This window comes from Saccharibacillus sacchari (assembly GCF_037722395.1).
In the GTDB taxonomy this organism is placed as follows: domain Bacteria; phylum Bacillota; class Bacilli; order Paenibacillales; family Paenibacillaceae; genus Saccharibacillus; species Saccharibacillus sacchari_A.
Genome location: NZ_JBBKAR010000052.1, coordinates 57,672 through 109,866, shown reverse-complemented (window position 1 = coordinate 109,866; position 52,195 = coordinate 57,672). Strand labels below are relative to the sequence as shown.

The window sequence follows — 52,195 nt, the reverse complement described above, 5'->3', positions numbered from 1 at the left end:
TATATCCGCACTTATTCTCCCCAAGTGGCAAAATTCGAAGAAAATAACTGTATAATCGCACTTATTCTCCAAACTCCGGTCGTAGTCTGTCCCGATCCTGTCCTGATACGATGTTCCGATGCGTTTTTTTGGCTTGATTCGATTGGGCTTTATTCGCGCCGCCTTACCCTTCCATTAGCCGCTGCCCCACATACTCCCCGGGTTTCCACCCGCCCGGACAGGCAAACATCCCGCTCGCGATATGCGACGTGTATTCGTTGAGCTTATCCATCTGGCTCATCAAGCGCAGCATCGGAATAAACTGCTCTTGCGGATTGCGCTGGTAACTGAGGAACAACAGTCCCGCTTCGACGTTGCCTGTTCGGGCGTCGATCCCGCCCGTGTACGAATAGGCGCGGCGGTGCATCTGCGCGCCGTTGTCTTTTGCCAGACGCACATGCGAATCGACAGGCAACTCGCCGGGCGATACCGTATCGAATTCGTCCGTTTTTCCATAAGCCGCTCCCGAACTCTTATATCGACCGAACGTATCCTCCTGATCCTTGAGCGAAGAACGATCCCAGACTTCCAACAGCATCCGAATTTTGCGGTAAGCGAGATAACTGCCGCCTTGCATCCAAGTCGGCTCGTCTGCTCCGCACCATACGATATCCTTGTAACCGGAGTCCGAATCGTGCAGCGTGTTGGCCGTGCCGTCCTTAAACCCGAACAGATTGCGCGGCGTATTGCCCGGAGGCGAGCTGATAAAGCCTTCCTGCATCCACAGCACCGAAGCGGTAAAAGCAGACAGCCGGATCAGATTGCGCACCGCGTGAAAAGCGACCTGCTGGTCTTCCGCGCACACCTGAACGCAAATATCGCCGCCGGACAGCGTCTCGTCGATCCGGTCTTTGGGCATTCGGGGGATATCGCTGAGATACTTGGGCGCTTGCGTCGCTACGCCGAACCGATCCTGACCCTCCTCGGAAAAAAAAGAGGGACCGAAGCCGAACGTAAGACTGAGCCGTGCAGCCGGAAGATCGACGCTTTCGCCGCTGTCGCTCGGCGGCAGCAATCGCCCGTTACCTTCTACGGCGGAAGAACCGCCCGTACTGAGGTCGCAAAAACGCGTCCAGTCCCGCAGCAGTTCAATCAGGGTGTCGCGGTCGGAAGTCGTCACCTTGAAACTCACCAGATACATATAGGTCTGCTGCGGCGTCACGATGCCACTCTGATGCTCGCCGTAAAAGTCCAACCGCTCGTTCATGGCCGAAGACGATTCGCCGCTCGGTCTGGCCGGCGCTTCCGCTGCTCCGAACATTTTCATGATCGCGCCCAGGCCGCTTGCCCCGAGCGCGATGCCTCCTCCTGCTACCGCGGACATTTTCAGCATCTCGCGCCGGGTATAGCCTTTTTTCGGCGTTCCGGCGTCGTCTGACGGTTTTGCCGTTTCGTGCGTGGAGACGCTGTTTGAGTTCGTTCGGCGTGCGCCTTTTTCCGCTTCGATATCTGCTTCTATCCGCTCGCGGTCTTCGTTCCCGTGATTCATGCCATTTCCTTTGTTCATCTCGTTCTCCCCCGAATCGATACCCCTTACAGAATTTTCGCCGTTTGCGACATCAGTTCCGACAATTGGGACAGCTGATCGCTCAGCTCGCGGATCTGCTCGGTCGTGAGATCGGTGTAGAGCGCGTATTGTCCATCCTTGTTGTATTGCGACAGTGTTTTTTCCAACGTCTGGAACTGTTGGTCAAGCTGGTCCGCCAACTCCTGATGCCCGTCGTTGAGCGCCGGAATAATCGCGAAGTACACGGCTTTGGAGCCTTCCACGTTTGCGGCCAGATCGACCAAATCGGTATGCGAATACGTTTCTTCCTCGCCCGTGATCTTCGACGTCGCCGCTTCGTTCAGCAGTTCCATCGCGCCTGCGACCATCGCTTCCGGTTCCAGCTTCAGCTCGGATACTTTGGCTTGCAGCGCTTTGACGTCCGTCATCAGCAGATCGGCGTACTTATCTTGGCCTTCCAGCGAATTGTTTTCCCATAGCGCGCGTTCGATCCGGTGGAAGCCGGTCCATTGGTCTTCGCTCTCGACGTCCGGCAGACGCGCGTCGATCTTCGGATCGAGGTCGCCCAGACTTTCCGCGATCGGCTCGATATTTTCGTAATAAGCGCGGGAAGTCGTGTAAGCGGCTTTGGCTTTGTCGATATCCCCGGCTTTGACCGCGTCGGCGAACACCTGCGTTTCTTCGACGAAACGGTCCGTTTGCTCGCGCACGTACTTCTCGTAGCCTTCAACAGCCTGCGCCAACACTTCGGAAGCGGCAGCGGAAGTCTTTTTAGCCGTCAAAAGGTTATCCAGTGCGCCTTGCAGCTTCTCCGCGTTATCGGTTAGCGAAGCGTAGTCCATTTTGTCGTAAGCGGACGCGGAGAAGATCGGCATTTCGTACTTCTCGACTTCGGTGTACAGCAAAGGGAATTGGTCGCGCACCGTGTTTTCGTAGGACAGCCATACATCGTTGATCGAGCCGCTGAGCGCTTTGACCTGGGCATCGTCGCTTGCGGCGAGCGCTTCCTGGAACTTGGCCGTTTCGTCTTTCATTTTTTGCGCGCCTTCGCGTACGGCAGCCGTCGCTTCGTCAGTTTCGTCGGTCGCTGCTGCGTTGTCCGTTGCTGCCGGTTCCGTAGTGGCCGTTGTCGTCTCGGCAGCGGTATCGGTGCTTGCGTCAGCCGAGGTGGTCTGGGTGCTTGCAGCGGTGTCGTTGGCTTGGGTGCCGCATGCGCTCAGCGCCAGCATAGCAGCCAGTGCCGCCGAAGAAAGGATAGCAAAAGGCAGTTTGCGGCGTGTTGTCGCGTTCTTTTTCGTTGGGAAATGGGTCATGGGAAGTACCTCCGTAAAATGAAATTTGGAAAAAGTAGTACCTTGACCGCTTAAGAGGTTAGGTTACGCCCCTCGAAAACCCGCTTGAACCGTACGTGTTTCCGATAGACGCAAACCTTAAATGGAATGCGGTCAAGCTACTGGATTATGCGGTCCGATGCCCTTTGCGGCGCAGGAACGGACCGAGATAGGTAGCCAGAGCGGCCAGCAGCAGAAGCAGTTGAGGCAGCGTGCTGTACCAGGACGAATAGAGACTGATCGAAGGCACGGACGGCAGATAAAGCTCGGTCGTGGAAGGGATCAACCCTGCCATCTGAAGGCTATGGATGCCCGAGCCGAGAAACTTGAAGCCCAGGTAGAACACGACCAGGCTGGATACGAGGAAAAACGGTTTTAACGGCAACCGGTCGCCCAGTTTGAGGATGACGACGGCGACCAGCGCCAACACGCCGAATCCAGCCAAAATGCCGAGCAGCAGTTCGCGTCCGGGCATCCGTCCCGCAAGGCCGATCAGGAAAATGACCGTCTCCAGCCCTTCGCGCACGATCGCCAGAAAAGCCAGCAGCGCCAGCGAAAACATCCGTCCGCCCGACAACGCCTGTCTGCTGTCTTGACGCAGCTTGGCGTTCCAACGCTGAATATCCGAGCTGCGGTGCAGCCAATAGCCGACGTACAGCAGCATGGCCGCCGCCGCGACGCCTGTCCAGCCGTTGAGCAGCGAGTTGCCCGCTCCGAACACGGACGCGGACAATAGCAGCGAGACGCCCGCGCCCGCGGCGATCGAAAAGACCAGCCCTGCCGCCGAACCGCCGACGATCCAGCGTTGTCCGCGCGGCGAGCCGGATTTGCGGACGAACGCCAGCAGCGAGCCGACGACGAGCAGCGCCTCCAGTCCTTCGCGGATCGGGATAAGCGCCGCGTCGATCCAGCTGTATCCGGCGTCGGCGAGCGGCGTGAGGGAGGCGATCATATTTTCCAGCAAAGGCAGTGCCCGGTCTTGCTGCTGCGGATCGGACAAATAAGCGGGCAGCAGTACCAGGTCGCGTTCGGTATCGGCATACACGGAAGCGGAGCGGCCGACCACTTCGCCTTCGACGGCCAGCCATTGGTTTTGCAGCTCTTTGGCTCCGTTTTGCGCCGTGTCCAGATCGCCGGATTCGACGGACGTTTTCAAAGCTTGCAGCTTGCCGATATAGACGCTCAGCGTCATGCGGGTCTGCCCGTCGTTGTCGGTATAGGCGCCTTGATCGTAGTTGGTCAGCGACAGGCGCAGAGCTTTTAACTCATTGCCGATCTCTTCCCGTTCGCCGCCGATATAAGCGAGCGATACGCCGGCGATACTGCGGTCGACTTCGGCGGCAAGCGTCGTCGAATCGCCTTTGACGGTCTGTTTGCTGCGTGTCCACCATGATTTGACCGGAGCAAAAGCTTCTTTCGAACCGTCGATGTCGCTGCTCTCAAGCTGAAGCAGAGCTGCATCGATCGCGGTGATCGCATCTTTCGTTTCTGTTAACGGACCGGAAGCGAGCGCTTGGGCTTCCAGAGTACCGCATAGCAGCGATAGCATAAGCAAAATGCCTAAAATCCGAAGCGGGAAGGCGCGTCGCATGAGGGAATCGTCCTTTCTGGTTTATACAGTCTTCCGTAACTGATAATGATTATCATTTTGGTCAAAAGTATCTCGATTATAGGAGCGCTGGAGGTTGTTGTCAATGTAAAAATTTTAATAACGAAACTTGTTGGGACATCTAGAAGAATCGCTTAACCATGCGGTTTTTGTCGAAAACAGTTTCTGAAGAACTTGTAAAATGATATGTAAATATTTTCTGTTGACAACAGGGGGGTAGCGCTCTATACTAACTTTATTTCGAATTAAATGATAATCATTATCAATATAGATGCGGAGGCATTGGATATGGCTTTTGGACCGGGAAGCATTGCGGTAGTGGTAGGCGTGGCTTTGCTTGTATTTGGGCCGAAGAAGCTGCCGGAACTTGGACGGGCGGCTGGAGAGACTTTGAAAGAATTCCGCAGCGCGACCCGTGGGCTGGGAGACGATTCCGCGCGGGAGTCCAATGCCGCTGCCCGCAAAGCGGCGGAAAGCCCGGCGACTGCGCCCAACTTGGCAAAAGAAGCAACGGAAGACGAGGGAGGCCGACCCGACTCTCCCCGATGACGTTCGGATGGGCTTGTTGGCACATATCGGAGAGCTGCGTCGCCGGCTATTGATCTGCGCCGGTGTCTTTTTGGTGCTGTTTATAGGTGGATTTTGGGCGGCACGTCCGGTTATTGAGTGGTTGGAGCGGTCGGGCGAAGCGCTTGGGATGTCGCTGCATGTGTTCCGGGTCACGGATGCGCTCAGCATTATGGTTCAATCCGCTTTCTGGATTGCGATTATTTTGATCTTTCCGCTGGTACTGTTCCAGATCTGGCAGTTTGTGAAGCCGGGGTTGTACGAGGCGGAACGCCGCTTGACGCTGCTCTATATTCCGGCCATTTTCATGTTGTTTCTTATCGGAGCGACGTTTGCCTATACGATTGTATTCCCAACCGTACTGCGGTTTATGTTCGGCCTGTCGGCAGAGCTGGGACTTACGCCGGTGATCGGCATTCGGGAGTATTTCGATTTTATGCTGCGCTTGGTCGTGCCGTTCGGCATTTTGTTCGAACTTCCTCTTTTGCTCATGCTGTTGACGAAGCTGGGCATCGTGACGCCAGTCTCGCTGCGCAAAATTCGCAAGTACGCTTATTTTGCGCTACTGGTCTCGGCGGGGTTCATTGCTCCTCCAGACGCCTTCTCGCTGCTGATCGTGACTTTTCCGTTGATCCTGCTGTACGAGATCGGGATCGGTATTAGTTCGCTGTCCCAACCCAAGCGATAAGGGGTCGGATGTCCGTACTAAACAGGTCCGCCAGAAGCGTCATACCGAAGCTGTTTAGCGAGCTGGGGCCGCGCCGTAGCTCGCTTGCTTAATTAGAAAAGAAGCATTATGCGAAGAAGGAAACGTTTGCTTTTGAATCCTCGCTGTGTTAAGATATCAAGTAATAGCGGTTGGGCAGTCCAGATTCACATATTGGAAAGGGTTGTCATGTTTGGGTTATGGAACCTTTTCCAATGTGTGATTTTTTTATATCCCCACGGAGCATAAAAAATGCATGTTGCCGGAACTTGGATATACGCCAAAGTTTCGGAAATAACTTTTTGGAGGTTTTCTTTCATGGAAACAGGAACAGTAAAATGGTTTAACGCAGAAAAAGGTTACGGCTTCATCGAAGTTGAAGGCGGAAGCGACGTATTCGTTCACTTCTCCGCTATTCAAGGCGACGGTTTCAAAACCCTCGACGAAGGCCAACGCGTAGAATTCAACATCGTTGAAGGCAACCGTGGACCACAAGCAGAAAACGTAACTAAGCTGTAAGAATTCCAAGAACGGACTGCTCTTAACCATGAGTTGAGGGTGGTCCTTTTTTCAGTTACGTAGCGTTCATCCAATCTTATACCCCTCCGGGCAATAAGAATGGATGAACCCGCGCCTAGCGATTCCTTTGACCTTATCTTTTCCGGTCAAAAAGGCTTGATTTATTATTTTTTATAGTCGTTATCATTTCCACCACACGTAAAATCCGGGACCGGCTGCGGCCCCTATCCAAGACGGGGAGGCATCGAGCATGTATTTTCGTAAAAAGCAGGACGAGGAACTTGTGAAAGAAAGCACCGCGGTATGGAGTTGCGAGAAGGAAGACTGCAAAGGCTGGATGAGAGACAACTTTTCGTTCGAAGACGAACCGACTTGTCCGATCTGCTCGTCTCCGATGAAACGGGACACCAAAATGCTCCCGGTATTGGCTAATCCGACAGGAGAACCTAAGCCGGAGAACAAGTAGACCGAGACGCTCGCCTTCTCCATGAAGGCGGGGGCGTTCGGCCTCTTATAAAAACGAGACGAAAAATCGTCTTCGGTACGAATCGCCCGCTAGACGGGCGGCGAACCGAAGACGATTTTTTGCGTTTTGGGAAGTGTGAGAAACCGCGTCGACAGTCTGGCGTATAATTGAGATCAAAAGAGATCAAAAGAGATCAAAAGAGATCAAAAGATAAACGGACATCGTTCGCGAGTCCAACATCCTGTAGGGGGAATGTTCATGGAAACGCGTCATGTAAAGATCACGGGAACGGGAAGGTACTTACCAGGGACAGGCATTTCGGCAGAGGCGATTGATCTTCGGCTCGGTGCCGAGCCAGGTTGGGTGATGCGCAAGACAAGCGTAGCGAATCGGCATTTCGTTGGAGAAGAGACGGCTTCGCAGATGGGCGCGTATGCTGCCCAAGAAGCGCTACAGGCAGCAGGGCTGACCTTTGCGGACATCGATTGCTTGGTCTGCGCCAGCGGCACGATGGAGCAGCCGATTCCGTGTACGGCGGCGCTGATCCAACGGGCGCTTGGCGAAGAGGAATCGGGTGTGCCTTGTTTCGATATCAATTCGACCTGCTTGAGCTTCGTGACGGCGCTGGATACGATGTCTTACTTGATCGAAGCCGGGCGCTACCGCCGCATTCTGATCGTTTCTTCCGAGATTGCGTCGAAAGGGCTGAATTGGACAGATAAAGAAAGTGCGGCTTTATTCGGAGACGGTGCAGCCGCCGCTGTCGTGGAGCGTTCGGCGGAAGGGGAGTCCGCACGGATTTTGAATGCCCGGATGACTACCCATAGCGGCGGAGCGAAGCACTCCGAGATTCGGGGCGGCGGAAGCGGGATTCCGGCCGGATCGTATCGCGAAGAAAGCGCCGCTGATTATCTATTCTCGATGGACGGGGAAGCGATCTTCCGCCAGGCGTCTCGTCTGCTGCCGGACTTTATGAACGGGCTGCTGGGCAATGCAGGGCTGACCATGGCAGACTTCAAGCTTGTTGTGCCGCATCAAGGCAGCGTGATGGCGATGAAGCTTTTGCAGCGCAAGCTTGGGATTTCCCAGGAGCAGATGCTGTATATCGCGCCGCATTACGGCAATGTGATCGCGGCCTCGATCCCGCTCGGGCTGGATATGGCGGTGCGCGAAGGCCGCCTGGAGCGAGGCGATAACGTGCTGCTGGTCGGAACTTCCGCAGGCTTGTCGCTGGGCGGCGTTGTGCTGGTTTATTAGGCGACCAAAAGGAGGGCCTGCATGAACGGGTTACGTGTGCTGATTACAGGCGGCCGCGCGCCGTGCGCGCTGGATCTGGCGCGCGGCTTTGCGGCGAGAGGGGCGGAAGTCTATACCGCCGAGAGCCTGGAGTTCCCGCTGTGCGCGGCTTCGCGCGCGGTGAAGCGGAACTTCCGCGTGCCTGCGCCCGCGCAGGATGCGGCAGGCTACGCGGCCGCGCTGCGCGAGATCGTGCGCAGCGAGGGCATACGTCTGCTGCTGCCGACGTGCGAGGAAATTTTTTATATTTCCGCGTACCGGAGCAGCTTCGGCCCCGATTGCCGCGTGCTCGCGCCTTCGCTTGAGAGTCTGCGCGAATTGCACAGCAAGTGGGCGTTTATCGCGCTGTGCGCGCGGCTGGGGTTCGCCGTGCCGGAGACGTTCCGGCTGGGCGAAGACGGCGAAGCGAGGATCGCGGGCGAAGCGCCGCCGCTGCGATCCGGGGAACCGGCTTATCTGTTGAAGCCGGAGTTTTCGCGGTTTTCGGCCCGGCTGTCGAGGCACGAGACGCTGGACGAAGCCCGCGCGCAGGTACAGCGCGAGGGCGGGGTATGGGTGGCGCAGCGATACGCCGGGAGCGAGATGCTGTGCACGTACGCAGTCGCGCACGAAGGGCGGCTGCTGGCTCATGCGGCGTACCGGGCGCCGCAGACGGCAAGCGGAGCGTCCGTCTGTTTTCGGCCGGATAACGATCCGCAGGCGAGAGAATGGGTCGATCTTTTCGTGCAGCGGACCGGCTTCAGCGGTCAGATTGCGTTCGATTTTATCCGTACGCAAAACGGGATGCTGCTGCCGATCGAATGCAATCCGCGCGCGACAAGCGGGGTGCATTTGTTGTTGGCTCCGCAGGTTCCACAAGTGCAGGACGGATCTGCTACAGAACCTGGCTTGTTGGATGCTCTCGCAAATCCGGATACCGTTGCCAAGCCATTAATCGCGAATCCGGCACAGACGCCTATGCTGCTGCTTCCGATGTTGGGCAGCGGACTGGGGCAGTTGCATTCCCCCAAGCGAATCATGCGCTGGTTCCGCGATTTTCGCGGCTCACGCGACGTGCTGCTGCGCCGCGGCGATTCCGCTGTGCTGCCTCGAGCGCTGCGCATGATGTTGGAGCTGCGCCGCCGAGCGCGCTTGATTGGGAAAACGACGTCTGAAGCCTCCGTTTTCGATATCGGCTGGAACGGGCAACCGATCGGCGACGAAGCTTTCGACGGGCGCCCCCTTTCCGCCTCCCCTGCCAAAAGGAATCAACCTCCCGTATGTGGATAAGCAAGGGATAGAGCTGGATCGAAAAACGTTATCCACATGTGGAAAAGTGTTTTCAAGCCGTCTTTTCGAGCACTTTTACACCAAAACCGGGGATATCCGGGGGATAACGGGGATAAGCTTACTCGGTTTCTGTGGATTTTGGCGCTTGGAAAAAGTTGTTCACAGCGACGGATGTGAAATCGGGTTACGCCGACGGGGAGGTAAAAAGATGAAAATGCTGGTGACCGGGGCAACCGGGTTTCTGGGCAAGCGGCTGGCGCACAGTCTGTTGAAGGACGGTCATGAGGTGACCGGATTGGGTCGCAATAAGCAGATCGGCCGATTGCTGGAGCAAGACGGTATTCCTTTTATTCAGGCAGAACTCAGTGACAAAGAAGCTGTTCGCTCAGCCATTGCTCGTGGTTTCGACGTCGTTGTGCATTGCGGGGCATTATCTGCGTCATGGGGAAAAGATGAAGCTTTCGAAGCAGCGAATATTCGGGGAACGGCACATGTAGCTGAGGCCTGTTTGCTTGGCGAGGTGCCGCGGTTGATCCATATTTCAACGCCAAGCGTTTATTTCGGTCTGGGCGAGCGCACGAATGTCCGCGAAAACGATCCTTTGCCTGCCAAACAAATTAGCGCGTATGCCCGAACGAAGCTGGCGGCGGAACATGAAGTTTTACGCGTCGGCCGATCGGGGCTCGGAACGATTATTTTGCGGCCGCGGGCGTTATACGGGCCGGGGGATCGGACGATCCTGCCCCGTCTGATCGAAGCGAACGAGCAAACGGGTGTACCGTTTATCGGCGGGGGCGAGGCTCTGATCGATCTGACGTATATCGACGATGCCGTGCGGGCAATCCGGCTTGCGGCTACAGCTCCGGTGGAAGCGCTCGGCGGTATTTACAATATCAGCGGCGGGCAGCCTATTCGGTTTGCGGAAGCGGCGGAGTTATTGTTTGCCAAGCTGGGCAAGCCGCTGCGTCCTAAAAACATTCCTTTCGCCGTGGCTTGTGCAGCCGCGACAGTGCTGGAGACGGCTGCGAAATGGCGTCCGTCCGGCGGAGAGCCTTTACTGACCCGCTCGTTGGTCGGTATGCTGGGAAGCAGTCAGACGTTGGATATTCAGGCGGCGCGCGCGGCACTTGGATACGAGCCGGCGGTAGGGATCGACGAAGGTTTGGATCATTTTGTGAAATGGTGGCAAGAACAGCAGCGAGAGGATGGAGCATTGTGACAGAATCCGAAAAACAACAGCCTACCTTCAATCCTATAGAGCGTCCGGTTGTTTTTTCGCCGATATCCGACCCATTTTCACCCGAACAAGGTCAAGCGACGTGGGATCGTTTATGGGGGCTAGTCAACCGTTCTGCGCCAAAAGTATCGCTGAAGATCTTTTCCACGGGAAGCTGCCGCCATCCGGAGTGGGTGACCATTCGCGGCGGAAGTTTGCGCAGCATCCGTATCCCTGCCTTGTTTGCCTGCATCGAGCATCCCGAAAAAGGCGCTGTGCTTTTCGATACGGGGTATTCGGAGCGCTTCTTTCGGGAAACCGATCCTTTTCCGGCAAGGCTGTATCGGATGGTGACTCCGGTTGACTTTGAACAAGGACAAAGTGCGGCGGAACGATTACATACAGCAGGCGTTGATACAGCCGATATTCGGCATATTATCGTTTCCCATTTCCATGCGGATCATGTGGCGGGGCTGCGAGACTTTCCGAATGCACAATTCTTCTATGAACGCGAAGCGTTGGATTCCATGCGTTTGTTAAAAGGAATCGCTGCGGTCAAACGAGGCTTCCTGCCAGGATTGCTGCCGGATGACTTCGATCAACGCGCCAGACCTTTTTCGCCGGAGTCGCGTATTGAGGTTCCTGGTGATCTGCTGCCTGGATTTCCTTTTCGCCGTGTTACGGACGTGCTCGGCGACGGCAGTCTGCTCGCCGTTGATCTGCCGGGTCATGCTTACGGCCAGATCGGCCTGCTGCTGCGCACGGAGCGCGGGCCGGTGCTGCTTTGCGCCGATGCCGCCTGGTCGGCGGCCGCTTACCGCGAAAATCGTCCGCCGAGCGGCCTTGCGGGCATCATCATGCCGGATCGCAAAGCGTATGCGGCAAGCTTCCGCGCGTTAAGGCAGCTTCACGAAGCGTTCCCCGAGCTGACGATCATTGCCTCGCACTGCCCGGAAGCCGAGCGCTTGTATGCGACAGGCGGCGAAGCGGCGTTATAGATGTTCACTCGCCCAAGCGGGGCATCCCGTCCGACAGACAATCCGAAAGGAGGAATCTTCAACATGAATACCGATCCGTTTTATATCGTCATGCAGTACGCGGCGGCGCGCAGACGTGCGGCGATTCGGGACCGCGACCGTCTGGAACGCTGGCAGGAATCGCGTATCCTCCGCCATCTGGAACGCGTGCGCGAAGCGTCGCCTTTTTACCGGGAGTTATGGCAAGGCATCGAGACTGCGGAGTGGCGTCGTTTCCCCGAGATCGACAAACGCGCGATGATGGACAATTTCGATACGCTCAACACGGCGGGCATCCGGCGCGAAGACGCGATGAATCTGGCGCTGCAAGCCGAACGGACGCGCGATTTTACGCCGGAGATCGGAGGATTGACCATCGGGATGTCGTCGGGAACGTCGGGCAGCCGGGGATTGTTTCTGGTCAGCCGCCGGGAGCGTCTGGCCTGGACCGGAACCATTTTGGAACGGGTGCTGCCGGGATCGCTGCTTCATCGGCATAATATCGCTTTTTTCCTGCGGGCGGACAGCAATCTGTACGGTTCGGTGCGCAGCAAAAGAGTCGTCTTCGAGTTCTATGATCTGCTGCACCCGCTGGAGCGGCACGTGGCCGCGCTGAATGCCCAGCGTCCGACCGTTCTCGCCGCGCCGCCGTCCATGCTGCGTCTATTGGCGGGCGAACGCCGGGCGGGCAGGCTGAATATCGAGCCGGGGCATCTGGTGGCGATGGCCGAGGTGCTCGATCCGCTGGATCGCCGGGTGATCGAGGAGACGTTCGGCCGCAAGATCCATCAGGTGTATCAGTGCACGGAAGGTTTTTTGGGCGCGTCGTGCCGTCACAGAACGCTTCATCTCAACGAAGACGTCGTGCATATCGAAAAAGATTACGTCGACGCCGAGCGCGGCGTTTTCGTGCCGATCGTGACCGATTTCGTGCGTTTCGCGCAGCCGATCATCCGCTACCGGCTAGGCGATCTGCTGACGGAACGCCGGACGCCTTGTCCGTGCGGCTCGCCGTTTACGGCGATCGAGCGGATCGAAGGACGCAGCGACGACCTGTTCGTGCTGCCGTCGATTACCGGGCAAGGCTTTGTCACGCTGTTCCCCGATTTCGTGTCGCGGACGATCATCGCCGCTTCGGAACAGGTGCAGGCGTATCGCGCCGTGCTGAACTCGCCGCGCAGCCTGACCGTAGAACTGGACGTGAGCGAACGCGGCGACCGGGTCGACACGGAACGGCGCGTACGCGAGTCTTTGGCCGAGCTATGCGATCGGATCGACGCGCGTGCGCCGGAGATCGCGTTCGAGCCTTATACGTTCGTTCCCGGCGTGACCAAGCTGAGGCGCGTGCAGAGGAGGTTTGCGGTGAATGAGCGGATGGAGCCTGTATGAAAAGGAAAACATGAAGCGTTGGCTGGCGGAGCGAACGGCGGCGCTCGAAGCCGATAGGCGCGGTCCCGATACGTCGGGCAACATGACCGCGCCCGGAGCGGACACCGCTGCCGCTTCCGCCGTTCCGGCCGCCGCGTCTGACGAATATTCCACGCTGCGCTGGCTGGCCGCCATGCAAACGGCAAGCGTCTCCGCGTTGATCGCCAACGTCGATACGCATCTGCGCGCGATTCACCATGAATCGCTCGGCGTCACGCTGCCGGTCAGCGTAGGCGAGCGGGAGTACGGCGCTTCGTATGTGTTTTCGCCGTACACGCATTACGTCAGTTACGCCCGCGAGGAGCTGTCGATGCTGCGGTCGCGCGCTGCGCGGGTTGCACTGAGCGCGCTGCTGACGCCTGTAGGCTGGTTGTTCAAAGCCTCGCGTTTCAACAAAGCCGTGCAGGTCAACAACCGACTCTTGTCGACCAACCTGTATCCCCGGCTCGGCGCGGCCGAGATCGTTTCGCTGGTGGAACTGCTGCTGCGGGAATACCCGGACCGTACGCTGATCTTCCGCTCGCTCAACCCGCGCACGACGCCCGTTTACCTGGACACGCTGCAACAGCTCGGTTTCCGCCTCGTCCCGAGCCGACAAGTGTATCTGTACGATTCGCCGGACACCGTTCCGTCGAAAGCCCGCTGGCTGTTAAAGCGCGATTACGCCCTGCTGGACAAACACGGGTACGACCTGTGCGGTCCGCATGAGCTGTCCGCCGCCGACGCGCCGCGTCTGGCCGAGCTGTACCGTCTGCTGTACATCGACAAATATTCGGCGCATAATCCGGTATTCACGCCGCTTTTTTTTGAGCAGGCTTTGCAAAAAGGGCTGCTCAAATTGCACGCGCTGAGATCTCGCGACACCGGCAGGCTGGACGCGGTGCTCGGCTATTACGCGCAAAACGGGATCATGACCACGCCGGTATTCGGGTACGACACGGCGCTGCCGCAGGAAACGGGGCTGTACCGGATGCTGTCGGCCGTTCTGCTGCGCCTGGCCGATCAAGAAGGCTGCCTGCTGCACGAAAGCGCCGGAGCGGCGCAGTTCAAGCGCAACCGGGGAGCGACGGCCGAGATCGAATACAGCGCGGTGCACGATCGGCATCTGCCGCCGTACCGCCGGATCGGCTGGGCGTTGCTATCGCCGCTGCTAAACCGGGTCGGCGTGCCGATCATGCGCAAAAACAAACTTTGAGACTCCGATTTTTTACAGCGTGTGCACCCAGTTTGCCAACGCGCCGAGTCCGGCGACGATCGGCAGGGCAGCGGCCAGCCTGAGCGCCATCGCGCTTGCCAATAATGGCAGCACGAACTTTTTCGGAACTTTTCGGGCGACGATCAGCATCAAGGCAACGACGAGCAGGCAGGTGGTCAATACGGCGAACAGCAGCATGGGCGATCTTCCTTTCGGTGTCGGATAGGTTCTGTTAAGCTTTAATGTAAAGGAAAAACCTTAACCGATTCTGAAAGCGCGACTCGGCCTATAGACATCCTACTTGAAAAGGGGACGGACAATCATGGATAGTTCGCATCATCCCGAAGCTTGCGAACAAAGCGCGGACGAGCGTTTGCGCTTGCTGGTACCCCGTTTGCTGGAAGCTTCGGCGCTGACGCTGTCGCGGATACAAGCGCGACTGCGGGACAAAACAATTCGCGGATATATGCTGCTCGTTCCGATCGGGCAAGCGCATATCCGGATTATAGCCGACGGGATCGAACAGGCTGCGGGCGCAGGTTCGGCAATGGCGTTGAACCCCGGAACCCGCGTGGAGAGCTGCGTGATTTCCGCGCCGGAAAACGAATGTTACGTGCTGGGCTTCGAACTGCTGCAACGATGCGAACCGGAGCCGGCGGCCGGCGATGCGCACTCCTTTCATTTGGAACCGATCGCCGATCCGCCGCTGCTTGCCGGTGTGCATCGGGATACGGAAGGGTTCGTTTGGAGCGAAGCGGCGGCGCTGTTGTGCCGTCCGCTTCCCGCGTCCGCGGGCATGCGTGAACGCCTGCTGCGCCAAACGACGTTAAGCGAATTGGCGGTCCGGTTAGGCGAACGGGAATATCCGGCAACGAGCGGGAAAAAAGACAGCCGCGAAGCGGTCGCCCGCACGCTGGCGTATATGCGGCAGTCTTACCGCGAACCGATCACGCGCGCAGCTTTGGCCGATCGGGCCGGGCTTAGCGTCTGGCATTACGCGGAGCTGTTCAAACAAATGACGGGCGACAGCCCGATCCGGCATCTCAATAAACTGCGGATCGAAGCGGCGAAGCGCGAGCTGCTGCTCGGCAGCAGCCCGATTCAGGCGATCGCCAAGCAAAGCGGCTTCGAAGACGAATATTATTTCAGCCGCAAGTTCAGCGAACTCTCCGGCGTGTCTCCCAGCCGTTGCCGTTCCGAAGGCCGGCGGCGGTTGGCTTCGGTCAACTTCGCCTACACCGGCCAATTGCTCGCGCTCGGCGCCGTTCCGCGCGCGGCCGTGCTCGATCCCGGACGCGACGTGCACCGGCGGGCTTTTTTCGACCGTATTCCGGTCTGGCTTCGCCGCGCCGAACCGGTGTCGGGCGAAGTGGTCGATTACAACCTGGAACGGTTGCGGCTTGAAGAACCGGGCATTCTGCTGTGCAGCGAATGGGAAGAACGGATCTGCCGCGAACGGCTGCCCGACCGCGTGCCGATCGCGGTCGTGCCCTGGAGCACGGCGGATTGGCGCGGGCATCTGAGCGATATCGCTTACCTGCTCGGCTTGTCGGCCCAGCGAAAAAGATGGATGGACGCTTACGAACGTCAGGTCGACGAAGTCGGCCGCGGCCTGCGTCGGAAGCTCGGCGGCGCCACCGTCGCCCTGCTCCGTCTCAAAGCGGACCGGGTCGAAGTCTACGGCGCGCGCAACGGAGGCGGCGTATTGTTCGAAGATCTGGGCTTGAATCCGGCTTATCGGTATCGGGACATCCCGATCAGCCGAAGCGTGCCTCACGACGGTTGGCACGCGTATGCCGGACAGATCAATCTGGTGATCGTCGATCCCGGCGCGGCCGCTCAAGCCTGCTGGATGTCCATGCTCGGCGAGAATCAAGGAAGAAGATATATCCGCGTCGGCGAGATGCCCTGGCTGGATTATTCCGCGCATGCCCATCGGCAGATCGTCGCGGAAGCCAACCGGCTGCTCGGCGACGAGGCGTGACGCGGGGTTCGAAAATCCCTTTTTCGTCCATGTTCGATCCCTCTATTCTCCATTCCGGCGAGGGTAAGCGAATGGTATACTCACATCTGATAATGAATATCAGTATCAGTAGATGGGGTGGAGAAATTGAAACGATCTTGGCAAAAAAGAACCTGCGCGTGGCCGTTGGCGGCGCTGATCTTTATGCTGTTGCTTAGCGCATGCGGCGGAAATTCGGCTCCGGGCGAGACTTCCGCGAACGCGGTCGGCGAAACGACGACTGCCGCAAAATCCGACGATTCGGCGACGAGCGCCGCTTCGGGCGTAAAAACGGTCGAAAACGAACTGGGCCAAACGGAAATTCCGGCCGAGCCCAAACGGATCGTATCCGTCAATATGGAAGACATGCTGTTGGCGCTGGACGTGCCGTTGGTACTGGCGACTCCGGTCGCGCGGCAAGATTATTTGAACGGGAAACTGACCGAGCAGGGAACGGAAATCGTGCCTTTGACCGAAACGGTGAACTACGAAGCGATCTTGGCGGCGCAGCCGGACCTGATCGTCGCGTCGGCGCAGCTTGACCCGGAGATGCACGAGCAGTTGCAAAAGATCGCGCCGACGATCGCGTTCGGGCGAAGCGATTGGCGCGGTTCCTTGCCGAAGCTGGCTGCGGCGCTCGGTCTGGAAGATCGCGCGCAAACGATCCTGACCGGGCACGAAGACCTAATCGCGGAAACGAAAGCGAAAGTGGCGGCGTATATCGGCAGCGGCGAAACGTCGGCCTTTTTAAGAGTGCAGGAGTCGGATATGCGTCTCTTTTTCCCGAGCGTGCTGAACGATTCCGATCCGTACGCGGGTTATGTCGGACTGGCTTACGCGGGGTTGGGCTTGACCGCTTCGCCGGAAGTGCTGAAGCTTCAGCAGGAAAACGCGGATAAGCAAAACGTCCCGATCTCGCAAGAAAATCTGCCCGATATCACCGCCGACCGGTTATTCGTGGTGGCCCTGAGCGAAGACGGAAGCGAAGAAGGACTGCAAAAAACGTACGACCAGCTTAACGCGTTGGAACAAGGGAAGATCTGGCAAGCCGTTCCGGCGGTCAAAGCGAACCATGTCTATCTGCTGAATATGAAAAATTGGCTGATCGACGGGCCGAATGCGGAAGTGTTGAAAATGAACGATCTGCTTCGCGCGCTGCAAAGTGCCGAAGATCCGGCTTGACGCGGCTTGGTTTCGAAGTTTGCGATCCGGCGCCTATGCCGCTTTCGGGCGGTATCGGCGCTTTTTGGCGTTTTTTCGTTTCGAATCCGTGACCGTTCCGCCTTTTTTGACCAACAAAGCGACTTGCGCATACACAGAAATGTAGCGCCTTGCTGTTTTCTTCTGTAAAATGGCGGTTAGAAACAGGTTAACCATCAACAACAATAACAAAAGACGCGCCGGAGCCGATCGGGGTCCGGGTCTCTTGTTGCCAGAGGAGGGGTTTCGCTATCGCAGAGCCAACTATCATCCGTTTCGAATCCGTGATGAAGCGGTACGAGGACGGACTGACCGTATTGAAAAATATCGACTTCGAGATCGAGCGGGGCAAGTTTTACACGCTGCTCGGTCCTTCCGGCTGCGGCAAAACGACAATCTTGCGCATGATCGCGGGATTCATGGAGCCGACGGCGGGTTCGATCTTTTTGGACGAAAAAATCATCAACAAAGTACCGCCCGAAAAAAGACAGGTGAACACCGTGTTCCAGGATTACGCGCTGTTCCCTCATTTGAACGTGTTCGAGAACGTGGCGTTCGGGCTGCGGATCAAGAAGCTGAAAAAAGACGTCGTCGCCTCCAAAGTGACCGAAGCGCTCAAAATGGTCAATCTGGACGGCTACGAAAACCGCGGCATCACCGAGATGTCCGGCGGCCAGCGCCAGCGCGTCGCGATCGCCCGGGCGATCGTCAACGAACCGGAAGTGCTGCTGCTCGACGAACCGCTGTCCGCGCTCGACCTCAAGCTGCGTACCGAGATGCAGTACGTGCTGCGCGAGCTGCAACAGCGGCTGGGCATCACGTTCATTTTCGTCACGCACGACCAGGAAGAAGCGCTCGCGATGTCGGACTACATTTTCGTCATGAACGAAGGCCGGATCGAGCAGAGCGGCACGCCGAACGATATTTACGACGAGCCGATCAACCGCTTCGTGGCGGATTTTATCGGGGAATCGAATATCGTGCCGGGCGTGATGATCGACGATTATTTGGTGGAGTTTAACGGGAAACGGTTCGAATGCGTCGACGCCGGACTTCGCGCGAGCGAGCCGATCGAGATCGTCATTCGCCCGGAAGACCTGGAGATCACCACGCAGGAAGCCGGCAAGTTGAAGGTGCGCGTCGATACGCAGTTGTTCCGCGGCGTGCACTACGAGATCAGTTGTTACGACGAATCCGGCCAGGAATGGCTGGTGCATTCGACCAAGCGGGCCGACGTCGGCGCGCAGATCGGACTGACCTTCGACCCGGAAGCGATCCACGTCATGCGCTTCGGGGAAACGGAAGAAGAGTTCGACCGCCGTCTGGAAGCGTACGAGGAGGACGAAGAAGTCGAGGTTGGCAATCATGAACGGTAAGGGCGGCGTAAACGCGCGGGCGCTCGCCTACATTCCGTATTATTTGTGGGTGGTGCTGTTCGTTATCGCGCCTGTCGTGCTGGTCGTGTACTATTCGCTTTTCGACGTGGAAGGCCGTTTTACGTTTGCCAATTATGCCGACTTTTTCACTCCGGTGTATTTGAAAATGACGCTGAGTTCGTTCTGGTACGCGTTTCTGATCACGCTGTTTTCGCTGCTGATCGCGTACCCGGCCGCTTTTCTGCTCACGCGCACCAAGCATAAGCAACTTTGGCTGCTGCTGATCATTTTGCCGACCTGGATGAATCTGCTGCTCAAAACGTACGCGTTTATCGGCATTTTCGGCACGTACGGTCCGATCAACTCGCTGCTGGGCGCGATCGGGATCGGCGAGCGGCAATTGCTGTTCACGAGCGGAAGCTTTGTGTTCGTATCGATCTATATTTTCGTACCGTTCATGATTATGCCGATCTACAACGCTATCGAAGAGTTGAACGTGTCGCTGACCGACGCCGCCCGCGATCTGGGCGCGTCGAGCTGGATCACGTTCCGCCGGGTCATTTTTCCGCTGACACTCTCGGGTGTAAAAGCGGGCTGCATCTCGGTCTTCATTCCGGCGTTGTCGCTGTTCATGATTACGCGCCTGATCGCGGGCAACAAAGTGATCACGCTCGGCACCGCGATCGAGCAGCACTTCCTCGTGACGCAGGACTGGGGCATGGGCTCGACCGTCGCCGTATTCCTGATCGTGGCGATGGCCGTGATTATGTTCGTGACCGGCGGAAGCAAGAAAGGGGTGCGGAGATGAGAAAAAAGAACGGAATCTCCAACCTGTACCTGATTCTCGTGTTCGCCGTGCTGTACGCGCCGATCCTGTACCTGATGTACTATTCGTTCAACAGCGGCGGAGCGATGCACGATTTCGAAAGTTTCACGCTGGATTGGTACAAAGAAGTGTTCGCCGATACGCGGCTGATTATTATCGTCATCAACACGCTGATTATCGCGCTGTTATCGTCGACGATCGCCACGATCATCGCGGTGTTCGGATCGCTGGCGATCGAGAATATCCGCCGCGCCCGGTTGAAAAACACGCTGCTGTCGCTCAACAACGTGCTGATCGTCAGCCCGGACGTCATTATCGGCGCTTCGTTCCTGATCCTGTTCACGATGGTCGGCGTCAAACTGGGCTTCGCGTCCGTCTTGATCTCGCACGTGGCGTTCAGTATCCCGATCGCGGTGCTGATGATCCTGCCGAGACTGCAAGAGATGAGCCCGACGCTGGTCGACGCGGCCCGGGATCTCGGCGCAAGCAAACGGGACGTGCTGACGAAGGTGATCTTGCCGTTTATCCGTCCTGGCATTTTCAGCGGATTTTTTATGGCGTTGACATATTCGCTGGACGACTTCGCGGTGACGTTCTTCGTGACGGGCAGCGGGTATTCAACGCTCGCGGTCGAGATCTACTCGCGGGCGCGGCAAGGCGTATCGCTCTCGATCAACGCGCTGTCCACGCTGATTTTCCTGTTCACGTTGTTCCTCGTCGTCGCGTATTACATCTCCGCGCGCCGCAGTGAAAAACGCAAAGTGGCGGAAGCCGCTTCGAGAGCGGGGGTGCCGCAATGAAGTCGATGACGCGTACGTTGATTCTGATTCTGGTCGTCGCTTTTGCGCTGATCGTCGTTGCGAACCGCTTGAACTCCAGCCAGGGCTATAGCAGCGGCAACACGCTCACCATCTACAACTGGGGCGATTATATCGACCCCGAACTGCTTGACCGTTTCCAGAAAGAAACGGGCATCACGGTCATTTACCAGACGTTCGATTCGAACGAGGCCATGCTGACCAAGATCGAGCAAGGCGGCACCACGTTCGACGTGGCCGTCCCTTCCGATTACGCGATCGAGAAAATGCGGGAAGAAAAGCTGCTGATTCCGCTCGATCACGACAAGATTCCGAACATGAAATACATCGACCCCAAATTCCTGGATCTGTCGTTCGATCCGGGCAACGAGTATTCGATGCCGTATTTCTGGGGTACGCTCGGCGTGGTGTACAACCCCAACCTGACGGATCTGACGTTCGAAAGCTGGGAAGACCTGTGGGACCCGTCGCTGCGCAACGATATCCTGCTGACGGACGGGGCGCGCGAAGTGATCGGCACGGGGCTTGTCAGTCAGGGCTACTCGCTCAACGATACGAACGAAGAGCATTTGCAGCAGGCGCTCAGCCATCTGATGCTATTGTCGCCCAACGTCAAAGCGATCGTCGGCGACGAGATCAAGCTGCTGCTGGCGAACGGCGAAGCGGCGGCGGGACTGGTATTCTCGGGTGACGCATCGGAGATCATGAGCGAGAACGAAGAACTGGATTACGTGGTGCCGGAAGAAGGGTCCAACCTGTACTTCGACAATATGGTCGTACCGAAAACGGCGCAAAACGTCGACGGGGCCATGCGGTTTATCAACTTCATGCTCGACCCGGAAGTGAACGCGCAGAACACGGAATATGTCGGGTATTCGACGCCGAACGACGCCGCGCTCGCGCTGCTGCCGGAAGACATCTCGGGCGACGAACGCTTCTACCCGCCGGATGAGCTGACCGAGCGGCTGGAAGTGTACGAGAATCTGGGCAAAAAGATGCTGGTGCATTACAACGAGCTGTTCCTTCAATTCAAGATGAACGGGTCGTAGGCGGATCAGGTTTGAGGAAAAGGCAAGGGCGGGAAGAGGTCGGCGTGAATCGTTCCGGCTGGCTGAGGAAGTCGATGTGGATGCCTTTTCCGCTACGATCTTCGCTGCTTTTTTCGCTATCGTTGTTGTCGCTATTGTTTTGTTGTTGCTCTTGCTGTAGCGGCAAAAAGAAATAAGTGCGGATATCCCGTTATTTCGCGATTGTGACAGGGTAGGCGAAAATAGATGCGAATATACAGGTAATCGGAGCGAAATCGCGAGTCGTGACCGAATTCAGGCGAAATAAATGGATATATGTTGGTATTTCGCTTTGGAAAGCGGATTTGGCGAAAATAAATGCAGATTTGCAGTTATGTCGAGTGCTTCTTGGTTCGATCTCCGATGGTGAGTCATTGCGTTTGAATACGTTCCGAGAATCGACCGTTCCCGAAGCCGGGGGCGGTCGATTTGCGTGTATCGGCTGTCGTCTACCGGCTGTCGGCGCATCTCAAGTAAGTCGTATTCTTCGGATACCGGGGTTGCGTGCCTGACCGCTGATCTTCACCACGCGATCCGGCGCACTGATTACGATCCCCGTCGCTTCCCCTGTATTTCTGGAAAAAAACGGTCTCATTCTGGATATAAACGCGCGACCTGCTTATAATAGGGGTTAGTATATTGGCAGCCACAGGTTCGAAACCCGAAGAGGCTCTACATAAATCCGAATCACCGAAAGGGCAGAGGCCATGATTAACGGACAATACGCAGGCAACGAAGCGAAAAGCGAAAATAGGCGGTACGACCGGGAAGGGTCGCGTTCTTCCGGTCAGCGGACGCCCGCATCCGAACAACCGAAGCCCGGCGCGGGGCGTTATATGCCCGGACTTGACGGATTGCGCGCGCTGGCCGTGCTGGCCGTCATCGCCTATCATCTCCATACGGAATGGGCGCCGGGCGGACTGCTCGGCGTGACGATGTTTTTCGTCTTGTCGGGTTATCTCATCACGGATATTTTGCTGGCGCAATGGGATCGGACCGGCAAGTTCGATATGAAAGACTTCTGGGTCAGACGGGCGAAAAGACTGCTGCCCGCCATGCTCGCTGTTGTATTGGCGACGGTGCTGTGGTCGATCATCGTCGACCGCACAAGGCTGCCCGCCATGATCGGCGACGTGCCCGCCGCGCTTCTTTACTACAGTAACTGGTGGTCGATCTTCCATGAGGTTTCGTACTTCCAGAGCTTCGGCCCGCTGTCGCCGCTCGGCCATCTGTGGTCGCTGGCGGTCGAGGAACAATTCTATATCTTCTGGCCGATCCTGCTCGGCATCGGATTGATCCTGGCGCAAAAGAATCGCGGCAAGCTCGCTCTGGTGCTGGCCGGGCTTGCATTGGCCTCGGCGCTGGCGATGGCGATCATGTATCGCCCGGGCGAAGATCCGAGCCGTGTCTACTACGGCACGGACACGCGCCTGTTCTCGCTGTTGATCGGCGCGGCGCTGGCGGTGGTCTGGCCGAGCCGCAAGCTCAAAACGAATATTTCGAAATCGGCGACGAAAACGCTCGATATCACGGCGACGATCTGCTTGATCGTGATCGCGGTGCTGATCTTCAAGTCGAACGACTACGGCACGTTCCTGTATCGGGGCGGCATGGTCCTGCTGTCGCTGGCGACGACCATTCTGGTCGCCGCACTGGCGCATCCGGCTTGCCGGCTCGGGCGGGTGCTGGGCACGAAGCCGCTGCGCTGGATCGGCGCCCGTTCGTACGGATTGTACCTCTGGCATTATCCGGTCATCGTGTTGACGACGCCGCTCGTGAATACGGGCGGGCCGAATATGCTTCGTATCGTATTGCAATTGGTGGTCAGCTTTGTATTGGCCGCTTTATCGTATCGGTATATCGAGCAGCCTGTTCGGACAGGCGAGTTCGGGAAATGGTGGCGCCGCGTCATGAAAGAGCCTGGCGTTGGTCGAAAACGCTTGGCCGGTACATTGGGCGGATCGGTTGCGCTTGTGCTGATTCTCGGCTTTGCGATGACCCGGCTTGCTCCGCCGGCGGAAGCGCAAACGCCTTATGCCGGGACGGATGTTCCGGCTGCGGAAACGCAGGTGACGGAAGGGGTTGCTGCCAATGCCGGAGCGGATTCTTCCGGCGCTGTTGACCCTGCAAACAATGAAGCGACGGACACTTTCTTGCCCGCTGGAACGGGAGTCGGAATGACGGCAATCGGCGATTCCGTCATGCTCGATATTCAACCCTATCTGGAGGAAGCATTGCCGGGGATTACGGTTGACGGCCTAGTCGGTCGGCAGATGTCTCAGGCTCCGGCTCTTGTTGATCAGTTGGAAGCCAACGGCCAAATGGGAACGACCGTGCTGATCCAGCTTGGGACGAACGGTTCGTTTACCGATGAGCAGATGAACAATCTGTTGGCGAAGCTGCCGGATGCAACCAAGATCGTGCTTGTGAACACGCGTGTTCCGCGTCCTTGGGAGAGTGTCGTGAACAGTACCTTGCAGAGCGCAGCGCAGCGGGATAATCGAATCCTGCTCGTGGATTGGTACTCGGCGAGTGCGGGACGTGATGATTACTTTGCGAGAGACGGCGTACATTTGATGCCAGCGGGAGCCCGGGCTTATACGCAGTTATTGGTGGAAGCGCTGAAAGGCGGGCAATAAGGTCTTCGAAGCTTAGAAGACGCTGATGCTACTACCCCGATAAGCTGCATTGAAGAAACTTATCGGCATATTCAAAAAGACCTTGTTTCGCTCGGTGCGAAACAAGGTCTTTTTTGGAACGGAAGTTGGAGTCGAGGTTCGGGGCGAAAGTGAACAGGCTCGGCTGCCGGATCGGAAAAGCGTAAGCGGCATACGATTCGTTCCGGTTTCCCGATAGCTTTTAAAATTTGGAAGCTTTAGCTTTCTTGTTGAAAGGAATCAACAGCAGTGCGCCCAAGCCGATCAGTACGAAGGCCAATAGGGGTTGCTCCATGAAGGTGCGCGTTGTTAAGGCTTCGATTGAGAATACGGCGAAGAACAGCAACGAGATCACCGTCAGGACATTGATCGGGATCAGCAGCCAACGATTACGTCCGCCGAAGAAGTAGAATTCAAGCAGGCCGATAGCCGGAGCCAGAATGAAGCCCGGCCACATGACGTCCCAACTGTTGAACAGCATGGAAATTTGACAGACGAGCGCCACTGTGACCAGTAAGCCGCCGGGAATCAGCAAGCCGGGCATTCTCCCGTGCGTCATGGAGAAATACATCCAGTGGAAGAACAGGCCAAGCGGCAGAATAAATAAGGAAGCCCAGAAGTACGCGAAGATCATTCCCGAATTCATACCTGTCCCTTGTCCGAGCAGCAAGTATGCACCGAGTAGAATCAGCAGCGGACCCAAAATCGCTTTCTTTGACATAACAACCTCTCCTCTGTTTGTTTGATCGTGCACGTCAGCACGTCGAAGTCTAACTTAACTATACGCTTTTATAGCCTCCATGCACCTCGTCCAGCGGATTGAAAAGTTCTCGGTCTCAAGACCGATTTACAGCCTTTGCAACCGGCACAAAGTTCACGCAGGCGTGATCAAGGGTTGCGTCTTGGCCTTCGGTCACGGTAGTTTAGAAAGAAGAAAAGCAGGCGCGCGATTCCAATGCGTCGGCCGGGTCAAATCTGCGAGCTGGAGGAGAAACCATGATTTCATTTTTGCTCACCTTGAAACGCCTGATCGGAGGGATTTTTAGAGCCTTTCGTTCCAAGAACTTTCAGGCTCTGTTTGTTCTGGCCCTGGTTTTCCTGATATCGGGGACTATTTTCTATGTGCGGGAAGAAGGACTGGCGATCGTGGACGCGTTGTATTTCTGCGTGATGACGCTCAGTACGGTCGGGCATCCCGACTTTGTGCCGACGACGAGTTTGGGCAAAGTGTTTACGATGGTTTACGTTCTGGCGGGTACCGGGATATTCCTCGGTCTTATGCTGCACATCGCTTATGCGATATTCAAGGAGAAGCGGCGTGAAGAGGACGGAGACTCGGATAAGCGCACGAATTCCAAAGCATAACCATCTTAACCGAATAGGAGAGAGCAGCCATGAAAATTTTGATATCGGGCTTTGAGCCTTTCGGCGATTCGCCGATCAATCCGACTCAGGAGCTGTTGGAGCGGATCGAGCAAGAAAATTTCGAAGGCATTGACGTACATACGTTGTTACTGCCCGTGCGGTATGACGATTGCGCCGACCGATTGCTGGAGGAGGCCGAGCGTTTGCAACCGGATGTGGTCATTGCTTGCGGTTTGGCCGCGGGACGCACAGCCATTACGCCGGAGCGGATCGCGATCAATATCAAAGACACCGAGAGCTACGCGGACAACGGAGGGCGCAGCCCGCACGATGAACCGATTCGCGAAAACGGCCCGGACGGCCTGTTCGCGACATTGCCGATCCGGCGTATGGTGGAGGAGCTTCGCGCAGCCGATATCCCGGCTTCCGTCTCAAACACAGCCGGAACGTATATTTGCAACAACACCATGTATGTCTTACTGGACTCCTTACAGCAAAAGCATTCAAAAACACTTGCGGGCTTTGTCCATTTTCCGGCTTCGACCCGTTTGTCGGCGCTCAAGCCCACGCTTCCTTCGCTTCCTCAGGAGACGTTGCTGGAAGGGCTCCGAATCCTTATTCACGTTACGGCCCGGGCGATAACTGATCGGAAAACAAGCGGTTTTTAAACGGCTGCACAGATTTCTGGATTGCTGGCTGTAAGTGAATCGTTTCGTTATACTCGCTAAATGGCTTGCAGCATCCGTTTTTGTCGGATTTTGCAAGTTTTTTGGTTTTTGGCGTTACAAAGGAGTTAAACGGGGTAATGTATACGGACTCAGTGTATTTTGCACTATTTACTCAACTCTAACCGAAAAAAACCCCCAGGTTGAACGGATGATCGCCGGTCAACCAGTCACATAAACGGTGATTACCTATTTGAAATGAGCGGGACACACGAGTTGACAGACTATGCGCGCGCATATGGCATTCGACGTTTTTCATTTTTCATCAAGAGAGAGGCGGATGGCTTTAATGAGCAGTATACAAGGCAGAACGGGTTCCATATCTTCAATCGGAGGCATCTCGGCGTTGAATACGTCGTACACGCCGAGTCGCCATGGAAAAGCTCCGCTTGAGAATCGAAAGGCCAGTCTGGAAGCCGAGCTGTCGCGGGTACTCCAGCTTCCGGCTTCCGTTGCGGACCGGGATCAACGGGCGATGCGTATCCGGCGGCATATTGCATTGCTTGAGCGGCATATTGCCCTGTTGGATGCAGCAAACGGAGAACGTCCGGAATTCACGGTTCAAGGACGTCCGGAGCGCGAGCATTCGGAGCAGGAAAAGCAACAGCGGGAGCAGCCCGAGTTTGCGTTGCCGGAGGACGAAGAGCAGGAAGAGACTACCCGGAACGCGGTTCTCAATAGACCGGTGGCTCCGAAAGGCGGAGACGATTACGCCCGTGCCATGTTGGGCTCATTCGATTCTCCGGGTTCGCTCTATTCGGCGCCTGCGGCTCCGGGTACGGTGCAACCTTGGGAAAATCGTTCGGAGCCAGCCCGCGCCGCAAAAGTCGGCCGTAACTTTGACGTCAGCATTTAAAACGGAAGTCCTATTTCCGGTAGCCCTTGCTTTTGGCACGCGCCAAGAGTAAGGGCTTTTTTCTTTTCCCCGGCATTCAACAAACTTTCAGCTAGCGTTCAGCCAGTCTTCAACAAGAAGCTTTACAATGGAGAAGCAGTAGGCAAGCGGCTCCATCCGGGCCGAATCTCGATACCGATAAAGAAAGCAGGGGGTTTCATGTCCATCTCATCCGTATCTTCAAGCAGCGCAGCGTCGTATTCGTCGGCTTCTTCCGCCTCGGATTCGTCGAAGCAAATCGCGCAGTTGGAGAAACAAAAGTCCACGCTCGAAGCCGAATTGACCAAGGTCAAACAAGGTTCGGCCAAATCCGAAAAATCGGAAAAAGAGCAGCAGGTCAAGCAGATCCAGCAGCAAATTCAGCAGATCGAGCGTCAAATCGCGCAGCTCAGTTCGCAGAAAAGCGATTCGGCGGAGTCCTCCGCTCCGCCTTCGGCTCCTGCAAATGAAGCTTCGCAAACGGCGCAGCGGGCTTCGGACGAGAAGGCACTCCTGCAAAACACGGCATCGGCTTCGGCCGGAGACACCGGCAGCCTGCTCGATATCCGGGTGTAATCAAGGCCCGGCTTGACGAGACATGCAAGCTTTTATTCGCGAAGCCGCTTCTTTTCGAGCTTACGGCTCGTCCGCATAGAAGAAGCGGCTTCGCGTAGAGGATTGCATGAACCCAACCATATAAAAAGCAGCGCGCGTCCGCCCGCAAGCCGCCGTTTTTCGCGTTCCCGTTCCACACGCGGGCTTGTTCGAAAAAAGGGGCTGCGTGCGCGTTGCTTTTTATCTCCCTGGACGGCACTCTCCCCTGTCTGCCGTCCGCCTTTCCAGCAAGATCTCTCGTACCTGATTCATTTCAACCCCAGACAAAAGCCCGATCGCATCCTCCGTGCGACTCGGGCTTTTGTTTTTTTTGCGATCTCGGAAACTTTTCGTCATGCGCAAAGCGGAAATTCGTACACTGTACGATCGGATATTTGAGAATAAGTGCGAATATGCACTTAATATCTTTGAATTTTACCTTTTAGAGAAAATAGATACGTATATGCACTTAATTACTCCGTATTAGACTTTTTCACGCTCATTTACTTCAAATAATTGCATATACGCACTTATTTCAATATTCGGAAGCCAATCGGTCGTAAATAAGTGCATTTGAGCATTTATTTCGACTGCTTGCGCTCAAATCTTGCTCAAGTCCCGCTTAAGTCCCGCTTAAATCCCGCTCCGGTGTCGCTCCAAACAAAGCCGCTCCGGAAAAAGCTTCTCCGTCTTCTCACCTTGCCCCTATCCGGGCGCTTGTGGGACTTTCTCGACCGGCCGAAAGGCGGAAGGCGAAAGGCTTGCCGCCTTTTTAAAGCGCCCGGTCTTTCAGGCTGCGCAGCATTTCTTCTTTGACGGCGAGAAGCCCGGCTTCAAGCTGTTCCGGCGAAGCGTAAGCGAACGACAGCCGCATATGGTGCAGGTCGTCCGACTCGTAAATATAGCCCGGATTAATCAGCACTTTCCGGTGCAGTAAGCGCAGGAAAAAGCTTTTTTCCACGATCGGTTGACGGAAACGAAGCCAGATATAAAAACCGCCCGCAGGGGATTCCCAATCGGTCCATTCGCCGAGAATATCGCGTAGCGCCGCTTCCGCGAACGCGGCGCGTGCTTGCAGTTCGCCGCGCAGCCGCGCCGCGTTTTGCGCGTGCAAGCCCGATTCCAGCCAATGGGCCGCAATTTCTTGGGAAAAAGCACTTGAGCCGTAATCGGTCTGCATTTTCACGTCGGCCAGTCTCGCGGCAACCGGAGAAGGCGCGACGATCCAGCCGATCCGCAGGCCCGGACTGAGCGACTTGGACAAGCTTCCGAGATACAGCACCTGACCGGAAGAGTCGGAGGCTTTGATCGGCGGCAGCCCCGGCTCGAACAGCAGATCCCGATAGACGTCATCCTCGACGATAGGAATACGCAGATCGGAACAGACGTCGTACACCGATTGCCGCTCTGCGGCGTTCCAGCTCCGCCCTGTCGGATTGTTCAAGGTCGGCACGGCGTAGAGCAGCGATTGGCGTCCCCGGATCGCTCGCTCCAATCGTTCGCGCATGCCGGAACCGTGGCGGAAAGTCAACATACGCATCCCGGCGGATTGAAAAGGATGCACGGAGTTTAGATAGGAAGCCGGTTCGTGAAATACCGCAGATCCTTCTTCCAGAAGACCCACCGAAATTAATTGCAGCGCTTGAAGCGCCCCTGAGACGATGCAGATATTATCGGGCTGCGCATAGATGCCTAATGTCTCAAGTCTGGCGCAGATCGCCAAGCGCAGTCTCAAACTGCCCAGCGGTTCCGAATAGCCGAGCATGCGCGGGTCCAGCTTGAGATCGCGCAGCGAATGTTCCAGTTGCCCGGCAAGCAGCAAGTCCGGCGCCAGCTCGCCCGTGCCGAGCCGGATAAAGGCAGGATCGGGTTCGCTTTCGTTAATCAGGCGGATGGTATGCCGATTGGGCCGGTGCACGCTCGCGCGGATATGCCGCTGCCAATTCGGCTGGGAGCGCGACAGCAGCGCGTTCCAGGCGCTGCCGGATACGTATACGCCGGAGCTGCGGCGCGTATCGAGCAAGCCGTCGGCTTTCAGCTCGTCGAGCGCGGCTTGCACGGTGCTGCGGTTGACGCCGAATCTCGCCGCTAGCTCGCGCTGGGGCGGCAAACGGGTTCCGGCGGCCCAATCGCCGGTTTCGATCCGTTCCGAGATCCGGGCGACGATCTGCGCCTGAAGCGTGCGGTGCGAATGTTTGGAAAGTGTCCAGTCCATACGGAAGCTCCTTTTCGAACGATCTCGATTGGGTGGGTCAATATCCATCCAATTGGCCGTTTTTCTTTTCCTGCGTGCATCGTAACATGGAACAGGAAAAGGAGTCGATGTTCAGATGGAAGCGATCGTGCACGGATTGATATTGGCGTTAGGCTTGATTTTGCCGCTCGGGGTGCAGAACGTATTCGTATTTACGCAGGGGGCGGCGCAGCCACGATTGTCGAAAGCGTTGCCGGCCGTGCTGGCCGCTTCGCTTTGCGATACGCTGTTGATCGTGCTGGCGGTATTCGGCGTCTCGGCGATCGTGCTGAAGTTCGAAGCGTTACGCATGTTGTTGATGCTGGGCGGCATCGCATTTCTGGCGTATATGGGCTTCGCGCTCTGGCGCACCCGTCCGGATTCGTCCGGACACAACAAAAAAGGAAGCGCCCAGGCGCTTCCTTCTTCCAAACAAATCGCGTTCGCGATCTCGGTATCGCTGTTGAATCCGCATGCTTTGCTCGATACGGTGGGCGTGATCGGCACGAGCGCGCTGGCTTACGAAGGCGACGCCAGGCTGCTTTTTGCCGCAGCCTGCGTGATCGTCTCCTGGCTGTGGTTTGTCGGCCTGGCCTGCGCCGGTTCGGTTCTGCGCCGATTCGACGGCGCAGGCCGGGTGATGGGCGTGTTCAATCGCTGCTCCGCCCTGTTTATCTGGGGTACGGCTTTGATCCTGTTAGTGCAATGGATATCGGATACGCCGTTCCGCTAAAAACGGAATCCGGTTCCGGCAAGCGGCGGGCAGGCGATTAGTTCGCGTTGCCGTCCGCTGCGCAGTCTTCGTCGCCTTCTGCGTACGGAAGTCCCCAGACGGAGACGCTGCCGCCGTTTACCGGGAAATCGGCGAAGCCGTCTTCCCCGATCGTGATCTTGTCTTCGCGGTTCCCTGTCAGGTCGATCCATTCTTCGCCGGAACGTTCCGGGCCGACATTCATATGCTTTTGGCCTTCCTCGCCGTTGGTCAGAACGACGGCGCAGCCGGAACCCGGGAATTCTTCGCTGCCGCGACGAACCCAGCCGATCGTGTTCGGATGATCGAAATAGTCTTCCTGCTCGCCGTAGGCTTTTTGGCAGCGGGCATGCAGAAGCGGGTCGATCATGGCTTTTTTGCCGTCCATCGCGTGTTCGCCGCCGATTCCGAAGTAGTCGCCGTAGAAGACGCACGGATAGCCGTCGCGGCGCAGCAGGATCAAAGCGTAAGCCAGCGGCTTGAACCAGTCGTCGATCCACGATTCCAGCGATTCGCCCGGCTGGGAGTCGTGATTGTCCACGAACGTGACCGCGTGCAGCGGGTGAGTCTGCACGAGCGTGTCGTCGAAGATACGCGTCAGGTCAAAAGCGCTGCCCGATTGCGAAGCCGCGTGCAGCTTGTAGTGCAGCGAGACGTCGAACAGGTCGATCCGGTAATCCACCGTGTCCAGGAACTCCCGGCAGGCGTTCAGGTCGTTGTTCCAGAATTCGCCGACGATATAGAAATCTTCGCCGCGTTTGCGGATCATTTCCCCGGCGAATTCGCGGATGAAGTCATGGTTGATATGCTTGATCGCGTCCAGGCGGTATCCGCTGCATTGCAGGGTATCGACCAGCCAGCGTCCCCAGTTCATCATCTCTTCGCGCACTTCCGGCAGGGAGTAGTCGAGGTTGGCGAACATCAGGTAATCGTAGTTGCCGAATTCGCTGTCGACGTTCTGGTCCCAGCTCCGGTTCTCGTCGCCGATCCGGTAGATGCCGTTGTTGCCGGTCGCGTTATCGAAGTCGGTTCCGTTGAAGTGGTGATGGTCCCATTTGAAGTCGGAATATTGGTCGCCGCGGCCGGGGAACGTGAACTTGGTCCATCCTTCGATCTCGAACGGTTCTTCGGAAATGACCTGGTTGCGATCGTTCGCGTCGACTTCGACCACTTTGAAGCGCTCCGTCTCGTCCGCGCCCGCTTTGTGGTTCATGACCAGATCGACGTAGACCGCGATGCCGAATTCGTGACAGGCCGCGATCGCGCTTTTCAGTTCTTCTTTGGTTCCGTATTTGGTGCGTACCGTACCTTTCTGGTCGAATTCGCCCAGATCGTACAGATCGTATATGCCGTACCCGGTGTCTTCGGCGGATTGCCCTTTGGTGACGGGCGGGATCCAGACGGAATCGATGCCCCAGGCTTTGAGTTCGGGCGCCATGTCTTTGAGTCGATTCCAGTGCTGTCCGTCTGCATCCACATGCCATTCAAAAAATTGCATCATCGTGTGATTTGCGGCCATAACAAAAAGAGCCTCCTTGGGTTCGAATAGATTCGCAAATGCTACCGGGTGTCCGAAGCGGCGTCGGCGCAAGCCGCGTCGCTCCGGGAACGGGGAAAGAAGGCCGAAAAGCCTTTGCATTCGATTAAACTTCAATATATTCCATGCTAAAAAGGATTCACTCGCTCGCTAACCGGAATACTACAAGTTACCCAAAAGAACCATAAAACTAAACGAACTTGTCGAACGAAAGACACCTTTTTTGTCGAATGCGTTTTCGGATAGCGCAAACGTGCAGATCCCGCTTCCGATAGGTATCCGCTTCCTCGGCCGTGCGGTGAAAATAACGGAATTCTGCTTGGTTCGGCTACCGGTAAGGGTAATGATACGATGGGTTGTTTTTGCGAACAGCCGCGAATGGATTACCTACTTTGGGGAGGCGTTACTTTTGACGACCGAAAATATGCTGGAACTGATGAAAAACAGACGCAGTATCTACGGAATCAGCAAGGAACAGACCGCATCCGACGAAAAGATCCGCGAACTGATCGAGCAGACGCTGCTGCATGTGCCGTCCGCGTTCAATTCGCAAAGCGCGCGCGTCGTCGTCCTGCTCGGCGAGCATCACGACAAACTGTGGGATTTCACGACGAACATTCTCAAAGAAATCGTGCCGGCGGACAACTTCGGACCGACCAAAGAAAAAATGGACAGCTTCAAAGCGGGCTACGGCACGATCCTCTTTTTCGAAGACGAGTCGGTCATTCGCGGCATGCAGGAGCAGTTCCAGGCTTACCAGGACAATTTCCCGGTCTGGTCGCAGCAGTCTTCGGGCATGCACCAGTACGCGATCTGGACGCTGCTTGAAGCGGAAGGCTACGGCGCTTCGCTCCAGCACTACAATCCGCTGATCGACGAGAAGGTCAAGCCGGAATGGGACATCCCGGAAAGCTGGAAGCTAGTCGCGCAGATGCCGTTCGGCAAGATCACGGCTCCGGCGGGAGAAAAGCAGTTCAAACCGCTGGAAGAGCGCTTGAAATGGTTTAAGTAAGCTTCGCGCAGCGAGTGCGGCAATACGAATCAAAGACCGCTCAGGAACGCCGAACATGGCGCGCTGGCGGTCTTTTTGCGTCTAAAACAATTTTTCCTGCTGTACTTCCGGTTCGGGCGCTTCGTTCTTCTCCGGCGCGTCCGGCTCGCTGTCCGCCCTCGGCGGCCACGGCGCTCCTTCGGGGATAGGCTGGCCGAGCAGCTCCATCAGCTCCAGCGCGTTCGGCGTGGCGTCTTTGTCGGAATTGTTGTTGAACGCGACGTAGACGTGCTTGGACTGCTTCTCCAGTTCCAGCAAAATGTCGCGCCACTCGCTCAGTTCCTCGGTGCTGTAGCGGTACAGGTAGCGCAGCTTGCGCCAGTTCGGATCGCTGCTTTTGTGCCAGCCGCCCACGTTGCGCCCGTGCATGCGGACGTACGTCGCTTCGTCGCTGGTCGCGCGGGCGATGATCGGGATCGAGCCGCTGCCGGCCTGGGGTTCGTCGACGACGGTCTGAATCCAGCCTTCTTTGCGCATGAAGTCGAGTGTCTTGTCTTGAAACTGCGGCGAATACCAAGATTGATGCCGGAATTCGAGCGCGCACGGAACGTCTTTCATAAACTCGCGCGTAATGCGCAGCTTCTCGACGTTCTCGCGGGTACAGTCGAACCAGGGCGGGTATTGGAACAGCGTCATGGTCAGCTTTTTGGCGTCGATGACGGGTTCCAGGCTGGTATGAAAAGCGGCAAACATTTCTTCGGCGGTATCGAAATAGTTCTTTTTGCCGCGAAGATGGTCGGTCATGCCTTGATACGCTTTGATAACGAACCCGAAATCTTCCGGCGTCTGCGACACCCATTTTTCGTAGTTTTTCACGGGTTGGATCGCGTAAAAAGAACTGTCCAGCTCTACCACTTTGAACGTCTCGCTGTAAGCGGGCAGCCGCTCGGCGGGTTTCTTTTTGCCGTACAGCTCGTCGTGGTCGCTGAAGTTGGTCAATCCGACGGTGATGATAGGAATCTCCTCCTTAGGCAGGGCTTGCGCTTGTTTCGACCGGGTCTTTTGACGTGAACAAGCCGGTGTGTGCTAGTTATTACACGCGGCAGGGCGTTTGCAATCGGAAAAAAGGTAGGACAGAGCTGTGTTTTTAGTTAAAATGGGAATCAAATAGGCGCGAAAAGAGATTCGTAAAAAGAAATCGAATAGGATCAGGGGGAACGGTTATGGAAAACAAACTCGAAAAGCTTGAACGAAACTCGGCCGAAGAACTGGCGCAGCGCCAGTTGGATTGCTATAACGCGCACGATCTGGAAGGGTTTTTGGCGGTGTATGCGGAAGACGCGAAGCTGTACAATCTGCTCGACGGGACGCTGATGGCCGAAGGCCGCGAAGCGATGCGCGAGCGGTACCGCAAACGGTTCGAAGAGGACAACGTGCACGCGAAGCTGGTCAACCGAATGGTGATCGGCAGCCGGGTGATCGACCATGAAGAAGTGACCTCGAATGCCTCGGACCGCGCGCTTCAAGCCGCCGCGATCTACGAAACGCAAGGCGGATTGATCCGGGCTGCGTGGTTCGTGAACGAGTAGGCCGATAGACAAGCCGCCGCAAGCCGAACGACGATATTCGGTAGCGTTCAGGCGCGGGCGGGAGTTTATGAGGCGTCGAGCGACGAGAAAGATGGATCGCGGAGAAGAAGACGCACCCAAGATGGGCAAGCAGCGGGAAAATGACGAGCAAAAGATAGACACGAGCAAAAGGTAGGGCTGCGATAGGATAAGGAAAGCCGAGATGGGAAAAGGATAGGCAAAACGGGTTAAAAGCTGCGACGAGGCGAAAGGGTGCAGGGGTTGGCGAAGCTGCCGCGTTTTTCGGGTATACGGCGCTTTTTGCTGAATAAGTGCGTATGTGCAATTGTTTCGCCTGAAGAATCGGCAAATCGTAAAATAAGTGCGTATGTGCAATTGTTTTGCGGAAAATAGGGCGGAATGCCGGGAGGCGCGCGAAATAATTGCACTCTGGCACTTATTTCGTCCAGAGCGGCAAAAAAAGAGGAAATAGGTGCAGATACGCACTTATTTCCTTTTTCGTGTTGAAATGCGGGTATTAGCCCAGCATCGGGTTTCCGGTCATGCCGACCCATAGTTCGGACTGCTCCAATTGCGCCGCGATTTGCAGTAGCAGGTCTTCGCGGCCTTTGGCGGCGATCATCTGCACGCCGAGCGGCAGGCCGTCGCCGGTGAGGTGCAGCGGCAGGCTGGTCGCGGGCTGGCCGGTCAGGTTGGCGAGCTGGGTGAACGGGGTGAACGTCAGGCTGCGTTCGAAAATATCGTACAGCATCCGGCGCTGTTCGCCTGCCGAAAGCTCGCTGACTGCCATCCACGGAGCTGCCGTCTCCGGCGTATGCGTCAGTTCGCCGACCCGCGGAGCCGGGTAAGCGGTCGCCGGCGTCACGTACAGATCGTAGCGGGTCGACAATTCGGCCATTTGCGCGGCGGCCACGTCCCATTCGTTCAAGCTGTGCACGAATTCCGCGGCGGATACGTTTTTGCCCGCTTCGGCGAATACCCAGGTGATGATATCGACTTCGTCGGGCCGGATGCTACGGCCGAGCATTTGCTCCAGCGAGATGAACATGGCGGACACTTCGCCCGCGTTCATCGTGTAATAGTTTTCCATCAGGCGAACGCCGTTGACGGGGCTGAGCTTCTCTTCGACGTGGTGGCCCTGCTGCTCCAGCCACTTGACCGTCTTAAGTACGGCTTGCACGGCGTCGTCACTGACGGGCGAGCCGACCGGCGAAGCGGTCGTGAAGGCAATCCGCAGCGGGCGCGAATGAGGCGCCCGCATGTCTTGGGCATAGACGCCCGGGTAGAGGGGCGTCTGGAACGCGGCTTCGGGCTGCAACACTTGCAGCAGGTCCAGCAGCGCGGCGCTGTCGCGCACGGTGCGCGACAAGGCGAAGTCGATCGACGCGCCTTGCCATTGTCGGCCCACGCCGGGGCCGACGGGGGTTCGGCCGCGCGTCGGCTTGAGGCCGAACAGGCCGGTGAACGACGCCGGGATACGGATCGAACCGCCGCCGTCGCTGGCACCGGCGGCGGGCACGATGCCCGAGGCGATAGCGGCTGCCGCGCCGCCGCTGGAGCCGCCCGGGGAATACTGCGGATTCCACGGGTTGCGGGCCGGGCCGTGCAGCGTCGGCTCGGTGATGTTTTTCAAGCCGAACTCCGGCGTGTTCGTATGGCCGAGCGGGATAAAGCCGCCGGCGCGCAGCCGCGCGACGTAGTTGGAATCGCGGCGGGCGATATGGTTTTGGAGCAGGGCGGAACCGGATGTCAGCGGTTCGCCGGCCAGCGCTTGCGAGATGTCTTTGAGCAGGTAGGGCACGCCTGCGAACGGGCGATCCGCATCCGGCAGGGAAGCGGAAGCCGCTTCCCGAAGCGCGGCTTCGCGGCGTTCGCGCACGACTGCGTTCAAGGACGGATTGACTTCGTCCATGCGCGCAAAAGCGGCGTCCGCCAGCTCGGAAGCGGAAACTTCCCGTGCGCGCAGCAGCTCTGCCAGCCCGACGGCATCGTATTGGACATAATCTTCGAATTTCATAAGCAGCTCCTTTGAGTGGATATGGATATGGCATAGGGATTAAGCGATTGCGATAACCTGATTGTACAGATAACCCGATTGTACAGCAAAGACAGCCGGGATGTACGCTGTTGGAGCTGCCGTCCGCTTGCAAAACTTCTGTCGGCACGCGCAGTGGAGCGGAAAGAAAGATGTTGCGAGAATCCATCTTTTTTATCGAAAAAGAAGCCAATCGAGCGTTAATGTTGCAGAAATCCATCATTTTCGACCGATTTGGCGAGTACTTCGCGTTGGCTACGGAAAATGATGGACGTACGCAACATTCCGGCGCATTCCGCATCGAGCATGACGGAAAACGATAAACATATGCCAGACTCCGCCGGATGGGGTATCATTCGTCCGTTGCGGAAACCACAAACATACGCCCTATGCCACCGGATTGGAACTCGCTCACTTTTGAAATAACAAACGCATGCTCTATCCCACCAGATGAGGTCTCGCCCTCCGCGGATTCGTACCTGAACGCTCCCTCGTTATTCCTCTCAGCATCCTGCACCCGTAAAATCGGAAAGAAGGCAAAACAAAAAAAGCAAAAGACGACCGCTCGGAGCGGATGTCGTCTTTTGCTTTTGCTCATAATGACCGGGTAGCGGTCTTGATTGCGAAAAGCATCGAACGAATCGAACCAACAGGAAACGGTCCCGAATCAGCGCCTACCGTCTGGACTCGGCGCCACCGTCCAACTAAGTGCCCTATCGTCCCGGCTAAGCGCCCGCCGTTCCGGCGGCATCCAACGGGGCCGCTGCGGCCGACGTTTCCGTTTCGGACAGCAGTTCGCCGGCGGCGAGCTGCACGTTGTTGCGTCCGTGCTGCTTGGCGCGGTACAGCGCTTCGTCGGCCAGTTTGGTCAGGCGGTTGAGCGGTCGCCCCGGTCGGGCTTCGACCAGGCCGAAGCTTGCCGTCACGCCGACCGGACCCGCGCTTGTCGTAACCGGGCCGGAAGCCAACTCGCGGCGGACGTTTTCCAGCAGCGCGTAGGCGTCTTCCAACGTGCGGCCCGGCAGGCAAAGCGCGAACTCCTCGCCGCCGTAACGGCCAAAAATGTCGCGGTCGCCCAGATAGATTTTGCAGGAATGAACGACGTGGCAGATTACCTGGTCGCCTACGTCGTGACCGTGCGTATCGTTGATCGACTTGAACTTGTCGATATCGAACAGCGCAACGGTCAACGGTTCGTCGATCCGCCAGGCTTCGATCAGCCGTTTTTCCGAACATTCGACGAAGTGGGTCCGGTTGAAAATCTGCGTCATCCCGTCGTGCGTCGCCATGCGCTCCAGCTTGCGGTGCAGCAGTACGTTCTCGGTGACGTCCAGCACCACCACGGTGCGTCCGGCCGGAGCGCCGCCGCGTTTGTTGTAAACGGGAGACGAACGGAAGCGGTAATAACGGATTTCGTTGTCCGCCAGACACTCGACCTGCCGGTCCTCCGAATCAAGAAAAGCCATATCGGCATCCTGCGAACGGAACATCTGGCGAGGAAAAGCGTCGACCGCCGTTTTGCCGATCAGATCGGACGTCAAAAAAGGAAACATCTGCGAAGCGGCTTTGTTGTAGTCGGCGATGCGTCCGGCCGCGTCCAACACAAGCACGCCGTCGCGCATGCTTTCCAGAATGTTTTCGCGCACGACCGGGGTCGAAGTCAGCATGCCCGCCGACAGGATCGCCCAGCAGTACAGCAGGTTCGTCATGCTCATGGTGGCGGGAACCGGATCAATATGGTAGGGAGTGAGGTTCATCATATAGATCAACGAGGTACCGATCGGGATAAACAGACCGAGGAACATGGTGATGGTCTGTTTGCGGTACACGTTTAACGTCTGACGCATGTGGCGCGCCAACAGCCACATGCCGACGACTCCGCAGCCGAGCGTGTAACTTCCGTTCACCACGTACCAAAAACCCATGACGAAATCGACCAGCGGCCACGGCGCGTCGGCGCGAAGCTCCATGCTCTGGTACACCAGACCGTGCAGGTCGTTGGTCAGCATCAGCAGCGAGGTCACGGCGGGAATAGCCAAAATGCCGATCGTGGCGCGTTTGGTCGTCAACCGTTCGCGACCGACGTAATGCAGGACGACCAGCAGGTTGAGCGGGGAAATAAACGGCAGTCCCAGATACTCGAACGAGATCCAGAACTTGATTTTGTCGAGCGACGAACTGGCAAGTTCCATCGAACTGCCGAACGTGTAAATCGCGGTTGCGATCGACATCCATATGAATACGTGCATGCCCGAAAATCTCGTTTTCCGGGACGACACGTATACGGCCAGCAAAATACTGAGCACGCCCGATATGGCAAACAGCGCGATAAAAGTCGAAAAGGCGGCATTCATGAAAGTGAAGGCTCCTGTCAATTAAAATGATGATTCGCGGTAAAGCAACTTTTCGGAAACGCTCGGAATAGCATCAAGATCATAACACAAAAAAGCGCCGGAAAGGCGCTTGTTGTATTCGAAAAAACAAAATATATCTTCAATTGGATTCAATATTCCAATACTTGTGCAGCGGACCGTTGTCTCCGTGTACGGGATCGGTCCGCGGAAGAGGGACTTTGGCGATTTCCGCGTGCGCCTGTTCGTACTTGCCGTCGTTTTCGCTGCGCATATTGTAATCCATGCCTTCCGGGTAAGCGCCCACGACCCGAAAGTCGTCGCTGGCCAAAATCCGTTTATGTCCGGTTCCGGCAGGCAGCACGATCACGTCGCCGGCTTTGAGGTCGAACGAGCTGCCGTTTTCGCCGCCGACCAGTACCAACAGCGTTCCGTGCGTCACGCCGAGCACTTCGTGCGTGTTGGTGTGGTAATGATGGTAATTGAAAATGCCGTTTTCCCAACTGTTCCGCCAGCCGTTGCCGTTGAAGACGGATTCGCTCCATTCGGGCTTGTCTTCAAGCGCGCCGGGATACAGGATCACGGGCAGGTCGGGGTTGTTGGGAATAATGCCGTCGTCTTTAAAATAAAAATAATGTGCGGCGCGTTTCGTCTCCATGTTTCGAACCTCCGTTTTATCATAGGCTTCGCAGCCGGGTTGCCGTTTAGATGCTTGTGGCAATGATTACCCCAAATTGCAGGCGAGCGACAGAGCATGTTGCAAGAAAATCCATATTTTTGCGGCAAAAAACGGACTGTAGCGGCTATAATAGCGGATATGCCGGTGTAGACCGGACAAGCTTTCCCGAAAGGAGCACCGGATTTGCTGATATGGAGCCTGTTATCGTATATGACGGAGGAAAATTTGCAGGAGTGGATGGAGCGTTTCCGGGCTCTCGGTCCGCTGCCGGGCATTTTCCTGACGTTTCTTAAATCGTTCGTGCCTCCTTTGCCGACCGCGGTCATCGTGGGAGTCAACGCTGCCGCTTACGGGTTGTGGTTCGGCTTTTTGTATTCGTGGATCGGCTTGATCGCAGGCTGCATGACCACGTTCCTGATCGTGCGCGCAATCGCGTCGCATCCGTATTTCCTGCGCTGGTCCGAACGCCCGAAAGTACAAAAAAGCCTGGTTTGGGCGCGGCGCAACGCGTTCAGCTTCGTGTTTATCCTGAGCATGATGCCGATCGGCCCTTTCGCTCTCGTCAACACGGCCGCCGCCGTCGTCCGTATGCCCAAACTCGCTTTTTTCCTCGCGATCGCGGGCGGCAAAGCGATTATGGTACTGGCCGTCTCCTACGTCGGGCATGACCTCGGCCGCTTTATCGAACGGCCGTACGAGCTTTTGTACGTGGTCGGGTTTTTGGCGCTTTCTTTTTGGGGGAGTCGGAAGGCCGAAGCTTATTTTACTCGGTCGTCGGAGTAACGTGGGTACGGGGGACTGCGGGGAGGGTGCGTTTCGGTCGCGTGTTGAAATCGGGAAATTTGATCCTGGTACTTTGACCGCTTAAGGTGTTAGGTTGCGCCCCTCAAAAACCCGCTTAACCCGTGCGTGTTTCCGCTGAACGCAAACCTCAGATTAAAACAAGACAAGCTACTAGTTTAATGGGATTTCCCGATTTCAAAGGTGAACACTAGCATAGGCTTCCGAAGTGCATTTCTTCGAAATGCTTTAGCTCCTACACGCACCTTCCCCTGCGTCCCAGCTCAATCGCTCGCATGTGGGGGTTAGGGAGGGTAGAGCACCGTTTTCTTCCGAAGGAAAACGGTGAAGCTTTTTGTAGGGGACTTCGGTGGGGCGAAAGCCCGTTTCGGTGGAACTCCATTACAGCGGAAATCCATTACTGTAGTGACATTGTAGTGAATCTACTTGGAGCAGATCTGTTCACCTTGAGCGTTCTTGCATATGACGACGGACATTCTTATAGTAAAAATCTTTATAGTAAATATATTGATGGTAAACATCTTCACCGACAGCGCTCGCTTGCAGAGCGCTATTTTCTTTTCCCTTCCCCCTCCGGCTTCGCCGGAGGTAATAGCCTATTGGCGGAAAAGAGAATCCAGTGAAGGAGCGTCAGCGTTCGCCTTTGAATTTGGGAAGCTCCCTTCGTCCAATCCAATCCAAGCTTCCCAAATTCAACACGCGACCGGAACGGGTTCTTTTTGGAGCCACCCAGGCATAATCCTTCGCTGAAGCTTCCCAAATTCAACACGCGACCGGCACGGGTTCTCTTTGGGGCCACCCGGGCGCAATCCCGTACGGCATTCATTTTATAAAGCGCTATCATCCATGCGATCAAATAGGCTATAATCGGCTTATTCATGGTAAACAAGGCGAGGGGGAAATGTTTTGGGCAAAAGAATCGAAGTTTTCGAAAACGCTTTAAGCCTAGTGTTCGACGTGACGGCGGAAGGGGATGTCCGGTTGCTCCACGGAGGTATTTTACCGTTCGAACAAGGACTGATCGAGGAGAAGGCGGAGCAGGGTTTTCGCGTGTTGGAAGTACAGCTCAGCGGGGAAGATCGGGACGAGTATCACGGGCGGAGCCATCGGGCGTCTTACCCGGGATTGCGGATGAAATATGTGCGGCATTATGAGGAGCGCAATGAGACGGGGCTTCTGTTCGTGCTGGAGATGAACGATCCGGCGACGGGGCTGGAGACGGCTTCTTTTTACCAGTTCCATAACGGGCTTGCGGTGTTCAAAAGCTGGACGGAGCTGCGCAACAAAGGCTCGGAAGAGCTGGGCGTGGAGTACGTATCGTCGTTTTCGCTGAATGGGTTGGCCAAAGACGGCGCGCTCGACCAGGACGACAAAATGAAACTGCATCTGGCGCACAACGGTTGGCAAAGCGAGGTGCAATGGCGGTCCAATACGCTGCCGGAGCTGGGATTGTCGCATATGACGGATCGCAGTTCGAAGCGGGTGAGTCTGAGCAATACGGGTTCGTGGGCCGCCGCCGAGCATCTGCCGATGGGACTGCTGGAGAACGAAGAAGCCGGAACGACGCTGTTCTGGCAGATCGAGCATAACGGGTCGTGGCATTGGGAGCTGCTCAACCAGTTCGACCATCTGTCGCTGCTGGTAAGCGGCCCGTCGGAGCACGACCATGGCTGGTGGAAAAAGCTGCTGCCCGGCGAGTCGTTCGTGAGCGTGCCGGTCGCGGTCGGTTTCGTGCGCGGCGGTTTCGAAGAAGGGATCGGCGAGCTGACCCGCTACCGCCGCGCCACGCGTCGCCCGAACACGGACAACGAGAAGCTGCGCGTCATTTTTAACGACTACATGAACTGCCTGTGGGGCAATCCGACGACGCAAAATCTGCTGCCGTTGATCGACGCCGCGGCGGACGTGGGCTGCGAATATTTCTGCATCGACTGCGGTTGGTATTCGCCCGGCAAGTGGTGGGACGGCGTGGGCGAGTGGCTGCCGTCGGAAGAACGTTTTCCGGAAGGCATCAAATACGTGCTGGACTATATTCGCGGCAAAGGCATGATCCCGGGACTGTGGCTGGAGATCGAAGTGATGGGCATCAGCAGTCCGAAGCTGGCGGAGACGGACGATTCGTGGTTCTTTATGCGTCATGGAAAAAGGGTCAAAGACCGCAGCCGCTACCAGCTCGATTTCCGCAATCCGGCGGTGGTGTCGCACGCGGACGAAGTGATTCGGCGGTTGGTCGAAGAGTACGGCGTCGGTTATATCAAAATGGACTACAATATCAACGCCGGCGTCGGAACGGAAACGGACGCGGACAGTCTGGGCGAAGGTCTGCTGGGCCACAACCGGGCGTATCTGGCGTGGATCGACCGCACGTTTGCGACCTATCCGGAACTCGTGATCGAGAACTGTTCCAGCGGCGGGATGCGGATGGATTACGCGATGCTCAGCCGTCACAGCATCCAGTCGACGAGCGATCAGGAAGACTACGTGAAATACGCGCAGATCGCGGCCGGTTCGCCTGCGGCGCTGACGCCGGAGCAGTCCGCGATCTGGTCGTATCCGCTGCGCGAAGGCGACGACGAGGAAGTCGTGTTCAATATGGTGAACGCGTTGCTGCTGCGGGTGCATCAGAGCGGGCATTTGGCCGAACTGAGCGCGCCGCGCCGCGAGCTGGTTCGCGAAGCGCTTGAGCTGTACAAGTCGATTCGGGGCGATATTCGCGAAGCGCTTCCGTTTTGGCCGTTGGGACTGCCTAAAGTCGAAGACGGATGGGTCAGCTTGGGTCTGCGCCGGGGCGCGAAGCGTTACGTCGCGGTCTGGCGTCTGGACGCGGAAGCAAACGAAGCCGCGCTTCCGTTGCCGGGCATGAACAGCAAAGCCGCGGACTGCCGCCTGTTGTATCCGCAAAGGCGCCCGGGCGGCGATTGCGTCTGGGATACCGAAGCGGGCGTGCTCAAAGTACGGCTCGAACGAAGCCGGACGGCGAGATTGTTTGAAGTGACGGAACGTTGATCCGAACGGTTTGAATAAGCAAGTCGCTGTGAACAAGCAAAAAGACCACAGCCCGCCGAAGCGGGGGTGGTCTTTTTTATGTGTTCGTTACCGCGGCCCGAAGACTTTGGCCGACGTCGATCGGCTCGACGCCGTTCGCTCGATGGGGGTCAATCGTTAGAATCGGGGAAGATCCGCGACGTATCGCAGGATGAACCGCCGAAGGACGCAATGTCCGATGTATAAGCTTCGGGGGAAGAAGCTTTAGTGTTTGTCTTTGTTTTTCAGATCGCCGATTTTGTCTTGAACGGCACCTTTTGCTTTATCCGCTTTGCCTTCGGCTTGAAGACCCGGGTCGTTTTTAGCGTTACCGATTTGATCCTTGATTTCGCCTTTGGCTTTGTTGACGCCTGCTTTGATTTTATCGCCCAATCCGTTGTCTGCCATTGTTGAACAACTCCTTCTCTTCTAAGGGATAAACTCACATGTGATGCTAGTTTGTAATTACCCCTTCGCTCGATGATCTAAACGAAAAACAAGGTAATCATCAATTGTTTTGATTGGACGCGCCCCCCCTTAAAGGTGCTATAATGATTCCAAATACGGCACTTTGCGAAAATTGGAAACTTTTTTGTCCAAGAGGTCAAACGAACAGTCCATATCCCCCGTTTTTTTATATAGAGAGAACGTTCCTTTACTTCGGCAACTGTTGCTCGCCCACTTCCTCTTCGACATGAGAATCCGACCCCAGCCGTCCTCACGGTTCTTTCCGATGGCATTCCCGACCTCTTCGCTTCAGGAGCGATTGCGCTACCTATTTCGGCAATTCGATGACCGGCATGCGCATTGCCTCTTCCCTATTTCCTTGGAAAGCAGGTGAATGACAAATGAAACATTCGATACAAACGGATTTGTGCCCATCGCCAGCTCTTCGTGCAGCCGCTGACGACTTGCTTGCTCTTGCCGCGGGAGCGACACAGGCGGAGACGTTGTTTGTGGCAAAACGTACCGAAACCGGCATGCGCACTCTGATCGTCTGGGGGCAGGAGCACGAGGGCGTTCAGGCTGGAGAACCGCTGTTGTTGCAAGGAGAGCGGGAGCTGGGCATCACGGTTCCATTGCCTTTTTCATGCGGTCAGGAGCAGGGAATTATCGGAGCTTTGCGTAGCGGAAAAGCGTTCGCGGGCGACACGGAAGTTTCTTTGAAGCGGACAGCGTCAGTGATTGCCCAACTGGCGGAGTCCGAGCAGAAGAGCACTTCGCTCAAAAGGGAAGACGAATTGCGCAAAAGCACGGAAACGGCCGAACGCTCCGCCCGCCATACTGGAGAATTGCTCGCGATGATGGGGCACGAGATCCGCACGCCCATGAACGGCATCGTCGCGATGTCCCAGTTGCTAAAAGAAACGGGGCTGACCGAAGAGCAGGAACAGTATCTAAACATTATCGAAGACAGTCAGCAATCGCTTTTGGAGCTGGTGGGCAGCATTCTTGACTACGGCAAGCTCGAAGCCCGGCAGATGAAGCTGGAGACGGCTCCTATGGACCTGATCGGCGCGCTGGAGGACACGGCGTATCAATTTGCAGCCAAGGCGGCTCAGTGCGAGGGGCTTGAGTTGACGCTGGATTTGGACCTTGATCCTTCGCTGATGCTGATCGGCGATGTGCGCAAGATTCGGCAGATCCTCAGCAATCTGGTCAGCAATGCGGTGAAGTTTACTTCGTCTGGCGAGGTTCGGATCATGGCGCGACGCCTCGAAGGCGACGGGGAAGATCGTGTTTGGGTCGAATTCTGCGTTCGCGATACGGGGATCGGTATTTCGGAAGCCGGGATCGGTCGGCTGTTCCATGATTACGAGCAGGTCCATCGACCGGACGAAGGCGACTACGGAGGCACAGGTCTGGGTCTGTCAATCAGCAAAAGACTGGTCGATCTGATGGGAGGCAAGATCTGGGCCGAAGGCAGTAAAGGGCAAGGCACGCTGATGACCTTTGTGCTGCCGCTTGAAGTGGAACGCGAAGCCCATGTCGGCTTGACCGACACTTCTCGTCTGCAAGGACGCAGACTGCTGTTGGCGGCGGCAGGTGCAGGAACGCGTCGCACCTTGTCACGCATGGCAATTCGACTGGGCTTGGAGGTGCGCGAGGCGACGAGTGGAGCGGAGGCTGCGCTGGCGCTGGTGCGCGAAGGGCCTTTTGATCTGGTGCTGAGCGATTGGGATGTACGGGAGGAAGCTTCTCGGCTACATGGGCTCCCCGCTGCGGATTTACCGGTAACGCCTTTGATCCTATTGTTGCCGCTGGCCCATTCCGGCGAAGCGGAGCCTACGAGCCGGATGTCTTTCGCTTCGTTGACGAAGCCGGTTCGGCAATCCGAGTTATGCGAGGTACTTAGCCTGGCATGCGGCCCGGCGACAGCGTAACCGACGGCTTAAAAAAAGACCTTTCCGCAAACGCGCCGCTGGCGGCTGTGACGGAAAGGTCTTTTTGATACAGCGATATAGGAAAAAATCATCTATTGCTCAACGGAACGTCGTTCGAATCCGCGATCCGCAGGCAGATCATCCAACGGCTCGGCGTCTTCCATGAATTCATCCAGATCGCGGTCGGCTTTGTTTTGGTTACAGAGCATGCAGGCACAAACGCAGTTAAGCGGCGTCGTATGTCCACCCTTCGCACGAGGCAGCAAATGGTCAATGGTATCGCCGTATTCGCCGCAGAAATGGCAAGTGTAACGATCTCGCTCCAAAATGTAGCGGCGGAAGGAGCGGTTGGTATACAGCCGCCGAATCGTAAAGCGATTCACGACGACAGCCGCATGTTCCCGGACGAGGCAACGCGCCATCTCCAGATCGGTTTCCTGCTGCCAGCGACGCCCCTTATCGGTTCTGCCGCGCATGCGCACCGTTCCCTGCTTGGTCGTGCGAAGCTCGGCTTCGCGCGTCGGTTCCAGCAGGGCATCTTCCGGAGGCTCCGGCGGCGGGCGACGGAATCGGCGCTTGGGAGTCGCTTCAAGCGCGTCTTCCTCCAAGTCCAGCGATTGGGCAGGCCCGGCCGCCAAAGGCAAGGGTAGCGGGTCCGAAGTGGCCTCGTCATCGGTCAGCCTCGCTGCTCGTCTCCGCTTGCGGCAATCTCGGCAGGCTCCGCGCCTGGATTCATGACCGGATTTCTTGCCTGTCCGACGAAGGAAGTCGCTTAGCGGCCTCGTTTCCCCGCAATACAGGCATACCTTGACTGTGACGTCTTCGGAGGATGTACGACTTGAATCTTCTTCGATTCCGGTAGACAGAGCTTCCTTATTTTGCTGGGAAATCGCTGTTGGTGCAAGCGGTGTTGGCTCCGTTATGAGTTCCGGGGTATACGCCAAACGATTTTCCGCTGTAACGGGCCGGTTTGGCGGCTTGGGGTCCGGCCAGATTACACGGGGCTTCACAACTGAATCCTGTGTTTGGGATTCTGGCTTCGATACCGGCGGGCTGCCGCCGGAGCGTTGGGTAGCAGCAGTCTGTTTGTCGTTTGTCTCAGCCGCAGATGCTGCATCGGCTGTTGAAGCCGAACTTTTTTTTCGACGTCGACGCTTGCGTTTTCGCTGGTTTGCAGTTGGCTTGGCTTCCGATGCCAGGTGGCCGTCGGCTGGTTCTGTGGATACGCAGACAGCTTCGTCGGAGTCTGCTTGCTGATCCATAGCGCGGGCTTCGCTTGTCGGCACGGCGCTTTTTTTACGTCGACGTCGCCGCTTGCGCCCACTCTGTGGTGACTGTGAGCCTTCTTGCGCTGAACGGTCTTTTGGCTCGATAGAAGAGTCGACTATGCGTGTATTCGCTGTCTGCTCATCGAATTTAGGCTGTCCATTTTCGTTCGACGCATTGGAGGAGGCGACGATAGGTTCGGATATAGGCGTCGAAGAGTTGTTTGATTTTCGTTTGCGTCTCATGGATGCGATCCTCCTTTCTGGTTCGTAGAACATGTTTAGGTCTTGTAGTGGTAGAGGTTAACCGATCGTGACTTTGCCCTCCGGGTAACGGAACGGTTCATTGTCCATTCGCGGCGTTAACGTGAAAGCCAGCGTGATCGGGCCGAGCCGGCCGACGAACATCAGCATAATAATCATAAACTGACCAAACGGTGTTAATTGAGAGGTCAATCCCATCGAAATTCCCGCGGTTGCATAGGCAGAAGTCGTCTCGAACAGAATGCCCAGGAACGAAAAGTTTTCGGTAGCGGACAAGATCATGGCGGCAACGACGATCAAAAGGAACGAAAGCAGCGAGAAGGTAATTGCTTTATATACCCGGTCCGAACCGATTCGATAGCGGAAAAAGACGATATCCTGCTTGCCGCGTATCATGGCGAGCACGGCTCCGATCAGGATCGCGAACGTCGTTACCTTGATCCCGCCGCCTGCCGATCCCGGAGCCGCGCCGATAAACATCATGATGACCATAAAGAACTGCGTGGCCTGGCGCATTCCCGCCACGTCCAGCGTCATCATGCCGGCCGAACGCGAAGTGATCGATTGGAACAGGGAAGCGAATATTTTGCCCGATGTATCCAACGATTTCAGCGTAGCCGGATTTGTAAATTCAAAGATGAAAATGACCACTGCGCCGACCACGACAAGTACGGCGGTCATGAACAACACGACCTTGCTGTGCAAAGAAAGCTTGCGTTTCCGAGGAAAATCGAGCAAGTCGGCAATAACGATAAATCCGATACCGCCCAATAAAATCATCGGCATGGCGATCAGATTGATAAAGGGATCGTCGACATAATGGATCAAGCTGCCGGCCCGTCCCTCAATCGAACCGAACAGATCGAACCCGGCGTTATTAAAGATCGAAATACTATGAAAAGCGCCGAAGTAGGCAGCTTGGCCGAGCGGCATTTCAAAGGCAAAACGAATAAACAGCAACAAGGCTCCGACCGTCTCAATGACCAAAGCATACAGCATGACTTTGCGAATCAAACGAATGATCCCTTCCGTGGAATGCTGGCTCAGCGTTTCCTGAAGGATCAGGCGCTCGCGGAACGTGATTCGGCGGCGGAACACCAATGCAATCAGCGTGGCGACGGTCATAAAACCCAGTCCGCCGACCTGAACGAGTCCGATGATGACCAACTGGCCGAACGTGGTCAGGTCAACGCCGGGATTCAGCACGGACAATCCGGTCACGCACGTCGCGGAAGCGGCCATGAATACGGCGTCGAGATACGGCATGGATTCGCCGGAGCTGGACGCTGCCGGGAGAGAAAGCAGACCCGAACCGGCCAGAATCATAATCAGGAACCCGACGGCCAGCACTTGGGGAGGATTGAGTCTAAGCAGCGGATTTCGGCTTTTTACAGGTTTGAACATCTTAAGTCCTCGCGTTATAGGATAGAAATGGGATTTCCGATTCATTGTATTACCGGCGTGTGTCAAAGTAAAGAACTCGGTGTGTGCAACCGGTGACGACTCTGGCTTTCCGTGCTAAGATTTGAAGATTGGAAAAAGGGAAAGGAGCTTTTATGCCGACGTTTCGAAGTTTTCTCGACCTGGTCGAAATCCGCACCAAAGTTGCCAGTATGCTGCCTTTTGCATTGGGAACCCTGTATGCCCTGCTGCGATTCGGCGAATTTCAACCCCTGCATGCCCTGTTGATGCTCGTATCGCTGCTGTCCTTCGACCTGGTGGTCACCGCGATGAACAATTATTACGATTACCGCAAAGCTGTGCGCACACACGGTTACGGCTACGAAGAGCATAATGCGATCGTCAAGCACAGCCTTAAGGAATGGGTCGTTGTATGTATTATTGTACTGCTGTTCGCTACCGCCGTGACAACAGGAATTTTATTGGTATTCGAAGCCGGACCTTTGGTGCTGCTGCTTGGATTCCTTTCTTTTGGAGTAGGCATTTTGTATTCGTTCGGACCGATTCCGATCTCCCGCATGCCGCTCGGGGAGCTGTTCTCCGGTTTGTTCATGGGATTTGTGATCACGTTTGTCGCGGCCTACATCCAGGTATCGCCCGATACGATTGCTTCGTTGGACTACGCGGAGGGCTGGTTCGACCTGCATGTGAACGGGCTGGAAGTTTTGCTGATTCTCTTGGTTTCCGTGCCTGCGGTGGCGAGCATTGCGAATATCATGCTGGCCAACAATATCAGCGACATGGAAGAAGACGTGGAAAATAGCCGCTATACGCTACCCGTATATATCGGCCGTCCGGGTGCGCTCAAGCTGTTCGCGGCGATCTATTACGTCTCGTATCTGGATGTATTCGTGCTGCTGTGGCTTGGCGTGCATCCGTTGCTGATTTTTCCGATCCTGGCGACATTGATTCCGCTACGAAAAAATATTCGCGCGTTCTCGCAAGACCCGTCCAAACGGCGAACGTTCGTGTTGGCGGTAAAAAACTTCGTGCTGCTGACCGGCGTGCGGGTGATCGTGATCGCGGCTGCCGCTTTGATTCTGCATTGAGATGGATTGGATTGGATTGGATCGTATCGAGCCGAGCGAGGGGAATGGGGTCGGGTTGGAGTGTGGTTGGGTTGTGGATCAATGAATTCGAATAGCATGATACGTGATAAACGGAAAAGGCGCGGTTTTTGAAAAATAGATGCGGATATGCACTTATTGTTCTCGAATCGCGTCGTTTGGCTTAAATAAGTGCGGATCTGCATTTAATTTCTGATTTTCGCTCGAATCGGCGGGTTTTTGCTCGAATAGTTGCAATCTAGCACTTATTTTGCGATAAGCGGGAAAAAGGAACGAAATAGTTGCATATATGAACTTATTTTGGGTTAGCTTGCTGAGTTTGCATACACGGCCTGATTAGATGAGTTGAAAAAAGAAGCTGTCTTCCGTGTCGCTATTCGACCAGGGACAGCTTCTTTTTGGTAATTTAGGGATTGGCGTCTGGCGACGCGACAGGGTGAAAATGAAGGCGGTAAATGAACGCAACAAGCTCTCTTTTGCATTTCTGCGTGTTTAACGTAGCTAATGAACGCAACAAGTTCTCTTTTAGTTTTTACGCTTTTAGCGTAAAAACGCAACAAGTTCCTCATTAAATTTCTCCGGTTCGTCCATCATCATGGCGTGGCCGCTTTTTTCGAACGTCACGACGTGCGAGCCGATGATGCCGGCGTTCATCGTTTGAGCGAGGCCGTATGGACAGATCTCGTCTTTCTCGCCGTGGAAGATCGCGGTCGGCACCGTGATTTTAGCCAGGTCGTCGCGCAGGTCTTCGTCGCGCAGCATCTCGGCGGCGCGCAGCGTGCCGACGGCGGAAGCTTGGAACGCGACCATTTCGACCCAGGCGCTTGCGGAAGCGCTAGGCTTTTTGTGCGTCAGCATTTTGCCGAACGAAGTGACCATCTTCGGACGGTCTTCCAGCGTCGGCTGGATGATCTGCTCGTTCACGTCTTCGACCTTCATCGCGTCCGGCACGCCGTCGCGGACGGTGAAGCTCGGAGCGGCGGCGCCGAGCAGCAGCAGCTTCGAAATGCCGTGCCCCTGGTGGCGAGCCACGTAGCGAACGGCGGTCGCGCCGCCCATCGAGAAGCCGACCAGGATGGCGTCTTCCAATCCTAGAGCGTCGATTACGGCGCGTACGTCGTCCGCGTAGCGATCGTAATTGTAGCCTTCCCACGGCGCGTCCGATTTGCCGAAACCGCGGAAGTCGATACCGACGCAGCGGAAGCCTTGAGCCGGCAAACGCATGTATTGGTATTCGAACATCCGGGAATCGAGCGGCCAACCGTGCAGGAAGATGACGGGGCGTCCTTGACCGATGTCTTCCACGTAAATATTAACTCCGGATTCCACTTCAACGTATTTTCCCATGTGTAAAAAGCCTCCTCAAAGTTGTATGTCGCATGATGTTGGATACGCAAATCAAACTAGCCCTTATTACCCGATTTTCGTCTCCGAATCTTCGTAAGTACCTAAATTTTCGAAAAACGTTTCCGCCGTTCGCCGCGAAATTCAGGTCAAAGCCCGGTCGCGACCGCATAAACGGGTAAAAGAAAGAAAAGGCCCGTACCATGAACGCTTCCGAGGAGGAATATCCGATGCGAATGCTTGAATCCCAAAAATCTCTGTTGCGCAAAACGTTGGCGGCTTCGCTGGGTTTGAGTCTGGTTTTCACCGGCGTGGGCTTGTCTGCTTCTTCGCCGGTGGCCTTGCCTTCGGCAGCGGCCGCTTCGGCTGCCGGTTACCCGGATGCCTACGAGCGTTTCGATTATTATTTGAGCCGTCCCGCGTCCGCTTCTTCATTGTCGCTGGCTCGGGCGGTGCTGGTGAACCATGCGAAAAGCTTCGGCGCGTCCAAAGCGACATTGGCGGTATTGAAACTCGAAAACGCCCAGAACGCCTACCTGCGCAAAGCGCAGCAACAGCTCGACGCATCCCCGATCCAAAAAGAAATTTCCGACATCTACAAACCGGGCATGACGCTTAGCCAGGTACGCGCCGCGGTAAGCGACCGTCCTTCCAACGCTTCGCGAAGCGCCGCCGTCCGAACGCTGCAACAACTCGAAGCCATCCATTACAAGCTGGAAACGGGCGAAGGTCTGTTTTACCCCGTGATGGA

44 protein-coding genes and 1 pseudogene (1 of these 45 running past the window's edge) are annotated in these 52,195 nt (G+C 56.4%); 30 read left to right on the top strand and 15 right to left on the bottom strand.

The annotated features are described in order from the left end of the window. Window positions 1-163 precede the first annotated feature (163 nt). The 3 genes from efeB to WKI47_RS20485 all read right to left on the bottom strand — a co-directional run bounded on the left by efeB (window position 164) and on the right by WKI47_RS20485 (window position 4,468). On the bottom strand, window positions 164-1,546 hold the full coding sequence (gene efeB / locus WKI47_RS20495; RefSeq protein WP_340229038.1) for an iron uptake transporter deferrochelatase/peroxidase subunit: 1,383 nt from the start codon (window positions 1,544-1,546) through the stop codon (window positions 164-166). 26 nt (window positions 1,547-1,572) lie between these two features. Then, window positions 1,573-2,859 (bottom strand): iron uptake system protein EfeO, encoded by a 1,287-nt coding sequence (efeO, locus tag WKI47_RS20490; RefSeq protein WP_340229037.1) that lies wholly within the window; start codon window positions 2,857-2,859, stop codon window positions 1,573-1,575. A 145-nt stretch (window positions 2,860-3,004) separates the two neighbouring features. After that, window positions 3,005-4,468: an FTR1 family protein gene (locus WKI47_RS20485; protein ID WP_340229036.1), complete on the bottom strand. Its 1,464-nt coding sequence runs from the start codon at window positions 4,466-4,468 to the stop codon at window positions 3,005-3,007. A gap of 306 nt (window positions 4,469-4,774) precedes the next feature. On the opposite strand from WKI47_RS20485, the pseudogene tatA reads away from it, so the two are divergent. The 10 genes and pseudogenes from tatA to WKI47_RS20435 all read left to right on the top strand — a co-directional run. After that, a pseudogene (tatA, locus tag WKI47_RS20480) lies at window positions 4,775-4,933 on the top strand (twin-arginine translocase TatA/TatE family subunit); the annotation flags it as partial. A gap of 109 nt (window positions 4,934-5,042) precedes the next feature. Continuing rightward, window positions 5,043-5,741 carry a twin-arginine translocase subunit TatC gene (tatC, locus tag WKI47_RS20475; protein ID WP_340229035.1) on the top strand — a complete coding sequence of 233 codons (699 nt, stop codon included), beginning with the start codon at window positions 5,043-5,045 and terminating at the stop codon, window positions 5,739-5,741. A gap of 336 nt (window positions 5,742-6,077) precedes the next feature. Beyond that, window positions 6,078-6,278: a cold-shock protein gene (locus tag WKI47_RS20470; RefSeq protein ID WP_018976919.1), complete on the top strand. Its 201-nt coding sequence runs from the start codon at window positions 6,078-6,080 to the stop codon at window positions 6,276-6,278. A gap of 250 nt (window positions 6,279-6,528) precedes the next feature. Then, complete coding sequence (locus WKI47_RS20465; RefSeq protein WP_037286799.1) at window positions 6,529-6,744, top strand: cold-shock protein; 216 nt, start codon at window positions 6,529-6,531, stop codon at window positions 6,742-6,744. 258 nt (window positions 6,745-7,002) lie between these two features. Further along, window positions 7,003-8,001, top strand: coding sequence for a beta-ketoacyl-ACP synthase III (locus WKI47_RS20460; protein ID WP_340229034.1), 999 nt, complete (start codon window positions 7,003-7,005; stop codon window positions 7,999-8,001). 21 nt (window positions 8,002-8,022) lie between these two features. Then, window positions 8,023-9,309, top strand: coding sequence for a hypothetical protein (locus tag WKI47_RS20455; protein ID WP_340229033.1), 1,287 nt, complete (start codon window positions 8,023-8,025; stop codon window positions 9,307-9,309). A 208-nt stretch (window positions 9,310-9,517) separates the two neighbouring features. Beyond that, complete coding sequence (locus WKI47_RS20450) at window positions 9,518-10,528, top strand: NAD(P)-dependent oxidoreductase (protein WP_340229032.1); 1,011 nt, start codon at window positions 9,518-9,520, stop codon at window positions 10,526-10,528. Further along, a complete protein-coding gene (locus tag WKI47_RS20445) occupies window positions 10,525-11,523 on the top strand; it encodes an MBL fold metallo-hydrolase (protein WP_340229031.1) in 999 nt (332 codons plus the stop codon). The genes WKI47_RS20450 and WKI47_RS20445 overlap by 4 nt, the downstream gene beginning before the upstream one ends. A gap of 63 nt (window positions 11,524-11,586) precedes the next feature. Then, window positions 11,587-12,930 (top strand): F390 synthetase-related protein, encoded by a 1,344-nt coding sequence (locus WKI47_RS20440; RefSeq protein ID WP_340229030.1) that lies wholly within the window; start codon window positions 11,587-11,589, stop codon window positions 12,928-12,930. Then, window positions 12,908-14,164: a GNAT family N-acetyltransferase gene (locus WKI47_RS20435; protein ID WP_340229029.1), complete on the top strand. Its 1,257-nt coding sequence runs from the start codon at window positions 12,908-12,910 to the stop codon at window positions 14,162-14,164. The genes WKI47_RS20440 and WKI47_RS20435 overlap by 23 nt, the downstream gene beginning before the upstream one ends. A 12-nt stretch (window positions 14,165-14,176) precedes the next feature. Here WKI47_RS20435 and WKI47_RS20430 read toward each other — a convergent pair whose 3' ends face one another. Next, complete coding sequence (locus tag WKI47_RS20430; RefSeq protein WP_340229028.1) at window positions 14,177-14,362, bottom strand: hypothetical protein; 186 nt, start codon at window positions 14,360-14,362, stop codon at window positions 14,177-14,179. Window positions 14,363-14,486: 124 nt separating this feature from the next. Here WKI47_RS20430 and WKI47_RS20425 point away from each other — a divergent pair, with 124 nt between their 5' ends. The 7 genes from WKI47_RS20425 to WKI47_RS20395 all read left to right on the top strand — a co-directional run bounded on the left by WKI47_RS20425 (window position 14,487) and on the right by WKI47_RS20395 (window position 24,092). After that, entirely contained in the window at window positions 14,487-16,148 is a 1,662-nt protein-coding gene (locus tag WKI47_RS20425) for an AraC family transcriptional regulator (protein WP_340229027.1), read from the top strand. Between the two features lie 126 nt (window positions 16,149-16,274). After that, window positions 16,275-17,348, top strand: coding sequence for an ABC transporter substrate-binding protein (locus WKI47_RS20420; RefSeq protein ID WP_340229026.1), 1,074 nt, complete (start codon window positions 16,275-16,277; stop codon window positions 17,346-17,348). A gap of 269 nt (window positions 17,349-17,617) precedes the next feature. Next, window positions 17,618-18,742 (top strand): ABC transporter ATP-binding protein, encoded by a 1,125-nt coding sequence (locus WKI47_RS20415; RefSeq protein ID WP_340229043.1) that lies wholly within the window; start codon window positions 17,618-17,620, stop codon window positions 18,740-18,742. Further along, window positions 18,732-19,550, top strand: coding sequence for an ABC transporter permease (locus tag WKI47_RS20410; RefSeq protein WP_340229025.1), 819 nt, complete (start codon window positions 18,732-18,734; stop codon window positions 19,548-19,550). Before WKI47_RS20415 ends, WKI47_RS20410 begins: the two co-directional genes overlap by 11 nt. Continuing rightward, entirely contained in the window at window positions 19,547-20,368 is an 822-nt protein-coding gene (locus tag WKI47_RS20405; protein ID WP_340229024.1) for an ABC transporter permease, read from the top strand. The genes WKI47_RS20410 and WKI47_RS20405 overlap by 4 nt, the downstream gene beginning before the upstream one ends. Continuing rightward, a complete protein-coding gene (locus WKI47_RS20400; protein ID WP_340229023.1) occupies window positions 20,365-21,435 on the top strand; it encodes an ABC transporter substrate-binding protein in 1,071 nt (356 codons plus the stop codon). Before WKI47_RS20405 ends, WKI47_RS20400 begins: the two co-directional genes overlap by 4 nt. A 725-nt stretch (window positions 21,436-22,160) precedes the next feature. Beyond that, entirely contained in the window at window positions 22,161-24,092 is a 1,932-nt protein-coding gene (locus WKI47_RS20395) for an acyltransferase family protein (protein WP_340229022.1), read from the top strand. A 220-nt stretch (window positions 24,093-24,312) separates the two neighbouring features. Here WKI47_RS20395 and WKI47_RS20390 read toward each other — a convergent pair whose 3' ends face one another. Further along, window positions 24,313-24,831, bottom strand: a complete 519-nt coding sequence (locus tag WKI47_RS20390) for a hypothetical protein (protein WP_340229021.1) — start codon at window positions 24,829-24,831, stop codon at window positions 24,313-24,315. Between the two features lie 275 nt (window positions 24,832-25,106). Between WKI47_RS20390 and WKI47_RS20385 the strand changes: the two genes are divergently transcribed. The 4 genes from WKI47_RS20385 (at window position 25,107) to WKI47_RS20370 (ending at window position 27,650) form a co-directional block, all read left to right on the top strand. Continuing rightward, window positions 25,107-25,475 carry a potassium channel family protein gene (locus WKI47_RS20385; RefSeq protein ID WP_340229020.1) on the top strand — a complete coding sequence of 123 codons (369 nt, stop codon included), beginning with the start codon at window positions 25,107-25,109 and terminating at the stop codon, window positions 25,473-25,475. A 29-nt stretch (window positions 25,476-25,504) separates the two neighbouring features. Then, window positions 25,505-26,143 carry a pyroglutamyl-peptidase I gene (locus WKI47_RS20380; protein ID WP_340229019.1) on the top strand — a complete coding sequence of 213 codons (639 nt, stop codon included), beginning with the start codon at window positions 25,505-25,507 and terminating at the stop codon, window positions 26,141-26,143. A 346-nt stretch (window positions 26,144-26,489) separates the two neighbouring features. Beyond that, a complete protein-coding gene (locus tag WKI47_RS20375) occupies window positions 26,490-27,056 on the top strand; it encodes a hypothetical protein (protein ID WP_340229018.1) in 567 nt (188 codons plus the stop codon). A 198-nt stretch (window positions 27,057-27,254) separates the two neighbouring features. Further along, window positions 27,255-27,650, top strand: coding sequence for a FlxA-like family protein (locus WKI47_RS20370; protein ID WP_340229017.1), 396 nt, complete (start codon window positions 27,255-27,257; stop codon window positions 27,648-27,650). A 790-nt stretch (window positions 27,651-28,440) separates the two neighbouring features. Here the strand turns inward: WKI47_RS20370 and WKI47_RS20365 are convergent. After that, window positions 28,441-29,883 (bottom strand): PLP-dependent aminotransferase family protein, encoded by a 1,443-nt coding sequence (locus WKI47_RS20365; protein WP_340229016.1) that lies wholly within the window; start codon window positions 29,881-29,883, stop codon window positions 28,441-28,443. 115 nt (window positions 29,884-29,998) lie between these two features. Between WKI47_RS20365 and WKI47_RS20360 the strand changes: the two genes are divergently transcribed. After that, window positions 29,999-30,634, top strand: coding sequence for a LysE/ArgO family amino acid transporter (locus tag WKI47_RS20360; protein ID WP_340229015.1), 636 nt, complete (start codon window positions 29,999-30,001; stop codon window positions 30,632-30,634). 37 nt (window positions 30,635-30,671) lie between these two features. Here WKI47_RS20360 and WKI47_RS20355 read toward each other — a convergent pair whose 3' ends face one another. After that, complete coding sequence (locus WKI47_RS20355; RefSeq protein WP_340229014.1) at window positions 30,672-32,171, bottom strand: alpha-amylase; 1,500 nt, start codon at window positions 32,169-32,171, stop codon at window positions 30,672-30,674. A gap of 442 nt (window positions 32,172-32,613) precedes the next feature. Here WKI47_RS20355 and WKI47_RS20350 point away from each other — a divergent pair, with 442 nt between their 5' ends. Next, window positions 32,614-33,201, top strand: coding sequence for a nitroreductase family protein (locus WKI47_RS20350; RefSeq protein ID WP_340229042.1), 588 nt, complete (start codon window positions 32,614-32,616; stop codon window positions 33,199-33,201). 81 nt (window positions 33,202-33,282) lie between these two features. On the opposite strand, the gene WKI47_RS20345 is transcribed toward WKI47_RS20350, so the two are convergent. Beyond that, window positions 33,283-34,194, bottom strand: coding sequence for a DUF72 domain-containing protein (locus WKI47_RS20345; protein WP_340229041.1), 912 nt, complete (start codon window positions 34,192-34,194; stop codon window positions 33,283-33,285). Between the two features lie 209 nt (window positions 34,195-34,403). Between WKI47_RS20345 and WKI47_RS20340 the strand changes: the two genes are divergently transcribed. After that, window positions 34,404-34,769: a nuclear transport factor 2 family protein gene (locus WKI47_RS20340; RefSeq protein WP_340229013.1), complete on the top strand. Its 366-nt coding sequence runs from the start codon at window positions 34,404-34,406 to the stop codon at window positions 34,767-34,769. Between the two features lie 517 nt (window positions 34,770-35,286). Here the strand turns inward: WKI47_RS20340 and WKI47_RS20335 are convergent. Continuing rightward, window positions 35,287-36,786 carry an amidase gene (locus WKI47_RS20335; protein WP_340229012.1) on the bottom strand — a complete coding sequence of 500 codons (1,500 nt, stop codon included), beginning with the start codon at window positions 36,784-36,786 and terminating at the stop codon, window positions 35,287-35,289. Window positions 36,787-36,896: 110 nt separating this feature from the next. Here WKI47_RS20335 and WKI47_RS20330 point away from each other — a divergent pair, with 110 nt between their 5' ends. Next, window positions 36,897-37,127 carry a hypothetical protein gene (locus tag WKI47_RS20330; RefSeq protein WP_340229011.1) on the top strand — a complete coding sequence of 77 codons (231 nt, stop codon included), beginning with the start codon at window positions 36,897-36,899 and terminating at the stop codon, window positions 37,125-37,127. 402 nt (window positions 37,128-37,529) lie between these two features. Here the strand turns inward: WKI47_RS20330 and WKI47_RS20325 are convergent, their stop codons facing one another. Beyond that, on the bottom strand, window positions 37,530-39,158 hold the full coding sequence (locus tag WKI47_RS20325) for a histidine kinase N-terminal 7TM domain-containing diguanylate cyclase (protein WP_340229010.1): 1,629 nt from the start codon (window positions 39,156-39,158) through the stop codon (window positions 37,530-37,532). A 139-nt stretch (window positions 39,159-39,297) separates the two neighbouring features. After that, a complete protein-coding gene (locus WKI47_RS20320) occupies window positions 39,298-39,813 on the bottom strand; it encodes a cupin domain-containing protein (RefSeq protein WP_340229009.1) in 516 nt (171 codons plus the stop codon). A gap of 204 nt (window positions 39,814-40,017) precedes the next feature. Between WKI47_RS20320 and WKI47_RS20315 the strand changes: the two genes are divergently transcribed. After that, window positions 40,018-40,617 (top strand): TVP38/TMEM64 family protein, encoded by a 600-nt coding sequence (locus tag WKI47_RS20315; protein ID WP_340229008.1) that lies wholly within the window; start codon window positions 40,018-40,020, stop codon window positions 40,615-40,617. Between the two features lie 924 nt (window positions 40,618-41,541). Beyond that, entirely contained in the window at window positions 41,542-43,641 is a 2,100-nt protein-coding gene (locus tag WKI47_RS20310; protein ID WP_340229007.1) for a glycoside hydrolase family 36 protein, read from the top strand. A gap of 243 nt (window positions 43,642-43,884) precedes the next feature. On the opposite strand, the gene WKI47_RS20305 is transcribed toward WKI47_RS20310, so the two are convergent. Then, on the bottom strand, window positions 43,885-44,067 hold the full coding sequence (locus tag WKI47_RS20305; protein WP_340229006.1) for a CsbD family protein: 183 nt from the start codon (window positions 44,065-44,067) through the stop codon (window positions 43,885-43,887). Window positions 44,068-44,507: 440 nt separating this feature from the next. On the opposite strand from WKI47_RS20305, the gene WKI47_RS20300 reads away from it, so the two are divergent. Then, window positions 44,508-46,043: a hybrid sensor histidine kinase/response regulator gene (locus WKI47_RS20300; RefSeq protein ID WP_340229005.1), complete on the top strand. Its 1,536-nt coding sequence runs from the start codon at window positions 44,508-44,510 to the stop codon at window positions 46,041-46,043. A gap of 92 nt (window positions 46,044-46,135) precedes the next feature. Here the strand turns inward: WKI47_RS20300 and WKI47_RS20295 are convergent, their stop codons facing one another. Together WKI47_RS20295 and WKI47_RS20290 are read right to left on the bottom strand one after the other, a co-directional pair. After that, window positions 46,136-47,554 carry an HNH endonuclease gene (locus WKI47_RS20295; RefSeq protein ID WP_340229004.1) on the bottom strand — a complete coding sequence of 473 codons (1,419 nt, stop codon included), beginning with the start codon at window positions 47,552-47,554 and terminating at the stop codon, window positions 46,136-46,138. 57 nt (window positions 47,555-47,611) lie between these two features. Continuing rightward, complete coding sequence (locus tag WKI47_RS20290; RefSeq protein WP_340229003.1) at window positions 47,612-48,976, bottom strand: TrkH family potassium uptake protein; 1,365 nt, start codon at window positions 48,974-48,976, stop codon at window positions 47,612-47,614. Window positions 48,977-49,128: 152 nt separating this feature from the next. Here WKI47_RS20290 and WKI47_RS20285 point away from each other — a divergent pair, with 152 nt between their 5' ends. Beyond that, window positions 49,129-50,082, top strand: a complete 954-nt coding sequence (locus WKI47_RS20285; RefSeq protein ID WP_340229002.1) for a 1,4-dihydroxy-2-naphthoate polyprenyltransferase — start codon at window positions 49,129-49,131, stop codon at window positions 50,080-50,082. Window positions 50,083-50,640: 558 nt separating this feature from the next. On the opposite strand, the gene WKI47_RS20280 is transcribed toward WKI47_RS20285, so the two are convergent. Beyond that, window positions 50,641-51,447, bottom strand: a complete 807-nt coding sequence (locus WKI47_RS20280) for an alpha/beta hydrolase (protein ID WP_340229001.1) — start codon at window positions 51,445-51,447, stop codon at window positions 50,641-50,643. 227 nt (window positions 51,448-51,674) lie between these two features. Between WKI47_RS20280 and WKI47_RS20275 the strand changes: the two genes are divergently transcribed. Beyond that, window positions 51,675-52,195 carry the 5' portion of a hypothetical protein gene (locus WKI47_RS20275; RefSeq protein ID WP_340229000.1) on the top strand. Its footprint extends 463 nt past the window's final position, so 521 of the gene's 984 nt are visible here — the first part of the coding sequence; it begins with the start codon at window positions 51,675-51,677; its stop codon lies off the right edge, out of view.

What these genes read in the sequence shown, in the direction of transcription:
- WKI47_RS20380 (WP_340229019.1), top strand. Translation starts at nt 25,505, where the DNA reads ATGAAAATTTTGATATCGGGCTTTGAGCCTTTCGGCGATTCGCCGATC.
- WKI47_RS20340 (WP_340229013.1), top strand. Translation starts at nt 34,404, where the DNA reads ATGGAAAACAAACTCGAAAAGCTTGAACGAAACTCGGCCGAAGAACTG.
- WKI47_RS20455 (WP_340229033.1), top strand. Translation starts at nt 8,023, where the DNA reads ATGAACGGGTTACGTGTGCTGATTACAGGCGGCCGCGCGCCGTGCGCG.
- WKI47_RS20410 (WP_340229025.1), top strand. Translation starts at nt 18,732, where the DNA reads ATGAACGGTAAGGGCGGCGTAAACGCGCGGGCGCTCGCCTACATTCCG.
- WKI47_RS20485 (WP_340229036.1), bottom strand. Translation starts at nt 4,468, where the DNA reads ATGCGACGCGCCTTCCCGCTTCGGATTTTAGGCATTTTGCTTATGCTA.
- WKI47_RS20390 (WP_340229021.1), bottom strand. Translation starts at nt 24,831, where the DNA reads ATGTCAAAGAAAGCGATTTTGGGTCCGCTGCTGATTCTACTCGGTGCA.
- WKI47_RS20440 (WP_340229030.1), top strand. Translation starts at nt 11,587, where the DNA reads ATGAATACCGATCCGTTTTATATCGTCATGCAGTACGCGGCGGCGCGC.
- WKI47_RS20325 (WP_340229010.1), bottom strand. Translation starts at nt 39,158, where the DNA reads ATGAATGCCGCCTTTTCGACTTTTATCGCGCTGTTTGCCATATCGGGC.
- WKI47_RS20350 (WP_340229042.1), top strand. Translation starts at nt 32,614, where the DNA reads ATGCTGGAACTGATGAAAAACAGACGCAGTATCTACGGAATCAGCAAG.
- WKI47_RS20400 (WP_340229023.1), top strand. Translation starts at nt 20,365, where the DNA reads ATGAAGTCGATGACGCGTACGTTGATTCTGATTCTGGTCGTCGCTTTT.
- WKI47_RS20460 (WP_340229034.1), top strand. Translation starts at nt 7,003, where the DNA reads ATGGAAACGCGTCATGTAAAGATCACGGGAACGGGAAGGTACTTACCA.
- WKI47_RS20470 (WP_018976919.1), top strand. Translation starts at nt 6,078, where the DNA reads ATGGAAACAGGAACAGTAAAATGGTTTAACGCAGAAAAAGGTTACGGC.
- WKI47_RS20395 (WP_340229022.1), top strand. Translation starts at nt 22,161, where the DNA reads ATGATTAACGGACAATACGCAGGCAACGAAGCGAAAAGCGAAAATAGG.
- WKI47_RS20405 (WP_340229024.1), top strand. Translation starts at nt 19,547, where the DNA reads ATGAGAAAAAAGAACGGAATCTCCAACCTGTACCTGATTCTCGTGTTC.
- WKI47_RS20450 (WP_340229032.1), top strand. Translation starts at nt 9,518, where the DNA reads ATGAAAATGCTGGTGACCGGGGCAACCGGGTTTCTGGGCAAGCGGCTG.
- WKI47_RS20295 (WP_340229004.1), bottom strand. Translation starts at nt 47,554, where the DNA reads ATGAGACGCAAACGAAAATCAAACAACTCTTCGACGCCTATATCCGAA.
- WKI47_RS20435 (WP_340229029.1), top strand. Translation starts at nt 12,908, where the DNA reads ATGAGCGGATGGAGCCTGTATGAAAAGGAAAACATGAAGCGTTGGCTG.
- WKI47_RS20320 (WP_340229009.1), bottom strand. Translation starts at nt 39,813, where the DNA reads ATGGAGACGAAACGCGCCGCACATTATTTTTATTTTAAAGACGACGGC.
- WKI47_RS20365 (WP_340229016.1), bottom strand. Translation starts at nt 29,883, where the DNA reads ATGGACTGGACACTTTCCAAACATTCGCACCGCACGCTTCAGGCGCAG.
- WKI47_RS20305 (WP_340229006.1), bottom strand. Translation starts at nt 44,067, where the DNA reads ATGGCAGACAACGGATTGGGCGATAAAATCAAAGCAGGCGTCAACAAA.
- WKI47_RS20375 (WP_340229018.1), top strand. Translation starts at nt 26,490, where the DNA reads ATGAGCAGTATACAAGGCAGAACGGGTTCCATATCTTCAATCGGAGGC.
- WKI47_RS20285 (WP_340229002.1), top strand. Translation starts at nt 49,129, where the DNA reads ATGCCGACGTTTCGAAGTTTTCTCGACCTGGTCGAAATCCGCACCAAA.
- WKI47_RS20425 (WP_340229027.1), top strand. Translation starts at nt 14,487, where the DNA reads ATGGATAGTTCGCATCATCCCGAAGCTTGCGAACAAAGCGCGGACGAG.
- WKI47_RS20430 (WP_340229028.1), bottom strand. Translation starts at nt 14,362, where the DNA reads ATGCTGCTGTTCGCCGTATTGACCACCTGCCTGCTCGTCGTTGCCTTG.
- WKI47_RS20355 (WP_340229014.1), bottom strand. Translation starts at nt 32,171, where the DNA reads ATGGCCGCAAATCACACGATGATGCAATTTTTTGAATGGCATGTGGAT.
- WKI47_RS20465 (WP_037286799.1), top strand. Translation starts at nt 6,529, where the DNA reads ATGTATTTTCGTAAAAAGCAGGACGAGGAACTTGTGAAAGAAAGCACC.
- WKI47_RS20335 (WP_340229012.1), bottom strand. Translation starts at nt 36,786, where the DNA reads ATGAAATTCGAAGATTATGTCCAATACGATGCCGTCGGGCTGGCAGAG.
- WKI47_RS20360 (WP_340229015.1), top strand. Translation starts at nt 29,999, where the DNA reads ATGGAAGCGATCGTGCACGGATTGATATTGGCGTTAGGCTTGATTTTG.
- efeO (WP_340229037.1), bottom strand. Translation starts at nt 2,859, where the DNA reads ATGACCCATTTCCCAACGAAAAAGAACGCGACAACACGCCGCAAACTG.
- efeB (WP_340229038.1), bottom strand. Translation starts at nt 1,546, where the DNA reads ATGAACAAAGGAAATGGCATGAATCACGGGAACGAAGACCGCGAGCGG.
- tatC (WP_340229035.1), top strand. Translation starts at nt 5,043, where the DNA reads ATGGGCTTGTTGGCACATATCGGAGAGCTGCGTCGCCGGCTATTGATC.
- WKI47_RS20290 (WP_340229003.1), bottom strand. Translation starts at nt 48,976, where the DNA reads ATGTTCAAACCTGTAAAAAGCCGAAATCCGCTGCTTAGACTCAATCCT.
- WKI47_RS20280 (WP_340229001.1), bottom strand. Translation starts at nt 51,447, where the DNA reads ATGGGAAAATACGTTGAAGTGGAATCCGGAGTTAATATTTACGTGGAA.
- WKI47_RS20370 (WP_340229017.1), top strand. Translation starts at nt 27,255, where the DNA reads ATGTCCATCTCATCCGTATCTTCAAGCAGCGCAGCGTCGTATTCGTCG.
- WKI47_RS20385 (WP_340229020.1), top strand. Translation starts at nt 25,107, where the DNA reads ATGATTTCATTTTTGCTCACCTTGAAACGCCTGATCGGAGGGATTTTT.
- WKI47_RS20300 (WP_340229005.1), top strand. Translation starts at nt 44,508, where the DNA reads ATGAAACATTCGATACAAACGGATTTGTGCCCATCGCCAGCTCTTCGT.